This is a genomic window from Alistipes sp. CHKCI003 (assembly GCF_900021155.1).
GTDB classification, from domain to species: Bacteria; Bacteroidota; Bacteroidia; order Bacteroidales; family Rikenellaceae; genus Alistipes; species Alistipes excrementavium.
Genome location: NZ_FCNT01000050.1, coordinates 1 through 57,671, shown reverse-complemented (window position 1 = coordinate 57,671; position 57,671 = coordinate 1). Strand labels below are relative to the sequence as shown.

The window sequence follows — 57,671 nt, the reverse complement described above, 5'->3', positions numbered from 1 at the left end:
GGCCTCCCCTGCTTCCGGCACGGAGGGGCGCCCCGGAAAACCCGGATAAAATTCGTTTTTGTACCCGACTTATTCGTATCTTTGCCCCTGCATGCAACAGTACCTCACCCTCTCCGAATTGCAGCGGCTCGTCAAGGCCACCCTCGACGAGCATTTCGCCTCGCCCCTGTGGGTCAGTGCCGAGATCGCCGAAATCAAGGTCAACTACTCGGGGCACTGCTACATGGAGCTGGTGGAGAAGGGCGGCGACAACGGCGTGCCCACGGCTCAGGCGCGGGCCGTGATCTGGCGCAGCGCCTATCCCCGCATCGCGGCCTGCTTCGAGACCGAGACCGGACAACGGCTCGCGGCCGGCATCCGCATACTGGCCAAAGTCGCCGTCTCCTACCACGAACTCTACGGGTTCTCGCTCCGCATCACGGAGATCGACGCCGCCTATACGCTCGGCGACATGGAGCGGCAGCGGCAGGAGACCATAGCCCGCCTCCGGCAGGACGGCGTGTGGGATATGAACCGCGAAATTCCGATTCCGCTGCCCGTGCAGCGGGTGGCGGTGGTGTCGAGCGCGAACGCCGCAGGTTACCGCGACTTCTGCAAGGAGCTCGAAAAAAGCCCCTACCGGATCGAACACCGCCTCTTCGACGCCTTCATGCAGGGCGCCGCGGCCGAAGAGTCGATCATCGAAGCGCTCTGTGCAGCGGCCGACGCCGGAGAGGCATTCGACGCTGCGGTCATCATCCGCGGCGGCGGCTCGGCCAGCGACCTCAACTGCTTCAACGCCTACCGGCTCTGCTCCTACGTCGCGCAGTTTCCGCTGCCCGTGTTGACCGGCATCGGACACGACAAGGACACGAGCGTGGCGGACATGGTGGCGCACACGGCGCTCAAAACCCCGACCGCAGTGGCCGTATGGCTCGTCGAACGGGCCGCCGAGGCCGATGCGCAGCTCGACACCGCGGCCCAGCAGCTCCACGACGCGACCGTAGCGATGATCCGCAGCCACGAACTGGCGCTCCAACGTTTGCAGGGCGAGGCAGCCCAGTCCTCGTGGGGCCTCACCGCACGACTTGCCGCACGGCTCGACCATCTCGCAGCACAGCTACCGGACGCGGCGAAGAGCTTCCTCGCACGGCAGGGCGAACGCCTCGCAGCCGCCGAAGAGCTCGTCGGCAGCCGTTCGCCGCAGCGTATCCTGCGGCTCGGATTCGCCGTGGTGCGCAGCGAAGGCAGGGCCGTAGTCTCGGCCCGCGAGGTCCGGCCCGGCCAGCGGCTCGAAATCGAAGTAGCCGACGGTCGCTTCACGGCCGAAGTGAAATAAAGACGAAGACCGGCGATCCGGACCGGAAACGGCGGCCGGCCTTCGCGGATACATGGACGGAGACGTTCGACCGCCGTCCCTTTTCGTCAAACCGGATGCAGAATCGGATGCGATCCGGATGTCGACGGGGAGAGCGGAGACCGACGAATATCCGACGTTTTCGGTAAGCCGAGGACGGAGCCGAACTCGTCCGGCAGACTGCCGACGCAGGGGAAACGTCCCCCAAAAAAAGAATGAAAAATATGGCTAAGAAAGAGATCGCCTATGCCGAAGCGATGGCCGAGATCGAACGCATCCTCACGCGCTTCCGCAGCGAGGAGATGGACGTGGACAGCCTCGCGGCCGAGGTGAAACGCGCGACGGAGCTGATCGGGCTCTGCAAGGAGCGGCTCCGCAAGGCGGAGAGCGACGTGAAGAAAATTTTGGAATAGGAGAGGCGGCCCAATGCGGCAGGCCGAAGGGAAAGAATGAATTTCTTTCTTCCGTTTCCCTGCGTCGGCAGTCTGCCGGACGAGTTCGGCTCCGTCCTCGGCTTACCGAAAACGTCGGACATCGTCGTCCCACTTCGTTAAGCCGGGGGGGGGAGCTGGAGACGGAAGCGATTCGGATGTCGATGCAGAGGCGGCCGAAAACGACCCGACGACACACGCCTGCGAACTCTCCGCCTCGGGGGCCTGACGTCCGGTACGGAGAGAGGAAGAGGGAGGTGTGTGTCGGCAGAACGTCGGCCGACGCGATGCACGTCGTCGGCCGGACCGCAGGCACGAAAACGCCGCACGGACGGCAGTCGCAAGGCCGTTCGGCAACCGTCTCCGCCCGAACGCTTTTCCCACCGTCCGGGATGCGTCTGGGAAAAACACGACAAGACCGGCCCGACGCCGGAAGAGAAAAAAGTATGAAAAAATTCGTCAAATGGTGCCTCAACCATGTGCCGCGCCCCGCCATGCAGCGCCTCGCGGGCTGGAGCGTGCCGCTCATGGGGCTGTGTTACAAAGGCAAAGGACGCGAGTGCCCCCTCTGCGGAGCCGAATACCGCCGCTTCCTGCCCTACGGCTATGTCGTGCCGCGCCCCGACGCGCTCTGCCCGCGCTGCCTCGCACTCGAACGCCACCGCCTGCTCTGGCTTTGGCTCACGCGCGAAACGGACCTCGCGGAGCGGCGTCCGCGTCTGCTCCACATCGCGCCCGAAGTGTGCCTCGGGCGGCGGCTGAAGAGAATATACGCCTCCGAACCGTCGCGTTACGTAACGGCCGACCTCGAAAGTCCGCTCGCGGATCTTCACTTCGACATCCAACGGATCCCGTTGCCCGACGCTTCGTTCGACGCGGTGATCTGCAACCATATCCTCGAACACGTCGCCGACGACCGCGCCGCTCTGCGCGAGCTGCACCGCATTCTGTGTCCGGGCGGCTGGGGCATCGTGCTCTCGCCCGTCGATCGTGCACGCGCCGAGACCTTCGAGGACGACTCGATCACCGACCCCGCGGAACGGACCCGCCTCTTCGGGCAGTACGACCACCGGCGCGTCTTCGGCCGCGACTATCCCGACCGGCTGCGCAGCACCGGATTCGAAGCCGAAGAGATCGACTACGCCGCCCGCTTCACGCCCGAAGAACGCGAACGCTACGCTTTAGCCAACGACAGAATTTACCTCGTCAAAAAACCATGAAACCCATCAAGACCAACTCCTTGCGCGCATGGATCGTCGCCGTGCGACCATACAGTTTCGGTGCGGCCGCGATTCCCGTCGCCGCCGGTACGGCCCTCGCATGGCACGACGGCGCCTTCCGCTGGCAGCCCGCCCTGCTGTGTCTCCTGTTCGCGCTGCTGATGCAGTGCGTGGCCAACCTCGTGAACGACCTCTTCGACTTTCTGAAAGGTTCGGACCGACCCGACCGGCTCGGCCCCGACCGCGCTTTCGCCAAGGGATACATCACGCCGCCGGCCATGAAAGCGGGCATCGCCCTCTTCACGGCCGCCGCCGCAGCCGTCGGCATCGGACCGCTCTGGTACGGCGGCTGGTGGCTCGTCTGGATCGGACTGCTCTGCGTAGCGGCCGCCTACCTCTATACGGCAGGACCGTGGCCGCTGGCCTACAAGGGGCTGGGCGATGCGGCCGTCGTCCTCTTTTTCGGGATCGTGCCGCTCGGATTCACCTACTACGTGCAGGCCCGGACGTGGACGACGGAGACCACCTTCGCGGCGCTCGCCTGCGGGCTCGTGATCGACACGATGCTGATGGTCAACAATTTCCGCGACCGGGAGGAGGACGCCCGGTGCGGCAAACGCACCGTCGTGGTCCGTTTCGGCAAAGGGTTCGGCAAATGGGGCTACTTCGCGCTCGGCACCGGGGCGATGCTGTGCTGCCTGCCGCTGGCGATCCGGGGATCGTACTGGGCTCTCGCTCTTCCCGCAGCGTGGTGGCTGCTGCTGTTCGTGCCGGCATGGCGGAGGATGGTGCGGACGGATCACGGCGAGGCGCTCAACGCCTCGCTGGGCGAAACGGCCCGCAATCTGCTCCTCTTCGGAGTGTTGCTGACCCTCGGAATCCTGATTCAGTAGAGGAAAAAGACGATCCCTGCGAAATGGCAGAGCGCACCGAGGTCGATCGTCAGATGCCAGACCATGTGGTGATAGCGGAATCCCTTATTCGCATAGATCCACGCACCGAACGTATAGCAAAGGCCGCCAGCGGCGATCAGCGCCAGCAGCGGCACCGAAGCATGACGCACGAAGGTCGGGAGGAAAAAGACGATCGTCCATCCCATCACGAGGTAGATCGTAAGGCTCAGGGCCGGAATCGGGCGTTTCGACAGCGATTTGTAGAAGATGCCGAAGAGCACCATCGTCCATTGCAGCGCGGCGATGAAGATGCCCTGCCAGCCGCCGATCACCACGAGAGCGATCGGCGTATAGGTGCCGGCGATGGCGACGAAGATGCAAATGTGGTCGAGGACATGGAACACGGCCTTGTGCTTCGACGCAGGAGGCATCGAATGGTAGAGCGTCGATGCGAGCAGCATCAGAAAAATCGAGATCACGAAGACGCTCACCGAGACGGCCGCCACGACCGGCTCGGGATCGCGGACGTAGGCCCAAACCGCCGCGAACGGCAGCGCCGCCAGCGCGACGAGCGACATGACGCCGTGTGTCAGCGTATTGGCGATCTCCTCGCCCCGCGTAGGTACGTAGACCCTTTTCGTTTTTTCCCGTTCCATACTTTCCGACGATTCGTTCATGCCTTCCGCAAGGCGTTCGTTTTCCGGCGGTGCCCCGCCCGCAGCCGACGCGGCCAACAGCATCCCGCCCCTCAGAGGCACCCGGCCACGCCGCCGCACGGCCGCGGCCGGCCGCACACCGGCTGCGCTTCAAAAATAGCGATTTTTTTCTTATCTTTGTCTGCGAGGGTATAAGGTTGGTATAGAATGGACGTTACACGTTACGACAAATTGCGCGACCTCGCACGGACCGGCTTCTCGGCCGAGAGTGCGGCGACGGTGGACCGTGCCTTGGAATACGCCGCCGGCGCACTCGCCGGCCGGACCCGCTACGACGGTACGCCGCTGCTGGACCACGCAGCCGCCGTGGCCTGCATCGTGCTCGGCGAAGTGGGGCTGGAATGCAACCCGGTCGTAGCGACCCTTCTGCACGACGTGGTGCGCATCGCACACAAGTCGCTCGGCACCAAAGAATTCACCGCACTTACGGCCCGCATCCGCGAATCCTTCGGAGCGGAGGTCGTCGGCATCACGATGGGGCTCTGCAACATCTCCGAGACGAAGCTGAAAATCGACAAGGCGCAGATCGACAACTTCCGCGACCTGATCGTCGCCTACTCCGAAGACCCGCGCGTGATTCTCATCAAGCTGGCCGACCGGCTCGAAGTGATGCGCTCGCTGGCCATCTTCCCGCGCGAGAAATGGCGCAGGAAGAGTTGGGAGAGCCTGAATCTCTATGCCCAGATCGCCCATAAACTCGGCCTCTACAACATCAAGAGCGAACTCGAAGACATCGCGCTCAAATACCTCGAACCGCGGGACTATGCCCGCATCGTGGACAAACTCGCCGAGACCGAGGAGGAACGCAAGGCTTTCATCGACCGTTTTCTGCGGCCCGTAACCGAACGGCTCGACCGCACGGGCATCCGCTATCACGTGAAGAGCCGCACCAAGTCGGTCTTCTCGATCTGGAGCAAGATGCGCAAACAGCGCGTCCCGTTCGAGGGCGTCTACGACATCTTCGCCATCCGCATCATCATCGACTGCCCTCCCGAGCAGGAAAAGCAGCAGTGCTGGACGGTCTACTCCGTAGTAACGGATTTCTACACGCCCAACCCCAACCGCATGCGCGACTGGATCTCGATCCCCAAGTCCAACGGCTACGAGTCGCTGCACACCACCGTGTCGGCCGAAGGCCGGTGGGTCGAAGTGCAGATCCGCACCGAGCGCATGGACGCCGTGGCCGAACGCGGCATCGCCGCCCACTGGCGCTACAAGGGCGTCAATCAGGGGGCCCGCACGAGCGAAGAGTGGCTCAGCCAGCTGCGCGAACTGATCGAAGAGACGCCTCATGCGCTGGCCCAGCGCTTCGACGCCAAACCCGCTTCGGGCGAGGTCTTCGCCTTCACGCCCAACGGCGATCTGCGCAAGCTGCCCGAAGGGGCCACGCTGCTCGACTTCGCCTTCGACATCCACACGGCGCTCGGCGCCACCTGCGTGGGCGGCAAGGTGAACAACCGCGCCGTACCGATCCGCGAGGTACTCCGCAACGGCGACATCGTGGAGGTCCTCACTCAAAAGAACCAGACCCCCAAGGCCGACTGGCTGGGATTCGTCGTTACGTCCAAGGCCCGCAACCGGATCAAGGCATACCTGCGCGAGGAGCAGGCCAAGCACGCCCGCATGGGGCGCGAAGAGCTCGAACGCAAACTCAAGAACTGGAAAATGCCCTACACCATCGACGAAGCGGTGGCTTTTCTGGGCAAATACTACAAGCTGAAGACCGGGACCGAGGTCTACGGCCTCATCGCCACGCAACGGCTCGAACTCGGAACCGTGAAGGAGCTGCTCACGCGCGAACTTACGGGAACCGCCTCAGAGGAGCGCCGCGCGGCAGCGGCCGAAGCCGACCGCCAGAAAACGGCGGCCCGCGAACAGGACGCTGCGCATGCGCCTCAGACACCTCACAGCGATGCGTTGGTGATCGACGACCGGATCAACCACATCGAATATAAACTGGCCCGCTGCTGCAATCCCATCCGGGGCGACGAAGTGTTCGGGTTCATCACGATCCACGCCGGCATCACGATCCACCGCACCGACTGCCCCAACGCCCGCCGCATGCGCGAAAACTACCCCTACCGCATCATCGAAGCACGCTGGCGTTCGGAGGCCGAGGGAGCATTCCGCCTCACGATCCGCATCGTGGCGGCCGACCTCACGGGCATCGGCAACCGCATCACCGAGGTCATCAGCCGCGATCACGGGCTCGACATCCGCTCGATGAACTTCTCGACCGAAGACGGCACGGCGACCGGCACAGTCAGCGTCGAAGTACCGGACACGGCCGTCGCAGAGCGTCTGATCCGCTCGATCCTGCGGATCAAAGGCGTGCAGAAAGCCTATCGCATCCGCAACTGAGGATCGCAGCGATCGTCTTTCGCCCGCAGCGGAAAAGAGTGCCGGAGAGCATGCGGCCGCGCCGGCAGCCGCATGGCGGCACTTCGAGCGTTTCCGGCTCCGATTCCTGTCAGGCATCCATAGACCGCGGCAGGCTCCGGATCGGAATCTTCCCAAAATTGGTTCCGCCGATCGAGGCCGCAAGGCCCGTCCCGAAGAGTAAGGATTCCTCCGGAAACGACGTAAGAGAGCGTCATACGTCTTCGGACACCGGAAATTCTTTCGGGAGCTTCCGCCTGCCTGTCGAATGTCTCTTCAGCAGAAAACCCAACCGTGCGACGCATCCGTTCATTACGATCGCACCCCCGCCGGAAACGACTCCGACGAGGGTGATTCTCATCCGAACAGGCGCCTCGAAACGCCTTCCCGTTTCGGAAAATCAGTCGCCCACCGGAATATCCCGGTTGACATTCTTCGATCCGAACAACGCATAGTAGAGGATGTAGGCCAGTCCGGCCAGCACCACCAGATAGCTGGTCAGATAGCCTGCCGAGTCGGCCACGACGCCCTGAACGAGCGGCAGGATGCCGCCGCCGCAGACCATCATCATGAAGATGCCCGAGGCGGCCGAAGTGTATTTGCCAAGCCCTTCGACGGCCATGTTGAAGATACCCCCCCACATCACCGACGTACAGAGGCCGCACAGCACGAAGAACATGACGCCGATCGGCACTTCGAAAAGTCCGAACGAAATGTCCTCGCGGAAGACGGGCATGCTCACCATGATGTCCCGAGGCAGGAACACGGCCAGCAGAATCAGTACGATCCCCAGCGAAGCGACCGTCGTGATCATCGCACGGCTCGAAAATTTCGCGCCGATCATGCCGCCCGCGAAACGGCCGACGAGCATCAGGAACCAATAGGTCCCGACGAGCGCGCCGGCGACCGTGGCGCTGATGCCGAGGTCCGAGGTGGCGTAGAGATTCATGAAGTTGGGGATGCCCACCTCGACGCCCACATAGACGAAGATGGCGATCGTCCCGAGCACGAAGTGGCGGAACGACATGGCGCTGTGCTCGTTCCGTTCGGCCTTCTTCTCCGACGTAACGCCGTAGGGCTCGGGAATCCGCATCGAAAGCAGCACGACGAACACCACGGCGAAGATACCCATGGCGATGAACATGGCCGGCGCGGCGTCGCCGATGGTGGCCGAAGCGGCGTTGCCCATCAGATAGCCCACGAGCACCGGAACGATCGTCGCCGAGAGCGAGTTGAGCGTACCGCCGAACTGTATGAGCTGGTTGCCGCGCTTGCCGCCGCCGCCCAGCGTATTGAGCATGGGGTTGACCACCGTATTGAGCATGCACATCGAAAAGCCCGAAACGAACGCGCCGGCCAGATAGACCGCGAAGCCCGATTCGCCCGCCAGACTCGACAAGTACTGTATGCCGACGCCGACGAATCCCACGGCGACCGCCGCCAGCGCCGTCTTCTTATAGCCGATGCGCTGCAGCATGAGCCCCGCAGGCAGCCCCATGAAGGCATAGGCGATGAAATTGGCCGCATTGCCCAGCTGCGACATCCAGTTGGGGACGGCGAACTGGTTCTTCAGGATCACGCCCATCGGATTGGCGAGCCCCGTAACGAACGAGATCATGGCGAACAGCGCGAACATCATGATGATGGGCAGCGTGTAGTTTTTCTTGTGTTGTTCCATACTACTGTTTTGATTTAATATTATAGTCTCATCATTCTTGCAGCCGTCTCCCCGCCACGGCGCTTCCGCGCGAAGCCCCGACCGGGCCGGGGGGGGGACGTCCGTATCCCTTACCAACCAACCTCTTTTTTCGCCGGTACGTACGCTACCGGCCCGCAGCATGCCATCGTCTCCGCCGCTCCACGCCCCCACCGCAGGCGGATCACCGGTCGCGTTCCGCGATATAAAGGCAGAGGTCCGCCAGCGCCGAACGCGCGGGGCACGCCTCGTATCCGGCGAGCATATCGGTCGCCTTCGCCAAATAGCCGCGCATCACCTCGGCTGCGGCCGTGAGCCCGCCCCCGTTCTCCACGATCCGCTGCAAATACTCCACCGCCGCCTCGTCCCGCCCGCACGATGCGAGTTTCGCGAGCAGTTCGCGGCGGCGGTCGCCGTCCGTACGCTCCAGCACCGCCAGCAACGGGAGCGTGATCTTGCCTTCGCGCAGGTCGTTATTGGCCGGCTTGCCCGTATGGGCCGTGCGCGTATAATCGAGAATGTCGTCCTGAATCTGAAAGGCCATGCCCACCGCCTCGCCGAAGCGGTGCATGAGCGCCACCCGCTCCTGCGATGCGCCGGCGGCCATCGCACCGGCCGAAGCGCTGACCGCGATCAGGCTCGCCGTCTTTTTATGGATGATGTCGAAATAGTCGCGGCGCGTCATGTCGTGCCGCGCCGCGCAATCGCTTTGCAGAGCCTCTCCCTCGCAGAGCGTGGCCATCGAATTGCAGACGTGCGTTACCAGATCGTACTGGCCGCTGGACATGCCGATGCTCAGATTCCGTGCGAGAATGTAGTCGCCCAGCAGTACGGCGCGATGCGACTGCCAGCGGGCGTTGACCGAAGGGCGTCCGCGGCGCGTGTCCGACTCGTCGATCACGTCGTCGTGGATGAGCGACGCCACATGGATCATCTCCACGAGCATCGCCGCGAGATGGACCCGGCGTCCGGCCGCAACTCCCCGAGGAGCGTTCAGCGCCGCCGAAAGCATCACGATCGTGGGACGGATTCCCTTGCCGCGCGAAGAGAGGGCGTAACGCAACATATCGGACAAAAGCTCCCCCTCGGCGCTGATATTCTGGGCCACGAACGCATCGAACGCTTGCAGATCCCGTTCGACGGGTTGGCGGATAGCCTCGAGTGTTACCATAAAAGAGATTTGCAGAATTAACCATGCAAAGATAGTCATTTTTCACATACGCCCCTGCATGCTCCTGTTTTTTTCGCACCTCCGGCATGCCCCCGGGGCATTCCCGCCCGGCAGAACGCAAATAAAGCAAATAAATTTGCTTTTGCGCTCGACTTATTCGTACCTTTGTACCCCGATTAAGCCTTGAAACGATGAAATTTCCGAAACCGGCTCTCGCCCAAGCAGGCTCCGCGGCAGCGGCTCTGCTGCTCTTCCTCCTCGTCAGCGTCGTCTGCTTCGCCCCGCAGTTCGGCGGCGAGGTGCTGCCCCAGCACGACGTGGTGCAGTACGAAGGAATGACCAAGGACATCCGCGACAACCGCGCCGCGACGGGCGAAGACCCCCAGTGGACGGGCAACATGTTCGGCGGCATGCCGGCCTACCTGATCAACGTGGCCTATCCGGCCCAGCTCGTCAAGGAGGCGGCCGCACCGGTCGTCCGCCTGCTCGACACCCCCGCCGCCTTCCTCTTCTTCGCCTCGACGGCCATGTGGATCATGCTGCTGATCGTGGGCGTCGGTCCGTGGGTCGCCGCAGCGGGTGCGCTCGCCTACGGGCTTTCGACCTACTTCTTCCTCATCATCGGCGCCGGACACATCACCAAGATGTGGGCTGCGGTCTACGCTCCGCTGATGATGGGCGGAGCATGGATGACGCTCCGGGGAAATATGTGGGCCGGCGCGGCCCTGACGGCCCTCTTCGCCTCGCTCGAAATCGGCGCCAACCATCCGCAGATCACCTATTACTTCCTGCTGGCGATGGCAGCCCTCTGGATCGCCGAACTCGTCGCAGCCGCGAAAGGACGCACGCTCCGCGACTTCGCACGGCGCACGGCCCTGCTCGCGGGCGCAGGAGTGCTGGCCGTAGGCTCGAACTTTTCGCCACTGTGGTACACGGCCCAGCACACCCCGGAGACCATACGCGGCGGCTCGGAACTGGCCTCCGGCAGCGAAAGCGCCTCCGACGGACTGTCCCTCGACTATGCCACGGCATGGAGCTACGGCAAAACCGAGAGTTTCAACCTGCTGATCCCCGACTTCATGGGCGGCGACTCCGGCTCGGGCTTCTCGGCCGACGGTCCCGTGGCCGCCGCCCTGCACGAATACGGACTGCAAGGCTCCGTCGCGGAGCAGCTGCCCGCCTACTGGGGCGACCAGCCCTACACGGCCGGCCCGACCTATCTGGGCGCCGTCGCGGTGTTCCTCGCCGTGCTGGGCTGTTTCCTCGTGCGCGGCCGCGACCGCTGGTGGCTCCTCGGCATCTCGGGCTTCATGCTCCTGCTGGCGTGGGGCCAGAATTTCATGTGGTTCACCGAGCTGATGTTCAAGCTGCTGCCCGGCTACAACAAGTTCCGCACGGTCTCGATGACCCTCGTCGTGGTGCAGTGGACCGTACCGCTCATGGGTGCGTTGGCGCTCTGGCGGCTGTGGCAGGACGATCTCGATCCCCGACGCCTGCGCAGAGGGATCGCATGGGCCGCCGGCATCACCGGCGGGCTCTGCCTGCTGTTCGCCGTCGCAGGCGGCGCGCTCTTCGACTTCGGCCGCGAGACGGGCGCTTCGTTCATGACCGAACAGTTCGTCTACATGTTCCAGCAAGCGGGCATGCAGGAATACATCGACCGCGGCATGCCCGAGGAGATGGGTCTCGCACTGGGCAATGCGATGGCCGCCGAACGGCTCTCGCTCATGCAGGCCGATGCGTGGCGTTCGCTGCTCTTCATCGTTCTGACGGCGGGCGCCGTCTGGCTCTATGCCGCACGCCGCATCGGCAAATACCTCCTCACGGCGGCCGCCGCGTTGCTCATCGCCGCGGATCTGATCCCCGTCGACCTGCGCTACCTGCCGCACGACAGTTTCGTATCCCCGCAGCGCCGTCGGATCGCAGCGACCGAAGCCGACCGGCAGATCCTCGCCGACAAGGAGCCGGGCTTCCGCGTGCTGAACCTCACGGTGAGCCCCTTCAACGACGCCACGACCTCCTATTTCCACCGCTCGGTGGGAGGCTATCACGGCGCCAAGCTCTCGCGCTATCAGGACCTCATCGACCGCTATCTGTCGCTGCGCGACCCGAACGTGCTGGACATGCTCAACACACGCTACGAAATCCTGCCCTCGGACGACGGCACGCCGACCGCCGTGCGGCGCGGCACGGAGAACGGCGCCGCGTGGTTCGTCGGCGAACTCGCGAACGCCAAGACGCCGCAGGAGGAGATCGACCTTCTGGGCCGCATCGACACCAAGACCACGGCGGTGGTCTCGGGCGTAGAGGCACGGCCGCAGGGAACGGGCGAAATCCGGCTCGCGGAATACCGGCCCAACTACCTCCGCTACGAATACACGGCCGACGCACCGGCCGTCGCGGTCTTCTCGGAGATCTATTACGACAAAGGGTGGACGGCCTATGTCGACGGCCGCGAAGCCCCCTACTTCCGCGCCGACTACGTCCTGCGGGCCATGGAGCTGCCGGCAGGCACGCACACCGTCGAATGGCGCTTCCGGGCCCCTCGCTGGCGGGCGGTCGAAGCGGTAACGCTCCTCTCGTCGCTCGTCATCCTCGCGGGTGCGGGTGCGGTCCTCGCCGTCGGGACCGTCCGACGGCTGCGGCACGCAAAAGAACAGCGGCCGACAAACGGCACGGGCCGCTGAATCCGCCGCAATGCCGGGACGGACACGATGCACGGGACGCCCCGAAACGCCGGAGCGAACGAAAAGCGCCGACCGGATGCGCCGGGAAAAGTAAAAAACGCGGGGAAGCTCCCGGGAAAGAGGCTCCCGGACAGGGAACACGGCGGCACGGCGGCCTCTTCCGAGCCCGCGCCCGGGCGGCGAGCCGCCCGACGAATACGGACCGGAAACCGGCCGAGGCCGACAGACGAGGGGCTGAGACGCGCGTCCGTCTCCGCAAAAACAGAAATTACAGTACGAAACAGACCAAGAACATCGGAAAATGAAAGACGACAAAAGGCTCAAACGCAAAGTCCGCAATTCGTACATCGTATCCACGGTGAGCATCTCGCTGGTGCTCTTCCTGCTGGGTTCGGTGGGCTACCTGATGACGGCGGCGATGAAGATGGCCCGCACGTTGCAGGAGAGCGTATCGGTTACGGTCGAACTCCGCAACGGCCTCTCCGACGAACAGCGCGAGCGGCTCACCGCACAACTCACGGCCGAACCGCTCGTCGGTACGATCGCCTACTCCCCGAAGGAGGAGAAGCTCGCCGACAACGACTTCCGCAAAATGTTCGAAAGCGAGTTCGAGGAGATCCTCGAAGAGAACCCGCTGCTCGACTCGTTCGAGCTGAAGCTCACGTCCCGCTCGGAGCAACGGGAGGAGCTGGAGGCATTCGTCCGCAAGGTCGAAGCGATGGAGGGCGTGGATCGCGTCTCCTATCCGGCGATGATGATCGAACGGCTCCATACGACCGTGAACCGGATCCGTCTGGTGCTGCTGCTCTTCGGCGGCGCACTGCTCGCGATTTCGCTCATCCTGCTGAACAACACCATCCGGCTGGCGATCTTCTCGAAACGCTACCTCATCAACACGATGAAACTGGTGGGTGCGACCAAGTGGTTCATCATGAGGCCGTTCCTTGCGAGCAGCATCACACAGGGCATCCTCGCCGGACTGGGCGCGGCGCTCCTATTCGTACTGGCGGTCTGGGGGCTGAACGAGACCATCCCCGAGCTGACGACCGTCGCCGAAGCGGGCAAGGTGGGCATCATTCTCGGCACGATGGTCGCCGGCGGCATCCTGATCTCGCTGCTGTTCACCTTCTTCGCGGTCAACAAATTCGTCAACATGAAAACCAACAAGATATACCTCTACTGAATGAAAACCACAGAACAGAACACCCCGCAGACGGAAAATCCGAAAATGCCGCTTACGCGCAAAAACTACATCCTGCTGCTCGCCGGCTTCGGCATCATCCTCCTCGGCTTCGTACTGATGGCCGGCGGAGGCAGCGACTCGCCCGACGAGTTCAACTACGCCATGTTCTCGTGGCGGCGCATCACGCTGGCCCCGATCCTCGTGGTCGGCGGCTTCGTCATGGAAATCTACGCCATCCTGAAACGCTATTAGCCTATGGACACCCTACAAGCGATCCTGCTCGGCATCGTGCAGGGAATTACCGAGTTCCTGCCCGTGTCGAGCAGCGGACACCTCCAGATAGCCAAGGAGCTGCTGGGCGTGCGGCTCGAAGAGAACCTCTCGTTCGACGTGGCGCTCCACGCCGCCACGGTGCTGAGCACCCTCGTCGTACTGTGGCCCGAGGTGCGGGGGCTGCTGCTCGGCCTCTTTCGGCGAGGGATGAACGAGGAGAAGAGCTACATCCTCAAACTGATCCTCTCGATGATTCCCATCGGAATCGTGGGGCTCGCCTTCAAGGAGCAGCTCGACGCGCTGCTCGCATCGCCCGCGATCCTCGCCCTCGTAGGCGCCATGCTGCTGCTCACGGCGGCGCTGCTCGCGTTCGCCTACTACGCCAAACCCCGTCCCAAGGAGCACATCTCCTACCGCGACGCCTTCCTGATCGGTCTGGCACAGGCGTGCGCCGCCATGCCGGGTCTTTCGCGCTCGGGTTCGACCATCGCGACGGGACTGCTGCTGGGCAACCGGAAAGCCGCCGTGGCGCAATTCTCGTTCCTCATGGTGCTGGCGCCCATCATGGGCGAAACGCTGCTGCAACTCATCGACGGCTCGCTGACGGCTTCGGTAGGCGCCGGACCGCTCGCCGCAGGGTTCCTCGCATCGTTCGCAACGGGCTGTCTGGCCTGCAAATTCATGATCGAAACCGTCAAACGCGGCCGTCTCATCTGGTTCGCCCTCTACTGCGCACTGGCCGGCACGGTCTCGATCCTCAGTTACCTCTTTTGACGCCATGACCGTGAAACAACCGGTGCGCACCGCCGAACTCGATCTGCGGGGCATCAATTTCGAAGAGGGCTACATCGCCGTGATCGACAAACCGCTCGGATGGACCTCCACGGACGTGGTGCGCAAGATCAAATTCACGCTCCGCAATCTGGGATACCCGAAAATCAAGGTCGGCCACGCCGGCACGCTCGATCCGCTGGCGACGGGCATCCTCGTCGTCTGCATCGGCAAGGCCACCAAAATGGCGGACGCATTGCAGGCCGAGGAGAAGGAGTATGTAACCGACATCCGGCTCGGAGCCACGACACCCAGCTACGACCTCGAACACCCCGTCGACAAGACCTATCCCACGGAGCACATCACGCGCGAGATGGTCCTCGAAGCGCTCGCCTCGCTCACGGGCGAACGCTATCAGACCCCGCCTCTCTATTCGGCCAAAAAAATCGAAGGCACGCGCGCCTACGAACTGGCCCGTGCGGGCGAAGAGGTCGAACTCAGACAGTCGCTCATCCGCATCTACGAAATGAACCTCGTGGCATGCGACCTGCCGCGCATCCGCGTGCACGTGCGTTGCAGCAAGGGAACCTATATCCGTTCGCTGGGCCGCGAAATCGGCGAAGCGCTCCGCAGCGGCGCCCATCTCGAATCGCTCCGGCGCACGCGCAGCGGCGGCTTCCGGCTCGACATGGCCTACGATCTGGAATTTTTTCTGCAAAGACTCGAAATGAGCGAAACAAAATAGATTTTTTCACGTATTTATTTACAATCCATATTTCCGTGTCCGGACCAAACGATCATTTACAGCTATGAAATTATCTCAATACGGGTACGACTTCAGCCCCGAGCTGCTGGCCAAATATCCGGCCGTCAATCGCGACGAATCGCGCCTGATGGTCGTCAACCGTGCGAAAGGAACCGTCGAACACCGCATTTTCAAGGACATCATCGACTACTTCGGCGAAAAGGACGTCTTCGTCTTCAACGACACGAAGGTCTTCCCGGCCCGGCTGTACGGCAACAAGGAGAAAACGGGCGCCGAGATCGAAATCTTCCTGCTGCGCGAACTCAACCGCGAGCTGCGGCTCTGGGACGTGCTGGTGGATCCCGCCCGCAAGATCCGCATCGGCAACAAACTCTACTTCGGCGACGACGACCTTCTGGTGGCCGAAGTGATCGACAACACCACTTCGCGCGGCCGCACGCTGCGTTTTCTGTTCGACGGCTCGTACGAGGAGTTCAAGGAGGCGCTGTTCAAGATGGGCGAAACGCCTCTGCCGAAATGGGTCCGCGAAAAGGTCGAACCCGAAGACGCCGAACGCTATCAGACGATCTTCGCCCGCCACGAGGGCGCCGTGGCCGCTCCGACGGCCGGCATGCACTTCTCGAAACACCTGATGAAGCGCATGGAGATCCGCGGCATCGACAGCGCCTTCGTAACGCTCCACGTCGGGCTGGGCAATTTCCGCACGGTGGACGTCGAGGACCTCTCGAAACACAAGATGGATTCCGAGCAGTTCTTCGTAACGGACGAGGCCGCCCGTATCGTCAACCGCGCCAAGGAACAGGGGCACAAGATCGCAGCGATCGGAACGACCGTCATGCGGACGCTCGAAACGGCCGTTTCGACCCGCGGCATGATCAAGCCCATGGAGGGCTGGACCAACAAGTTCATCTTCTATCCCTACGACTTCACGGTGGCCGATGCCATGGTAACGAACTTCCATCTGCCCTATTCCACGCAGCTGATGATGGTGGCGGCGTTCGGGGGCTACGAACGTATCATGAACGCCTACAAGATCGCCCGCGAAGAAAAATACCGCTTCGGCACCTACGGCGACGCGATGCTGATCCTGTAAATCCGTCCGCAGCGTGCCGACCGCGGCCGCGGCTCCCGTTCCGGCGAGGGAAGAGCGAGGGAAGGGCGAGGGCGCCGCGTTTGCAGGCGGGAAGTTCCGATGTTTCCGATTTTTTTCACTATCTTTGTATCCGTAAAAATTTTCGACCATGGCATCAAGCAGGATATTGTACGTCTGTCAGGAGATCACGCCCTATCTTCCCGAAACGGAGGGTTCCGTTCTGTGCCGCCGTCTTTCGCAGGCCATGCAGGAGCGGGGCAACGAGATCCGTACGTTCATGCCGCGCTACGGCTGCATCAACGAACGCCGCCACCAGCTCCACGAGGTGATCCGGCTTTCGGGCATGAACCTGATTATCGACGACAACGACCACCAGCTCATCATCAAGGTGGCTTCGATCCCCTCGGCGCGCGTGCAGATCTACTTCATCGACAACGACGACTACTTCGCCCGCAAGGCCGTGCTCGAAGACGCAGACGGACACTACTTCCCCGACAACGACGAACGAGCCATCTTTTTTGCGCGGGGTGTGCTGGAAACGGTCAAGAAACTGCGTTGGCCCCCCACGATCGTACACTGCCACGGCTGGTTCACGGGCGTCATGCCCGTCTACCTGAAAAAGGTCTTCGCCGACGACCCCATCTTCCGCCACGTGAAAGTCGTCGTATCGCTCTACGGCGACGGCTTCGACGGGGAGCTGGACAAAGGCTTCCGCACGAAGATCGCCAACGAAGGGGTCAAAGACAAAAATCTCGAAATTCTCGACTCCCCGTCATACGAAAACCTCTGCCGCTTCGTTATGAACTATGCCGACGGTGTGATCGTTGCTTCGGAAGAAGTCGCCCCCGCGGTGTTGGAAATCGCACGCGGCAGCGGAAAGCCCCTCCTCGAATACCAATCGCCCGAGGCGGAGGACTTTTTCGCAAACTACAATCGTTTCTATGATGAGATTCAATAGGTTCCGCCGCATCTTCCGTACGTGGGCCGCGCTGTCGGTCGCCGCCGCAGCGCTGGGCGGCTGCACGACCTCCGACGACACGCTCGGTACGGGCTTCCTGCCCGACAATCAGGAGATGCGCACGGGGACGCTGCGCCTGACCGCGGCCGAACGCCTCTTCGAGACCCGTCTCTATCAGACGGATTCCGTCCGCGCAGCCAATCTCGGCACGGGCTATTTCGGCTCGACGCGCAACGATACCACCGGCTTCGCCGAAGCGGGATTCATGTCCCAATATCTGAGCTATTACACCATCGAGGATGGGTATTTCGGTTATCGTCCGATCTTCGACTCCGCGCAAATCATCCTTTCGATCTCCGCACACGGACGCGACACGATCACTCCGCAGACCTTCAACGTCTACGAAATCACGAGCAACGACTATCTCACGAAAAACGGCGATACGACGTTCTATCTCAACTTCGACCCCACGCCCTACGTGAGCGACGAACCGCTTTTCAGCTTCACCTTTCCGGACGAAAGCGGCCTCGTAACAGGCGAAAACGGACGGTCGGTTACGATGACTCCGACCGAGCGCGGCCGCGAATTCGTCTACCGGCTGATGATCTCGGACGGCAAGACACCCGTGCAGACCGACGTGGACTACACCGTTTATCAGGACCCGAAAAAGTTCGTCGACGTATTCAAAGGCCTCTACATCAAACCGGCAAAGACCGTAACCGAAGCGGGCAAAGGCTCCGTATACGGAACCGCGCTCTCCTCGTCGGGTTTCTCCGTCTATGCCCGCAACCGCGTAGAATCGGACCCTACGCTCATCAAAGACACGATCGGAGCCACCTACTACTTCTACGATTCGCAGGTTACGGCCGCGGGCAATCAGTCGGTGAACATCGTGCGGCACGACTACACAGGCTCCGAAATCAATATCGAAGATGCCGTGGAGACCAATCCCGACCGTCCGATCACGCAGAACGTCATCGTCTCGGGCATGGGAGGCGTCATCACGGAGCTGACCTTCACACAAGCGTTCTTCGACGCCCTCGAAGCGGAAATCGACCGTGTCAACAAAGAGGCGGCCGCCTCGAACGGCGGCGAGCCGTCCGAAAACTACCGGACGCTCGCCGTGAACCGCGCGATCCTGAATCTTTACTTCCGAGGCGCGGACTATGCGTGGGAGAAACTCGATCAGGCGGTCGTAACGCCTCTGATGGAGGCTTCGCTCGACCGCATCGGCAGCTACACCGACTTCAAAACCCTGACCGCCATTCCCGACTACGACTTCTACTCGGAGAAAAATTACGAGAACTACGTACTGGCCTACGGCGGCTACATCAACCGCAGTCAGGGCTGTTTCGCGCTCGACATCTCGGGTTACATCCAGAAGTTGTGGAACAGCTACATCGAGGCGAAAGGCTCCCGCCGCTCGGACGACGAGGCGGTGGACCTCTCGAAAATAGCGGACCGCTCGCTCTATCTCGGCCCCGAAGCATACAGCCTCTACACGAACTATTTCACCGACGTGCAGGGCATGGCCGGCGAGGGGAATACGGCACCGCTGAAAATAGACCTCACGTACACGCTGATAAAGTAAAAGTTACAATACGACAGGAATGTGCGACCGGCCTAAGTACAAGACACTTAGGTTTTCGTATTTATGAAAGACAGATTGGCAATGCAGGAAAATTTAGTAATCGTCGAGTCTCCCGCCAAAGCGAAAACCATCGAAAAATTCCTCGGGAAAGACTACGTCGTGAAATCGAGTTTCGGGCACATCCGTGACCTTTCGAAAAAGGATCTCGGCATCCATATCGACGACGGATTCAAACCCGTCTACGAGATTCCGAGCGACAAGAAGAAAGTCGTGGACGAACTGTCGAAGCTGGCCCGCAACACGAAAACCGTGTGGCTCGCATCCGATGAAGACCGCGAAGGCGAGGCTATCGCATGGCACCTGACCGAAGTGTTGGGCCTCCCGGTCGATCAGACGAAGCGCATCGTTTTCCACGAAATCACCAAACGGGCGATCCTCGAAGCCATCGAGAATCCCCGCACGGTCAACATGAACCTCGTCAACGCGCAGCAGGCGCGCCGCATACTGGACCGTCTGGTGGGCTTCGAACTCTCGCCCGTGCTGTGGAAGAAGGTGCGGCCGTCGCTCTCGGCCGGCCGCGTACAGAGCGTAGCCGTCAGGCTGCTGGTCGAACGCGAACGCGAAATCATCGCCTTCCGGTCGACGCCCTACTTCCGCGTCGTGGCGCAGTTCCATGCCGCCGAAGATCCGGACGAAGTGCTGTTCAAAGCCGAATTGTCGTCGCGGTTCAACACCCGCGACGAGGCCGAGCGGTTCCTCGAAAGCTGCAAAGGCGCCTCTTTCACCGTATCGAAAGCGGAGGAGAAGCCTGCGCAGCGCCATCCGGCTCCGCCTTTCACCACCTCCACGCTCCAGCAGGAGGCGGGCCGCAAGCTGGGCATGTCCGTCTCGCAGACGATGTCGGTGGCGCAGCACCTCTACGAACAGGGTCTAATCACCTACATGCGTACCGACTCGGTGAACCTTTCTCAGCAAGCGCTGGCCCAATGCAAGGAGGAGGTCATCAAACTCTTCGGCGAGAAGTACTCGCACCGGTTCAACTACAAGACCAAAACCAAGGGCGCTCAGGAGGCCCACGAGGCCATCCGTCCGTCCTACATCGACCGCCAGTCGATCGAAGGCACGCCGGCCGAAAAACGGCTCTACGACCTGATCTGGAAGCGCACGGTGGCCTCGCAGATGGTCCCGGCCGAAATCGACCGCACGACCGTGGTGATCGACACCGACGCTTCGCAGCTCCAGTTCGTCGCCACGGGCGAGGTGATCCGCTTCGACGGTTTCCTGCGGCTCTACTCCGAGTCGACCGACGACGATACGGCCGAACAGAGCACTGAGGGGCTCCTGCCCAAAATGCAGCCCGGCGACCGTGTGATCCCGACGCAGATCGCCGCTACGGAGCGCTTCACGCAGGCTCCGCCCCGCTACAACGAGGCGTCGCTCGTCAAACGCCTCGAAGAGCTCGGCATCGGCCGTCCGTCGACCTACGCGCCGACCATCACCACGATCATCAACCGCGGTTACGTGGTCAAACAAAGCAAGGAGGGGCAGAAACGCGCCTACGTGCAGCTCACGCTGGAGCACGGCAAGATCACGCAGAAGAACCTCACGGAGAACTGCGGCAAGGAGAAAAACCGGCTCCAGCCCACGGACATCGGCATGGTGGTGAACGACTACCTCGAAGCGCAGTTCGACACGATCATGGACTACAACTTCACGGCCAATGTCGAGAAGGAATTCGACCGCATAGCCGACGGGGACATCACGTGGGACAAGATGATCGCCACGTTCTACGGTCCTTTCCACCGGATGGTCAACAAGGCCATCGGCACCCAGACCGACAAGCTGGCGCAGGTCCGCGTACTCGGCACCGACCCCGCCACGGGCCACACCGTCAAGGCACGCATCGGCCGCTACGGACCGATGGTGGAGATCGAGGGCGCGGAGGGCGAAAAGGCGCGCTTCGCCTCGCTCAAGAAGGGCCAGCTCATCGAGTCGATCACGCTCGACGAAGCGCTGGCGCTCTTCGCCCTGCCCCGCCGCCTCGGCGAACTCGACGGCGAGGAGCTCGCGGTAGGCATCGGCAAATACGGCGCCTATGTCCGCTACGGCAAGTCGTTCGCCTCGCTGGCCAAGCACGACGATCCCTATACGATCACCTACGAACGCGCCGTGGAACTCGTGCAGGAGCACAAAGCCGCAGCCGCGGCTGCGCATACGCCGCTGAGGACCTTCGAGGAAGACCCGGAAATGCTCGTCAAGAGCGGACGCTACGGTCCCTACATCGCCTACAAAGGCAAGAACTACCGGTTGCCCAAAGGCACCAAACCCGATACGCTGACCCTCGACGACTGCCGCAGGATCGTCGCCGCATCGAAAAAATGAGTTCCGCGATTCCGACATGAAACATGAAAAGGGTAAGGAACAAGCCATCGAATAGCGGGCGGCGCCGAACGACGTAAAACCGGAGCGGGGCGAAATGCAGCGCAGCGCACCGGAACGAATCGAGGCGGCTCGCCCCTGTCCTCGCCGCCGCCGGACGAGAGGGCCTTTTTCGGCCGACCGGCTGCAATCCGGACCGGACAAAGAGGGGGGGGGAGGCAAACCGTAAAAACGACTGCAAGAAAAAGAAATAAAACTCATTCAACCAAACAAAACCTACTTAACGACATGAAAAAAATCCTCACTACCGTCCTGACACTCTGCGTGGCTTTCACCGCCGCAGCACAGACTCCGGAGCAGCCGGCCGAAGAGAAAAAGACCGAAGGGTATGTCTTCACCGACGTGAAGGTCCTCCCGACCACGCCCGTAAAGAACCAGCACCGCAGCGGCACCTGCTGGTGCTATTCGACGCTCACGTTCCTCGAAGGTGAGATTCTGCGTGCGGGCGGCAAGGAGATGCATCTCTCGGAGATGTTCATCGTCCGCCACTCCTTCATGGACAAAGCCGTGAAATACGTACGCCTGCACGGCGAACTCAACTTCGCCGAAGGCGGTGCCGCGCACGACGTAACCGAAGGGATCAAAGCCCACGGCATCGTCCCCTACGAAGTCTATCCGGGATTCAACTACGGCACCGACAAACCCGACTTCCATGAGCTTTCGGCCGTATTGAAAGGCTACCTCGACGCCGTGATCGCAGCCGGCGACAAGACGGGACTTCCCCTCTCGACGGCTTGGCAGCGCGGCTTCAATGCCATCCTCGACGAATACTTCGGCGAGTTGCCCGAGACGTTCACCTACGAGGGCAAGGAGTATACGCCCGAGTCGTTCGCGGCATCGCTGCCGATCCGCATGGACGACTACGTGGACATCTCGTCGTTCACGCACCATCCGTTCTACACGCAATTCATCATGGAAGTTCCCGACAACTGGATGTGGGGCACGGTCTACAACGTACCGCTGGAGGATATGATGGCCATCGTGGACAACGCTCTGGAGAACGGCTATCCGCTCGCATGGGGCACCGACGTAAGCGAAAAGGGCTTCAGCCGCACGAAGGCGATCGGCATCGTCCCCGAAGCCGATCTCGACGGCATGAACGGCACCGAGTCGGCCCGCTGGGGCAAACTCACCGAAGCCGAGAAGGAGGCCGCGCTCTACAAGTTCGACAAACCCGGCAAGGAGAAGCAGATCACGCAGCAGATGCGTCAGGAGGCTTTCGACAACTACCTCACCACCGACGATCACGGCATGGTGATTGTCGGCACGGCAGTCGATCAGGCCGGTAACAAATACTTCAAGGTGCAGAATTCGTGGGACGCACTGCCTCCCTACGACGGATATTGGTATTTTTCGCGTCCGTTCGTAGAGTTCAAGACGATTTCGCTGATGGTCAACAAGAACGCCATCCCGAAAGATATCCGCAAGAAACTCGGTCTCTGACGGAACCGAACCATAACCACCCTGCAAGAGAGGCTGTCTGATGAATTCAGACAGCCTCTCTCTTTTTTGCACGGCCTGCACGCGGATCGGACTTCGGGCGAACTGAACTATGAGCGGAACCGGTCTATTTTTTCGCAACGATGATGCAATAAATAATTGCATCTCCGGTTTTTCTGTTGAATTCGAAACAAACAGATGTCCCCATTGAATCGAATTGCCATGAAAGCGTCTCCGCCCCCGATCTCCGTAGGTGCACTGCGTGTCAGCGCAGCCCTCCCCGCCGGTCCGACAGATCGTCGAAACGAGTCTCCCGGCAAAAGAAACGGTTTCGGGAAACCGAGCGCAGGATCGAACAAGATCTGAGCTATGCCGAGCGAGAAAACGACTGCACAAAAAACGAACCTAAAAACCGCAACCCATGAAAATACGATGCCTATGCCGCAGCTGCAAAAGCAAAACCCGGTCTTTACGAAAAACCGAGCGCACCCCGAGAATAAAATTTGCATGAAAAGGGCCGTCTCCGACCGAATAGCTCTTCTTGAGAACCGAACGGCATACACTCCGTATCGCCGCCCCCATGAGATCGTGCGGAAAGCGCAATCGCAGACGGACAGCCCCGGCTCCCCATTGTCGGAGAAGTCGGCAAGAATCGTCCGGACGGGAACTGTCCGACGGAAGTTCGGGCATCCGTTTTGTGTCCGAAAAAATATTTGCTACCTTTATCCGCTCAAAACCGGAGGTGAGAATGAAAATCGCAACACACATCCTGATGCTGGTCTCCTGCCTGCTGTTCGCCGTCCCGCAGGCCGCAGCCCAGCAACCGGTTCCCCGCGATCACGACAACCTCAACTCCATCGCCGAAGACCTCACCCAGATCGGCAAAGCCGACGGGCTCGCTCCCCGCCAAGCGGCCGATTCGGCTGCACTCGATACGATACCCGCCCAGAAAGCCGGTCTGATCCGCCGTATCATCGACTATTACAGCCGTTCGAACGTGGACCGCACGTTCGAAAAGAAAATGGACTGGAGCATCGCTCCGGGACCGAGCTACTCGTCCGATGTCGGCTTCGGTCTGGGTTTTCTGCTGGCCGGCCTCTACCGCATCGACCGCACCGACTCGGTAACGATCCCCTCGAACATATCGATTTACGGCAACTTCACGACCAAAAAATTCGTGCTGCTGCGCTGCTCGGGCGAAAACAACTACAACCACAACCGCCAGCGATTCAACTACTCGGGTGCTTTCGTCTACTTTCCGGGTGCCTTTTACGGGGTCGGCTACGAGGACGGCCGGCTCGGTTATTCGCAAAAACTCACCACCACGACCGGACTGCTGCGTCTGTCCTACTGCACGGCCATTCTGCCCAAAGCCTATATCGGCGTAAGCGGCGGCATCGACTACTCGGGAGCGAAATACGCGAAAAGCAGCATCGGACAGCAGCTCGAAGAGATAAAAAACGGCGTCATCGAAAACCCGGGCGGGACGATCGGCGAGCTGTACGAGTTATGGACGCAGGGACGCTACGATCCCGCTTTGCAGGACCCCTTCTCGAACTACATCGCCGCCACGGGCGACAAGCCCGACGCATTCAACGCCAACATCGGCCTCTTCTTTCAGTACGATTCGCGCGACGTGCCGTTCAATGCCCGCAAAGGCGTCTTCGTGAAGGCCGAAGCCAAGTGGTATCCCAAGTTTTTAGGCAACACGGGCCGCAATTTCGGCCGCTTTACGCTCACGTTCGACTGGTATCAGCAGCTTTGGAAAGGCGCCGTCGTGGCCTACGACCTCTATGCCGACGTCATAGCCGGCACCCCTTCGTGGCACATGTATGCCAAGCTGGGCGGTATGGAGCGCATGCGCGGTTATTACGAAGGGCGTTACCGCGACAAGCGGATGGTGGAGACGCAGGTCGAACTGCGACAAAGAATCTACCGCCGGCACGGCGTCGTGGGTTGGTTCGGGCTCGGCAATATCTGGGGCCGGCAGCATTTCAGGTGGGACAGGACCCTTTACAGTTTCGGCGTCGGCTATCGTTTCGAGTTCAAGAGCCGGATGAACATCCGCCTCGACTACGGCTGGGGCGTCTTCGGAAACAGCAACCTGCCGTGGGACCGCAAACGTTCGTCGGCCTTTCTCTTCACGGCTTCGGAAGCCTTCTAAAGATACCACACGACCGCCGCGTCGCCCAGATCCCGGACGGAGAGCCGGATGGGTTCTCCGTCGCCGACGCACCCTTCGATCCATCCGTCGCCGGAGGCGGTCAGATGCAGATCGCGCGTCAGCGAAAGTCCCTGCCGGCCGGATAATTTGCAGAGCACCTCCTTCGCACACCACGCCGCAGCCCCGAAGCGCGGATCGGCTTCGCCGAGCGAACGCTCCGCCAAGGTCAGGTAACGCGGTACGACACGCGCGAAATCGCGGTCGTAACGTTCTATATCCACGGCGCACGGCCGGTCGGACAACGCGACGGCCGCACGACCCGCACCGTGCGAAACACCGATGCACACGTCGGGTCTGTCCGCAAGGTATGGGGCTCCGCACGCGGCATAACGGATCGCGACGGGCCCCAGCTCGCGGTAGACTATCGCCCGCCACGACAGGTATTCCCGCCGGCGGGACGGAGCGAACGACGCCGAAGCGATCCGGTCGGCCGCCTTCACCGCCCGCAAAGCATCGGCCTCGGGAAGCAGGGGTTCGACGATGAGCCGTCTATCCATGAAGCACGACCCTGAGTTTGTCGACGCGGCGGCCGTCGAGGCTTTCGACCGTGAAGTCGATGCCGTGGGCCGTGAACGTATCGCCCTTGGCGGGGAAGTCGCGTTTGAGTTCGAGAATCAACCCTCCGAGCGTCTCGGCTTCGCCCTTCACATCGGAGAAGGTCTCCTCGCCGAGACTCAGCACCCGCTCGAAATCGCCGATGTGGGTCTTGCCGTCGAAGAGATAGGTCGTCTCGTCGAGCCGTTTGTAGAAGGTTTCGTCCATGTCGCTCTCGTCGGAAATCTCGCCCACGATCTCCTCGATGATGTCCTCGAGCGAGACGAGCCCCAACGTCGAACCGTACTCGTCGACCACGATCGCCATGTGGACCTTGTTCGCCTGAAAATCCTCCAGCAGATCGCTGATTTTCTTGTTCCCGGGCACGAAATAGGATTTGCGGATCAACTGCTGCCAGCCGAACTCGTCGCCGCGGTCGATGTAGGGCAGCAGATCTTTGACATAGAGCGTGCCCCGAATGTTGTCGATCTCGCCTTCGTAGACCGGAATGCGCGAAAATCCCGAACGGATGATCGAGTCCTTCACCTTCCCGTAGCTGTCGGTGATATTCACGGCCGTAATATCCATCCGCGGCTTCATGATCTCCACGGCCTCGGTATTCACGAAGTTGACGATCCCCGAAAGAATCTCGTGCTCTTCGTGCGACGTGGTTTGCGTCATATCGACCGCATCGGCCAGCTCGTCGAGCGAAATCTCGCTTTTGTGCGCGGCCTTCTCACTGATCCGGCTGCCCGTGTTGACGAGCAGGTAGGAGATCGGATAGAAAAGCCATCGGAGCACGCGGATCGGCCGCGCCACGAGGCACGCGAACCGCACGTGCATGGTCTGCGCCAGCACCTTCGGCAAAATTTCGCCGAAAAGCAGCAGCAGGAAAGTTACGAGCACCGTCTTGAAGAGAAATTCGAACCGGCGGAACGTGAAGATCGAGTCGATGATCCCCGAAGCGAGAATCACGATGCAGATGTTCACGAGGTTGTTGACCACGAGGATCGTAGCCAGCAGCATGTCGACGTTCTTCAGCAGGAAGAGCACCGCTTCGGCCGAAGCGGATTTCTGCTCGCGGATGCGGCGCACATCGGAACGGGACAACGAGAAAAAGGCGGTTTCGGCTCCCGAAACGAGGGCCGAAACCAAAAGCAGACAGCATGCGGCGGCACACATCACCGCGATGCGGGGCGACATGCCGTTACAGATGATCCACGCAGACCCGGGTTCCAAATCGCAAACGAATTAGTTAATCGAACAGCGAACCGTTTTGCGGCTCCTCCGGAGCGGCGTGTTCGGACGCCTCGTCCTTGAGGACCTCCTTGCGGCCCGCGGGCATTTCGACGACCATCTTGGCATTGCGGGCTTTGTAGGCCGGCACGGCCAGAATCTGCGCCATGTTGCTGTAACGGGTCGTCTTGGCTCCCAGCACCACCTGCTCGGACATACCCCGCGACGGCCGTCGTTCGAGCGGCGAGACGGCCGGCTTGATCGGCTCCAGCACGGGTGCCGCAGGTATCTCCTTCACGGGCTCCACCGCTTTCGCCGGCGGAATGATCCGCTTCATGCCGCCGCCGGCCGAAACATCGCCTTCGAAACCCGTGGCGACCACCACCAGTTCGAGCGCACGCCCCAACTGAGGCTTCTCGCTCGTACCCCATATGATGTTGGCGTCGTGGATCACGCCGTCGTCGTCCTTGACACTGGCGTGCGCCTGAATGTACTCCAGAATGGTCATCACCTCCTCGTACATCAGCTCCTCGGCATTGGCCACCGAGATATTCAGCAGAATGTTCTTCGCGCCCGAGATCAGATTGTGGTCGAGCAGCGGCGAGTGGAGCGACGATTCGGCCACGGCCGCAGCGCGGTTCTCGCCTTCGGCGGTCGCCACGCCCATATGGGCGCGCCCGCTGTCGCGCATGACCTTCGACACGTCGGCGAAATCGACATTGACCAGATCGCTCTCGACCGTAATCAGCTCGGCGATGCCTTTGGCCGCCGAAGCCAGAATGTCGTCGGCCTTGCCGAAAGCTTGCTTGAGCGAAAGCCGACCGTACATTTCGAGGATGTTCTCGTTGTTGATGACGAGCAGCGAATCGACGCTCCGGCGCAGCTCTTCGATGCCGCGGAACGCCTGCTCGTAGCGGGTGCGGCCTTCGACCGCGAGCGGCGACGTTACGATGGCCACGGTCAGCAGCCCCATCTCCTTAGCGAGTTTGGCGATCACGGGCGAAGCGCCCGTACCCGTACCGCCGCCCATGCCGGCCGTGATGAAGATCATCCGCGTGCCGGAAGCTTCGAGGTGCTGCCGGATCTCGGGCAGCGTCTCGACAGCCGCCCGACGGCCGTTCTCGGGGTCGTTGCCGGCGCCGAGGCCCTCCGATCCGAGGCGCACCTTGGTCTCCACGGGGCTCTTGTCGAGTGCCTGCTGGTCGGTATTGCAGACCATGAAATCCACACCGCGGATTCCGAGGTTCCACATATGGTTCACGGCATTTCCGCCCGCTCCGCCGACACCGGCCACCATGATGATCGAGCCCTTCGAAGGCTGGGCGTTCAGTTCAGACATCAAATCCTCACTCATATCTCGTTTCTCGTTTTTCCTGCGTTAAATCTCTTCGTCTTCGCCCGGCTCGAACTTCTTGTTGAGCAGTTCGGCGCTGTTCTGCAATGTCCGTTTCATCCGTTCGAGGAATCCCGCACGCCGGGGCTGCGGCTGCGCCGCCGGCTCTCCGCTCCTCTCGGGTGCGGACTGCGGCACCTCGGGCTGCGGCTGTTGCTGCTGCGGGGGTTCGCTCCCGGGCTGCGGCTGCGTTTTGGGCGGCACGTGGCGGAACTCCGCGGGCCGCGGCGGCTCCGCGGCGGCGGAGAAAGCCGGCCGGCGCGGAGCTTCCGGGGCCTGTCTTTCGGCCGCGGGTTTCTCGACCACGGCACAGGGCGCCTGTCCGGCCCCCTTGAGCAGCAGACCGGCCACCGTGGCGAGCGACGGATCGGCGAGCCGTTCCTTCGCCTCGTCCGTAAAACCGGATTCGGCGGCTCCGACGCGCACGTCCATCCCCGTAATCCGGCGGAACAGTTCGTCCACGTCCTTCAGTCCGGCCGAACCGCCCGTCAGCACGATGCCGTAAGCCAATTTCTGCACGTAGCCCGAGTCCTTGAGCTCCTGCATCACGAACTCGGCGATGTCCGTCGCACGCGCCTCGATCACGGTCGCCAGATTGCGCAGCAGAATATCCTTCGCCTCCTTCACGGTGCGGCCGCTGACACGGATGAGTTTGTTCTCCGGCGCCAGATCGGCCACGGCCGAGCCGTATTTGCACTTGAGATTCTCGACGTACTTCTCAGGCACGCTGAGCGAGCGGATGTCGCTGTTGATGGCCGAAGCGCCGATCGGCACGGTCGCGACGTAACGCACCACGTTGCGGTAGTAAACGGCCACATCGGTCGTCCCTGCGCCGAGGTCCACGACGGCCACCCCCTCCTCCTTCTCGTCGGGAAGCAGCACCGCTTCGGGCGTTACGAGCGCATCGGGATAGACCGCCAGCATGCGGATGCCGAGGCGGCGCAGAGCCATGTCGAGCCGCTGCATCGGCGTCTGGAGGCACAGCACGAAATTGAACGTCGAGGAGAGCTTCTTGCCGAACGATCCGACGGGGTTTTTCACCTCCTGCGCATCGTCCACCACGTAGTTCTGGGGCACGCGCTCCATGATGGTCTCGTCGTCGGGTGCCTGCACGTTGCGCATCCGGTCGAAAAGAGCGTCCACATCCCGGCGCGAAACCCCGTTCTGCGGATCGTAGACGAACACATGGTCCGTGTGGCGCGCGCAGCGCACGAACTCGCCCGAAATACCGGCATAGGCCTCCGTGATCCGGATGCCGAGCTGCTCCTCCACGTCGGCCACAGCCTCCTTGACGGCGCGGCTGACCAGTTCGATGTTGTCGATGCGTCCGGCGTTGACCCCTTCGACCGGCTTCACGGCGAGCGCCGCCACGTCGAGGAGCCCCCCGGCATTGCGAACGCCGGCGGCCACTGCGACTTTCGACGAACCGAGGTCGATCGCTACGGTATAACTTCTCTTTTCCACTTATTCAGTATAACGTTTATTATTGGCAACTAACTGCAACTTCCCGCCGCCGCGAAGCCGGCAGCCTCTACGTCCGCCCCTCGGCCGGCATGCCCGCTGTCCGCCCTCGCCCCGAACGGCGTGCAGTCGCACGGGGCGGGACTTCACCGGGCCGCAGCAACGGAAACGAGACCCGCTCCCCCCCGGATTCCGCGGGCAGGTCCGGATCGCGCCCGATTCGGCGAAAACGTCTTATTTTCGGCAAACTACCTGTCCCGCATACCGCACATCGACCGTCCGGTAGCGGTCCCAACCCAGATGATTCAATCCGTGGCGGTAGAAGCGCAGCAACTTGTCGAATTTTTCCTCGACCCGCTCGATGCGTCCGAAGAGCACCGTATGAGTGCCGCTGCGCGGCACCAGCGCCACTTCGAGCGCTCCGCTGTCCGACGTCGACGCCACGATCTGCACCACCTCCGAGCGCCAGAAATCGTCCGATTCCACGAACTCCACAAAGGTAATGAGTTTGCAGAAATCTTCGTAGGATTTCTCCAACTTTTTTTGTTTCGCACGTTCGGCCTCCTGCCGGGCCTCGATGCGGGCGATACCCTCGCCGACGAGCCGTTCCTCGTAGCGGTAGCGGCGGCGCAGCGCCTCCTTCTTCGCACGCAGTTCGCGCACGCGGCCGGCGAAAGCCTCCTCCCGCTCGAACCACCCCTTTTTGATCCGCATGCGGCGCAGGGCGCGGATATTCTCGTCGTTGTCCCGCTCGCGTTTGTAGAAGGGGTATTTTTCGCGTTCGAGTTCGGCGATCCGCTCGTCTATCTTGCGTTTTTCCGCTTCGATGCAATCCTTTGCGAAGCCCGTCCACGACGCCGGAAACGGCAGGCGGAACGAGCCCGTAACGACAGGCACATAGAGCGACGAACGGGCCGGAGCCGCGAAAACGTAGCCGCGCGAGGTTACATAGGCGTTCATCCCGTCGGTCAGCAGCCGCAGCACGGGCCGCCGCTGACTGATGTCGACGCACAGTTCGCCGCCATAGGTGATGTAGGCGTTCGCCTCGTCTACGAAACCGTTGCGGGCGATCAGCTCTTCGATCCCCGCAAGATTCACTTCGGAGACCTTCGCGCCGAGCGTGGGGATGCCGCTCCGCGCGATCCACTCGCGGACCTGCCGCGACGAGACCAGATGGCCCTGCGACGAACTGTCGGTTACGTCGATCACGATTCCCCGAACGGTCTGCGCCGCGCGGCGGGCACGCGCCGCCGAGGCCGCACAAACGATGTATGCGACTACCGCGGCCCACACGAGGGCCAGCACTGCGTATCGGCCTCCTCTATTCAGCTTTGCGTTTCAGTCTTTCGGCCAGCGCTTCGCAGCAGGCGTCGATATTGCCCGCCCCGAAACTGACGACCACGTCCGTCGGCATCGCCGCCACCGTCTCGGCCAGCGCTTCGCGCGGCACGATGCGGCAGGGCACCCGCACCCCTGCGGCGATCAGTTCGCTCGTTACCCCCTCGACGGGCTCCTCGCGGGCCGGATAGATCGGCAGCAGCACCGCCTCGTCGGCCAGCGAAAGCGCCTCGGCGAACTCCGCGTGCAAGTCCCGCGTGCGGGTGTAGAGGTGGGGCTGGAAGAGCGCCGTGATCCGTCGGCCGGGGAACATTTTTCGTACCGAAGTGAGCGTGGCGGTCAATTCGCGCGGATGATGCGCATAATCGTCCATGTAGACCTGCTTCGGCGTATTGAGATAGAACTCGAACCGGCGCTTCACCCCCGCGAACGACGCCAGCGCCCCGCGCAGCCGCTCCTCGTCGAGCCGCTCGCCCCGTGCACGGGCGGCGCACCACATCGCGGCCGCAGCCGCCACCGCATTCTCGACGTTCACCCAACCGGGGATGCCGAGCGTACAGTCCGCGATCACGCGGTCGGGCATTACGAGGTCGTAGCGATAAAATCCTCCGTCGAGCAGCGAGACGTTCGCCGCATAGAAATCGCACGGCTCATCGTACGAATAACGGTAAACATCTATTCCGCCGCCGTCGAGTGCGATCTCCGCCCCCTGTTTCAGCACGAGACATCCGCCTCTGCGGATCCGCCGCACGAACTGCGCGAAAGCCTCCTTCACGGCTTCGTAGGTGCCGTAGATGTCCAGATGATCGGGGTCGACCGACGTAACGACCGCCACATCGGGCTCCAGCCGCAGAAACGACCGGTCGAACTCGTCGGCTTCGACCGCCAGCCGGTCGCCTGCGCCGAGCACGAGGTTGCTCCCGAAATTTTTGGAGATGCCGCCCAGAAAGGCGCTGCCGCCCTCCGTCGTCTCGTGATTGAGCCACGCGACGAGGGTCGAGGTGGTCGTCTTGCCGTGCGTGCCCGCCACGGCCATCACATATTTGCCTGCCGAGAGATAGCCCAGCATTTGCGACCGCTTCTCGACTTCGAATCCCTGCTCGCGGAACCACACCAGCTCGGGATGATCGGCCGGGACAGCCGGCGTGTAGACCACCACCGTCGCGGCCGGATCGCGGAACGGTTCCGGAATGAACCGTACCCCCTCCTCGTAGTGGATCTCGGCCCCTTCGTCCGTCAGCTCGCGCGTGAGGCGCGACTCCGTGCGGTCGTAACCGGCCACCCGTTTGCCCTCGTGCAGGAAATAACGGGCCAGCGCACTCATGCCGATGCCGCCGATGCCCAGAAAATAGACCTTCGAGAACTCCATGTCAACCGATGATTTCGAGAATTTCATCCGCGACCGCCTCCGCCGCCCGGGGCGTCGCCAGCTTTTCGATCGCAGCGCTCAGCGCCTTGAGCCGCTCCCCGTCCGCGAGCACGGCCACCGCCTCGTCCATCGCACGGCCCACGGCCGCGGCATCGGGCACCAGCAGCGCCGCTCCCTGCGAGACGAGCGCCTGCGCATTCTTCGTCTGATGATCCTCGGCCACGTTGGGCGAAGGGACGAAGATCGCCGGCTTCGCCGCGAGACACAGTTCCGAAACCGTGCAGGCCCCGCTGCGCGAGATCACCGCATCGGCCGCGGCATAGGCCAGATCCATGCGGTCGATGAACGCCCCCTGCCAGATGTTTTTCGTCGGATGCGCCGCCAGAAATTCGCGCATCTCGCGTTCGTAGTACTTGCCCGTCTGCCAGATCACCTGCACGGGCGCCTCGCCCCCCTGCCGAGCGATCCACTCCTTCATCGTCTCGTTGAGCGTCCGCGTGCCGAGCGAACCGCCGACCACGAGCACCGTGGGCCGCGTCTCGGCGAAGCCGTAGTAGCGGAGCGCTTCGGCGCGGTCGGCGCCGCTCTTCGAGAAACCGCCCCGCAAGGGATTGCCCGTCCGGACGATCCTATCGGCCGGAAAGAAACGTTCCATGCCGTCGTAGGCCACGCAGATGCGGCGAGCCCTCTTCGCCAAGATCTTATTGGTCAGCCCCGCATAGGAGTTCTGCTCCTGAATGAGCGTCGGCACTCCCATGCGCTGCGCGGCCCACAGAACCGGTGCGCTGGCATAGCCGCCGAAGCCGACCACGATGTCGGCCCCGAAGTCGCGGATCGTGCGCCGCGCCATGCGGATGCTCCGCACGACCTTGAACGGCACGGCCAGATTTTTCGGTTCGAGCCGCCGCTGCAACCCCGCCACGGGAAGGCCCACGATCGGATAGCCCAGCGCCGGGACCTTCTCCATCTCCATCCTCCCCTCGGCCCCCACGAAGAGGATCTGCGCGTCGCCGCCCGATCTGCGGCGGAGCGCTTCGGCCACGGCCACGGCCGGATAGATGTGTCCGCCCGTACCGCCGCCCGACAATATGATTTTCTTTCCCATCGTCCGATGTTTCATCTTTAACACTCGATATTCCCGCAACCGGCGGTTCGCCCTTTCCCGTCTCTTGCGCCACTGTTCCCACATCCGTTACCGTCCCCAGCTCTCGCGGTCGAGCGAGCGGTAGTTGATCGCCTCGGCCACATGCACCGCCGCGATACGCTCCTCGCCCGCCAGATCGGCGATCGTCCGCGCCACTTTCAGAATCCGGTCGTAGGCCCGGGCCGAGAGGCTCAGGCGCTCCATCGCCCGTTCGAGCAGCGCACGCGAGGCGCTGTCGAGCGTGCAGTGTTCCCGCAGCATCTTCGGATTCATCATCGCATTGGTATGCACGCCCCCGATGCCGCGGAACCGCTCCGCCTGCACCGCGCGGGCCGCGACGACGCGCGCCCGGATCGCGGCGCTGCTCTCCGCCGGGCGGTCCGCCGCGAGCTCGCCCACGGGCACGGGCACCACCTCGATGTGCAGGTCGATGCGATCGAGCAGCGGTCCCGAAATACGGCCCATGTAGCGGTGCACGGCCCCCGGCGCACACGTGCACTCCTTGTCCGGATGGTTGTAGTAGCCGCACGGACAGGGATTCATCGCCGCCACGAGGGTGAAGTTCGCAGGGTACTCCACGCTGTATTTCGCCCGCGAGACGGTGATCCGCTTCTCTTCGAGCGGCTGTCGCAGCACCTCCAGCACGCTCCGCCCGAACTCGGGCAGCTCGTCGAGAAAGAGGATGCCGTTGTGGGCCAGCGACACCTCGCCCGGCATGGGCGATTGTCCGCCGCCGATCAGCGCCACGCGCGAGGCCAGATGGTGCGGCGCTCGGAACGGCCGCCGCACGAGCAACCCCTGCACGGCCCCGGGCTTGCCGGCCACGGAGTGTATCTTGGTCGTTTCGAGCGCCTCCTCGCCCGAGAGAGGCGGCAGGATGGTCGGCAGACGCCGCGCGAGCATCGTCTTGCCCGACCCGGGCGCACCGATCATCAGCACGTTGTGGCCGCCTGCCGCAGCGATCTCCAGCGCCCGCTTCGCGTGCGCCTGCCCCTTCACGTCGGCGAAGTCCTCGGCATAAAGACCGCTCTGGCCGGGGGTCCGTGCCAAAGCCGCAGCCGTCGGTGCGATCGTCAGCACGCCGTTCAGGTAGTCCGCCACCTCGCGCAACGAGCGGACGCCGATCGCCTCGATCCCCTCCACCACGGCCGCCTCGGCCGCATTCTCCGCCGGCACGATGATCCGCCGCAGCCCTTCGCGCCGGGCGCAGTCGGCCAGCGGCAGCACGCCCCGCACGGGTTTCACCGTCCCGTCGAGCGACAGTTCGCCCGCGAGCATCGACCCCTCCAGCAGATCGGTCCGTATTTCGGACTGGGCCGCGAGGATCCCCACGGCGATCGGGAGGTCGAAGCCCGCCCCCTCCTTCCGCAGATCGGCCGGTGCGAGGTTCACGACGATCTTGCGCCCCGACATACGCCGGTCCGAATTTCCGAACGCGGCGCGGATGCGCTGCTCGCTCTCTTTCACGGCACTGTCGGGCAGCCCCACCAGAAAGAGCCCGAGACCGCCGCCCGTAATATCCACTTCGACCGTTACAGGTACCGCGTCGATCCCGACGACGGCTCCGCTGTGCACTCTGACGAACATTCCGGCGCGAGGTTTAGAACGGCGCCTCGTCCGCAAGGGAGGAAGGCGCGAGGTTGAACTCCGAATTACCCATCGACGCACCCAGCGCGCCGCCTGCCGGCAGGTCGTTCGAGCCGCTGGCGAAATCGTCGTACTGCTGCACGGGCGAACCCGCGGCCGCCGGCATCATCGAATCGTCCATATCGGCGAACCGCGCCTGATCCTTCAGGAAGCGGAGGTTCACGTCGCACACGGCGCCGTTACGGTGCTTGGCGATGATGATCTCCGCCAGACCGGCCGTAGGCATGCCGTTCTCGTCCTGATTGATGCCGTAGTACTCCGGACGGTGGATGAAGGCCACGATGTCGGCGTCCTGCTCGATGGCGCCCGACTCGCGGAGGTCCGAAAGCTGGGGACGCTTCGAACCGCCGCGCATCTCGGTGGCGCGGCTCAGCTGCGAGAGAGCGATGACCGGGACATTGAGCTCCTTGGCTATGGCTTTGAGCGTACGGGAGATGAAGGCCACCTCCTGTTCGCGGTTGCCCTTCGAGTCCTGATTGCCGGTCATCAGCTGCAAGTAGTCGATGATGATGATCTTGATGTCGTTGTGTATCTTCAGCCGGCGGGCCTTCGAGCGGAACTCGAAGACCGACAGCGCCGGCGTATCGTCGATGAAAAGAGGAGCGGCGCCCAGCGGCTTGGTCGCCGCCTCCAGATGGCGCCACTGCTCGGGCGTCAGCCGCCCCGACTTCACGTCATTGCCCGAAAGGCCCGTCTCGGCGATGATCAGACGCATCATCAGCTGCACCGAAGACATTTCGAGCGAGAAGAACGCCACGCCCGCCTCGTGATCCACGGCCATGTTGCGGGCCATCGAGAGCACGAAAGCCGTCTTGCCCATCGAAGGGCGCGCGGCGATGATGATCAGGTCCGAGAGCTGCCAGCCGAGCGTTACGCGGTCGATGGCCATGAAACCCGAAGGCACTCCGTTGAAGGCGCTCGTGTTCTTCGACGCCTCCTCGATCTGAGCCAGCGCACGGGCCAGAATGTCCTTCGACGACTGCACCGAACGTTTCACATGCCCCTCGGCCACCTTGAAGATCTCGCCCTCGGCATAGCCGATGAGCTCCGTAACGTCGGTCGCCTCGTCGTACGAGCGCCGCTGTATCTCGGTCGCCGAACGGATCAGCTCGCGCTGGACGTATTTCTGGGCGATGATCTTGGCGTGGAACTCGACATTGGCCGCCGACCCCACCTTCTGCGTGAGCTGAGCCAGATACGACGCACCTCCGACCTTGGCCAGCTCCTTCTTCACCTTGAGCTTTTCGGTTACGGTATAGAGGTCGATGGGTTTCAGCTCCATCGAAAGCTCCTCGATGGCTTTGTAGATCAGGCGGTGCTCCTCCGTATAGAAAGCCTCGGACGTTACGAACTCCTGCACGGCGATGATGCTGTCCTTTTCGAGCATGAGCGCGCCGAGCACGGCCTCTTCGAGCTCGACCGCCTGCGGAGGCACGTTGCCCGCCGTATCGGTCAGCGCCGCGAACGCCTCGCGGTTGCGCGCGGAGGGGTTGTATTCTTTAGCCATTGCGTAGTGATTGTTTCAGTCCCCAAAAGTACGGATTCGGGACGAGAAAACAAAGCGGCCGCCGCGGAGTTTCCGAAAAAACCGCAGAAAAAGGGTGCGGTTCCGCCTCGCCCCGATCGGCCGGGGACAACCTGCAAACCGGCAGTCGAAACCGTTTCGACGACACCCTGTCGGAGGCGGTCCCGCAACGCACAGGCGGTGAGAAGCGGACCGCAGCCGCAGGGTCGGGGCGAATCGGCGACGCCCGTCCGCGGATGCGGCAGTTCGACGCCCGTCCGCCGGCAGCGGCGACGCACTACCGAAATACGGACGGCCGCAGACCGTTCCACCGCCGTCCCGGAACCGCATCGGAACCGAAGACAGGGAGGAGCGGGGATCGAGGCAGACGAAGGAATAGCGGGCGAATTCCGGAGCAAACCGGACGGACGCCGGGGCGGGAGCCGGTCATCGGTCGAGGCCGAGTTCGTGTTCCGACACGGCGAGCGCCGCGATGCTGATCCGGCAGCCGGGCACGCTCCGCAGGATCGTCTCGGCGCACGAGACGATCGTAGCGCCCGTGGTGAAGACATCGTCCACCAGCAGGATATGGCGGCCGGCCAGCCGCTCGGGATGCCGCACGCCGAAGACGCCTTCGACATTCGCCCAGCGGTCGCTCTTGCGGCTGAGCGCCTGCGACGGGTTGTTGCGGCGGCGCACCACGCTCCGCCGGTCGACCCCGACGCCCAGCTCGGCAGCGATCCCCTCGGCGAGGTATTCCGACTGGTTGTAGCCGCGTTTCAACCGTTTGCGCAGATGGAGCGGCACGGGGACCACCACCTCCACGTCGTCGTACAACCCGCAGTCGGCCAGATAGCTGCCGTACCAGCGGCCCATGTCGCGCGCGAGGCGCCATGCGCCGCGGTATTTGAAGCCGTGGATCAACCGCCGCCAGCCGCCGCCCCCGACGAAAAAGAAGAGGGCCGAAGCGTGGACGACGGGCACGAGTCCCCAAAGCCGGCGCGTCATCGGATTGTCGAACTCCTCCCAGTAACGGGTCAGGGGAATCGTCGTCCGGCAGCGGGTGCAGACCGTGCGCGCCCCTTCGTCCATCGGCCCGCCGCAGACCGGACAGACCGGAGGAAAGAGCAAGGCGTGCAGATCGGAAAGAAAGTTACTGAGGATCGACATTGACGGCGACGGCGACGGATTTGAATTCGGGTGTTTTCGCAAACGACGCGAGGTGCTCGGCCAGCAGCTTCCGGGCGCGGGCGAACGAGGCGCCCGCCTCCACCTTGAGCAGCAGCCCCGCCAGATGCTCTCCGCGGATGCGGTCCACGGGCGGTGCCAGCGGCCCCAGCACGCGGCGGCCGAAGCGGGCGCGCAGACCGGCGGCCAGCGCTTCGGCGGCCCCGCGCAGCAGCGCCGGGTCGCGGTGGCGGAGCGTGAGCGACACCAGACGCGCATAGGGCGGGTAGAAGAATTGCGCGCGTTCGTCGAGCTGCTCGCGGGCCATTCCCTCGTAGTCGCCGGCGGCGACCTGCCGGATGACGGGATGCTGCGGCTCCGCGGTCTGGATCACCACCGTGCCCCCGCCGGCCCGCCGGCCCGCACGCCCGGCGACCTGCGTCATCAGCTGGAAAGCCCGCTCGCCGGCGCGGAAATCGGGATTGTTCAGCAGGTTGTCGGCATTCAGGATTCCGACCAGCGTAACGCCGCCGAAGTCGAACCCCTTGGTAATCATCTGCGTGCCGACCAGAATGTCGTACTCGCGGTTTTCGAATCCCGAGACGACGGCACGAAAAGCCCGCTCGGACGCCGCGGCATCGCGGTCGAGGCGCGCCACACGCGCTTCGGGGAAAAGCCGCGCGATCTCCTCCTCGACCTTCTCCGTCCCGAAGCCCATCGGCACCGCATCGGTTGTTTCGCACGACGGACACTTCGCCGGCACCGCTTCCGTGTGGCCGCAGTAGTGGCACACGAGCCGTCCGCTGCCCTTGTGGAGCGTGAGCGTAACGTTGCAGTCCGGACAGCGGGCCGTCCAACCGCATTCGCGGCATTCGACATAGGGTGCAAAACCCCGCCGGTTCTGGAACAGCATCACCTGCCCGCCGCGGGCGAGCGTCTCCTCCATCCGGTCGAGCAGCAGCTTATTGAAGTGGATGCGCCGTTCGCCCCGCTTCACGGCCCGCAGCGTGTCCGACACGACGATCTGCGGCGGCTGCGCGCCGCCGTAGCGCTCGGCGAGTACCGCGCGGCCGTATTTCCCGCTCTCTGCGTTGAGCCACGTTTCGAGCGACGGGGTCGCACTGCCCAGCACCGCGCGGCCGCCGCAGAGCCGTGCGAGAACCACGGCGCAGTCGCGGGCCCCGTAGCGGGGTGCCGGATCGGCCTGTTTGTAGCTCGCGTCGTGCTCCTCGTCCACGACGATCAGCCGCAGATGCCGCAGCGGCAGAAAGAGCGACGAGCGGACCCCCACGACGAATTCGCCGCCGGACGACCCATTCAGCCGCAGATAGGTCTCCGTACGCTTCCGGTCGGTGAGCTTCGAATGATAGGGGGTAACGCGGCTGCCGAAAATGCGCTCCATGCGCTCGATGAGCTGGGTCGTGAGGGCGATTTCGGGCACCAGCATCAGCACGTCGCCGCCGTCGGCCAGCACCTCGGCGATGAGGTGGATGTAGATCTCGGTCTTGCCCGATCCCGTTGCACCGTGCAGCAGCACCGTCCGCATGCCGGCGGCGAACTGCCGGCGCACCGAAGCCGCCGCCGCGGCCTGTGCGGCGCTCAGCTCGGGCAGCAGGAATTGGGCGGATCGCGGTTCGGCGGCCGTGCGTTCACGTTCGGAGCAGGTAATAAACCCCTTGCTCTCCAGTGCATGAAGCACCGGACGTTCGGCACGCAGCAGACGGCACGGCACCTCGCCCGCGAAGGGGGCGCCGCGAAATACGGGAGCCGCCGCATCCGGGGCATCCGTTCCGTCCGCAGGGTCGGGCGTTCCGCCCGCCGAGGCGATCTCCAGCAGGGCCTCGTACTGGCGCGGCGCGCGGCGTGCGAGCCGTTCGAAAATCCCGTGCAGCCGCGCCTCGTCGCGCAGCTCCGCAGCGAGCGAGGCATAGCGCTCCGTGCGGGGACGGAACTCTTCGCCGGCGAACTCCGCTTCCGAGCGGCCCGAAGGTTTCATCAGCGACGGCAGCGCCGCACGCATCACTTCGCCGAGCGAACACATGTAATAGTCGGCGATCCACTCCCACAACGCCCTCATGCGTTCGTCGACGAGCGGAGCCCCGTACAGCGTTCTGGAAACGGATTTCAGGGTCTTGAAATCGGGCCGGCGGTCGTGGACGCGCCACACGATGCCCGTATAGATCTTGCTGCGGCCCAATGGCACGGCCACGGCCTGTCCCGCTTCGAGCCGCACCCCCTCGGGAACGGCGAACGTGAAGGCAGGCTGCGCCAGCGGCAGGATAATATCGGCATAGAGCATACGTACGAGTATTGGCAATGCACCCCGAAGAGGCGGCGAACCGCGAATCCGCAAAGTCGCACGAACCGGGCTCGTCGGGCCCGCGAAAAACCGCGCCCGGCGACGCTCTCCGCCCTCTCTCTGACCGTCCGGACATTCGGCGGACGCCGCGCCGCCCTTCGGCCGCACTCGGCCGCCCGACGCCCGCACGATCCGGCGAGGCTCCCGGCCGCTCGCAGCAACCGCACAACCTTCCCCCCCCCTCCCCGGGCTCGTTCGCCTTCCCGGCGGTCCGCCCATGCGGCAGGAGCGGAGAGAAGCGCCTACTCTTTCTTCATTCCGTTGAGCATACCGCCGTCGATCAGACCGAAGCCCTGACCGTAGACGCCCGTAACGGAAGCGACCGAAATGAACGCCTTCGGGTCGATATTCTTGACGATCTTCAGGATGTCGTTCGTCTCGCGCTTGCGGCAGATCACCATCACCACCTGCGACTCCTGTTTCGAGTACCAGCCCATGCCGTTGAGCATCGTAACGCCGCGGCGGGCGCTGCACGTGATCTCTTCGGCGATGCGGTCGTGCTCGTGGCTGATGATGAGCAGCTGGTTGGACTGCTGGTTGCCCGAAAGCAGGGCATCGGTCGTTACGCTGAAGATGATCGTCAGCAGGAAGCCGTAGATCACCGTTTCGGGTCCGTTGCCGACCAGCAGCGACGCCAGAATGATCGTCGAATCGTGGATGACGACCACTCGTCCGTAGTTGATCGGATGGTACTTGTTGATCAGCAGCGCCACGATATCCACGCCGCCCGTCGAGCCGCCCTGCATCAGACACATGTAGATGCCCACACCCGAGAGCAGACCGCCCATCGTAACCAGCAGAATCGGCTCCAGATTGCCGAAGATGCTGATCGAACCGGCGGCGATGACGCCCCGATCGGTCAGCCATTGCTGGAACACGGGAAGCTCCGCCTGAAAGAAATTCAGCCCGAGCGGCAGGATGATGATGCAGAAGATCGTCTTGATGCCGAACTTCCATCCGATCACGAACCCCGCGATCAGCAGCAGGATGCCGTTGACCAGAAAGGCCATCGTACCGATCCCGATCTGGTAGCCGAACAGGTTTTCGATGGCGGCGCAGAGCACGAGCGAGAGACCCGTCGCACCTCCGCCCGTACCGTGTGCGGGGATGATGCAGGCGATCCATGCGAACGTATAGAACAGGATTCCGACGGTCATCATGAGATACTCCCTGACGCCGGAAAAGACCTCATTCGTGGATAATTTCTTCATAAGTTCAGTTTTAGATGCCGCAAAGGTAGCAAAAAATCGTCTCGATATTCCTGCGGAACGTTATTCTTTGTTGCGCGAATCGATCCAGATCGTAACGGGTCCGTCGTTGACGAGCGCGACCTGCATGTCGGCCCCGAACTCGCCCGTAGCCACGGGCTTGCCGAGCGCCTCGGCGAGCGTCTCCGTGAAGCGCTCGTAGAGCGGACGCGACACGGCTTCGGGCGCCGCCCTGACGTAGGAGGGGCGGTTTCCCTTTTTCGTCGAGGCATAGAGCGTGAACTGGCTCACGACCAGCACCTCGCCTCCGATCTGCCGCACATCGAGGTTCATCACGCCCGCTTCGTCGTCGAAGACGCGCAGTTTCACGATCTTGGCCGCCAGCCACGCGAGGTCCTCCGCCGTGTCGGCCGCCTCGACGCCCGCCAGCACCAGCAATCCCCGGCCGATGGCCGACTTCGTGCGTCCGCCGATCGCCACCGACGCTTCGCGCACCCGTTGAATCAGCACCCTCATCGCACGCTCCGTTCGAAATAGGTCCACAGATTGTCGCCCGACGGCACGGGAGCCGTTACGGCCACGGGTTCGTGCCGCACGGGATGCTCGAACGACACGCTGCGCGAATGGAGCGAGATGCCGCCGTCGGGATTCGAACGCCGGGCTCCGTATTTCAGATCGCCGCGGATCGGACAGCCGATCTTCGAGAGCTGGGCGCGGATCTGGTGGTGGCGGCCCGTGAGCAGTTCGATCTCGACGAGCGTATAGCGGGCCGAGGCGCCCAACGTCGCATAACGCAGCCGCGCCTGCTTCGCATCGCCTTTCGGCGCATCGCAGGCTTTCGAGCGGTTCGTCTTGCCGTCGCGCAGGATGTAGTGGCACAGCTCGCCCGACTCGGGCTCGGGCCTGCGCTCGGTGAGCGCCCAGTAGCGTTTGCCGATCCGCCCCTCGCGGATCATCTCGTTGAGCCGCGCGAGGGCCTTCGAGGTTTTGGCGAAGAGCACGGCGCCGCTCACGGGGCGGTCGATGCGGTGCACGACGCCGAGAAACACCTCCCCGGGTTTCGAATCGCGGCGCTTGAGGTAGGCTTTGATCCGGTCTTCGAGGGCGCTTCCGCCGGACTTGTCGGGCTGGACGAGATCGCCGCAGCGTTTGTTCACCACGAGCAGGTGGTTGTCTTCATAGAGGATGTCGTCGGGCGAGAACATGGGTTACAGGCTGAACGTAAAGGGAAGCAGCAGAGCGGCCGAAGCGACGACCGTGGCGGAACCGTGCCCGCTCATGATCACCCGCATGGGCGAGCCTTGGCGGCGTTCGACATCGACCATCACCTGACGGCACTGGCCGCAGGGGTAGCATTCGCGTCCGGAGGGATCGGAGGCGATGGCCAGCGTCTCGACGGGATCGTCGGCGCAGTTGGCCTCGGCATAGAAGAGCAGGGTCCGCTCGGCGCACAGTCCGGCAGGATAGACTTCGCTTTCGAAGTTGCTGCCATACAATATCCTGCCGCTGCGCAGACGGGCTGCGGCGCCGACGCGGAATTTCGAATAGGGCGCATGTGCATTGGCCGTCGCACGCCCGGCCTCGGCGACCAGTTCGCGGTCCTCCGCAGACAACGCAGCGAGGCTTTCGTAATGTTCGTAATCGAACACGAATTTCTGTTCCATAACCGACCTCTTTTTATAAGGAGTGAATAGCAAAGATAATCAATTTTCGGGAATATCGTCTTCGAAAAACGCCAAAACCGTGCCCCAAAAAACAGCTCCGTCCGCACGAACCGGCAAAAAAAGATCCCGCCCCGGCGGGCAGGATCTCTCATCACGCTTAAAGCATGCAAAACGGCATCTAACCATTATATACGTCGAATTCCGCACTCGACGAGGTATAAGGGTCAAAGTCCGATGCTGATTCGAAGACCGACACGGTCAACGTGTAAGTTCCTACGGGAATATCGGCTCCGAACGCCGACAACGGAATCACTAATCGTACACCGAAACCGTCAGTATCGTTATTCCACTTCACCACGTCGCCCGCATCGGACAGCCACACGTCGCTCGGACTGGCCGTCCACTCCTCGCTGCTTAGATTGAAGAGCACATTGGAAGACTCCGCATTTTTCAGCAACTCTTCTCCCGCTGAGAAGAATATTTCGACGTTGCCCTCGATATAGTCAATGCGATCGATCTTAACCTCGCCCGAAACGGCCTTGTGGTACGTATATTCGTAGCTACGGGTATAAACGGTGCCGGATTCGGACGCCTCGACCACGAAACGCAACTTATCGCCCTCTTTCGGCTGACTGAACAATTTGCTCAATTCGATATCACTGACCACGATAGAGGTAGTGCCGGAAGACAGCTTGATCTTGTCGGACGCCTGACTCCACCTGCTGCCCTGCATACCGCCCGACAATGCCTCGACCCAATACTGATAGGTAGCATTTGGAAGCAACTCCTGTTCCGCATCGAGCGTAGCCGTAACGACGGTATTGTCGGAGGGATTCTCCGCAACCGTAAACTTCGGAGCTTTCTGAACATACTCCAACGGAGCGATCTTCTGAATTCGACCGGCCATGAGCGCGACGATCGACGACGAAGCGGGTTTGGTCTTCGACATCGACGCCCCTTCGGCGTCGGTGATCGTAACCGTGTAACCGCCCTGATAATTGCCGGGCGTTACGGCCACATACACATCCGTAGCGGTTTCGGCCGTCGTACCCAGAGCGATGTCGCCCGTTACGGTTACCTGCGGGGTAACCTCTCCGTATGCGAAGTCGGTACGTTTGTAATACACCTCCGGCGAGCTGTAATCTCCGTATTCGTCGAGCGCCCATGATTTCAGCCCGATTTCACCTGCACCGACATTGCCGGCCGAGCTGCTCTGGAACTGGAATGCCACGCTCGTCAGGGTCGTACCTTCGACTGCGGAATAGACAGGCAGCCGGAGCGCCGAACCCACCGGTTTGAAAAGCACGGACTCATCGCCGTCTCCCCAGATACCGACCATCGGAATAGCGCCTACCGGACCTTTGCCGGCTTCGTATTTCTGATCTTTGGGGACAGTAATTCGCAGCGCTTCGATGGGTTTGGTACCATCGACAACGGTCCCGAACTTGCCGTCGGGATAAACGGCCACATAGCTCAGCGACGACGAAAGGACCGGTTTCACGGACCCCTTGAACATACCGTCGCCGTTCTCGGTCGTATATTCGGTAAAAATCCCATTATCGCCCGTATACACTTTGATCTTGTCGCCTTTCAGCCAGCTGAGTTGCAGCGTCTCGGTATCGAGCGCGGTACGGGTATCCCCGCCTGCGATGATCGAATTGATCGTATATTCTTGAACACCAACTGTTTCCGGCGAAGTAGGTTCGTCCTTGGAGCAACCCGTGAAGGCCGACATCGCAGATGTCAGACCCAGCAGTACAATCGCTTTTTTCATAATCTTTGCATTATGTTAAATTACTCCCAGCCCCATTCGCTGTTCGAATTCTCGAAATCCTGAATTCCGCTTCCGGTGAAATCGAAAGAGGATTCTGCAAAGCCACGTTCGACCGTTACGCTCGACACCGCGATCTGCGGCGCGACATAGGGTGCGGGACTGCTTTTCATCCCCAGTTGTAAATTCTGTTTCATAATGTAGAATATTAGGTTATATTAGGTTAATAAATGTAGCCCGAAGAACCGAACGGAATCCAAGAAACCCTCTCACTGCACACGCACGCAAAACATTCGCCCCCCCGATGCCGAAAACACTTCCCTCATTCAGACGACACCCGCACCGACACCCCTCCGATAAGCCTCTCGAACGGGCTTGGGAACTCATCTCTCTGCGAATATACGATATTCCGATGAAAAAAGCAAATAAATGTCATTTTTTTTGCAGGTCGCTACCCGATTCATAGAGAAGGTACGAAAATGAATTTGTCCGCGAAACATACTTTCGCGCAGAGTCGGGCGTTATATTTGCAGATGCAAACTTCTAAAAACAGAATACTATGAAAAATTGGATTATCGCAGCAGCCGTCGTGCTGACGGCACTGCCCGCCATGGCGCAGTACGAGGAGAAATTCCCCAGTTATATTCAGGTCAACGGACGGGCCGAACGGGAGATCGCGCCGGACGAGTTCTACCTGTCGATCGTCATCAACGAACGCGAATCGAAGGGTAAAATCACGGTGGAACAGCAGCAGAAGGAGATGATCGCAGCGCTCGGACGTCTCGGTATCGATGTCGATAAACAGCTCAAAATGGCCAACATGTCGAGCGAATTCTTCAAGAAGAAAACCTCGGTCGCCACCGCCAAATACCAGCTCAAGCTCGGTTCGGCGGCCATGGTTTCGAAAGTCTATGCCGCACTCGACGCCGTCGGCATCTCCAATGTGGCGATTCTGCGCGTATCGCACACGAAGATAGACCAGTACAAGGAGCAGATACGAGTGGCTGCCATGCAGAATGCGAAGCAGAATGCCGCTACGCTGGCCGAAGCCATCGGTCAGAAAATCGGGCCCTGTTTCTACATCTACGATTCGAACAGCGACGTGATGCCCGTTTTTTACAGCAACATGGCGGCGGTCGCACGCGGAAAATCGGCGTTGGACGCATACGCCGAATCGGCATCGGAGGACGAACCGCTGGATTTCAAAACCATCAAACTGACCTATAACGTGCAGGCCAAATTCGTGCTGGAGCCTTGACCTCTTCCCGCCTCCGGCGAAAAGTCGAAACCGCCCGCAATGCGGGCGGTTTTTACATAACGCTATGACCGGCAGCGGGTTGCCGCATCTTCGCATTTAACATAATGCAAAGATTATGAAAAAAGCGATTGTACTGCTGGGTCTGGCATCTGCGATGTCGGCCTTCACGGGTTGCTCCAAGGACGACGTTACGGAAAACGGCTGGTCAAACGAAACGAAAGGCAGGCGCGACAACACGCTGGTCGCAAAGATGGCCGGCGACGGGGGGGGGACGCGCACGGCGATGGGCGACAAATCCGCCGTATGGAGCGCCGAAGACCGCATCGCCCTGTATGCTGACATAAGCTCTTCGGAACACTTTCTGCCTTTCGATATTTCGGACGCAGACGCCGGAACCGCGACAGCGGGTTTCACGCTCGATGCAAACTATCAGGACGGATGGGACAACGAAGATTACTATCCTCTGCGAGCCCCCGGCATAAACCAATGCGTAGCCGTCTATCCCTATGCGGCAGCATTCTACTACTCACCTTACAAGGATCTCGTGCGGCTGGGCGCAGCCATTCCCGCCGCGCAGCGGTACGTCGAAGGATCGTTCGACAACCTGTCGGTGCCGATGATCGCCACGAGCACGGAGAGTTACAAGAACGGCGTTTACATCTATTCGCCGATGACGTTCAAGTACCTCGCGGGCCTCATCCACCTGACGATGTCCGCCGCGGAACAGACCGAAATCGAAAAGATCGAGCTGACCGGCGGAGCCTTCGCCGGAAACGTGGTCGTGGAATTCTTAAAACAGGAACCGATGGACGAGGCATTCAAAACGGTGCTTCAGGGCGGAGACGGGTCCTTAGGCACGATCGAAGGCCCGGGCAGCCTCAAATTAGACGGCGCATCGCAGACCGTAACCATGCAGGGCCCGATCGCTCTTTCGTCCGCCCCGAGCAACGTCTATTTCTCCGTTCTTCCATCGGATTACAGCGGGCAGACCCTTACCTTCGAATTCACCCAGAGCAACGGTCTGCGAACCGAGAAATCGCTGGCCGGTCATCGGCTGAACGCAGGCGAGATCGCCCAGCTTCCCGCCTTCGTCTATCGCATTCCGTTCCTGCCGGAGGTAAACGTAACGCAAAAGGAAAACCATCTTCACGCGACGTGTACCGAGAACGATGCCGTTGAAAAATACACGGCCGAAATTCTGTACAACGGGACCGTCGTTCAGAGCATTTCGCTCGATCCGGAAGCAGGCATAAACCTCGACATGCTGGAATTCGACGTACAGGCCCCGGGCAGGCAAACGCTCCAATTGACCGTCAAAGCCGAATTCAAGGACAAATCGGGCGTAGACGCCGTCTACACGCTTCCCGTCGATTTCGAGTACGACGTCAAACCGCAGGTTCCCGTCTTCACCTACCTGACGGACAAGAAGATGATTCAACTGTCAAATTACCAGTCCTACTGGAAGAAAATGGAATACGCCTTCCTGAAAAAGGCCGATGCGACCGCCGAAGATTTCAAGAGCGTCGCATTCACCACGGCGGAGGACGGCGTCATGAGTTATACGCTGGTGGAGAATCCGCCCACCGAAATCGGAGACTACACGTTAGCCGTGCGTACATGGCACGATCCGTCGGATGCCGCGAACGGCTATACGGAGGGTTACCATACTTTCTCGATCACTTCGCAGCTCCCGTCGGTCGCATTGCTCAACGAAGTCGCCGATTTCGGAGACCTCACCATCGAAAACTGGAGCGAGATAAAAAATGGTCTCGACGAAATCAAATATTTGGAGGTCTGCTGGGTCAAAGGCGAATCGGAGGATTTCGACAATCCTTTGAAAACCATCTACAGCAACACGGATGCCGCCTATTTCGAAGACAGCGGAGACATCTATTTCATCCACATCAAGAATGCGATCGGCGCCGAGGGGAAGGGGACCTACTCCGCACTCGTCAAAATATGGTACGACGACAGCGACCCCGACGGCTATATTTCGGCCTCCATGTCATTCTCTCTCTGACGGGGCTCTCCGCAAGACAAGAGGCTGTCCAACGAGTTTCGGACAGCCTCTCTCTTTTCACCTTCGTTTTTACTCCGATCCTATCCCCGCCGCACGAGCTTCACCACATTCTCGACATGGTGCGTGTGGGGAAACATGTCGACCGGCTGCACGCACGCCACGTCGTAGTCCGCCGCCAGCAGCGCCAGATCGCGGGCCTGCGTCGCGGGATTGCAGCTCACGTAGACGATGCGCTCGGGCGCGGCGCGCAAGATCACCCCGACGACGGCCTCGTCCACTCCCGCTCGCGGCGGATCGAGGATCACCACGTCGGGACGTCCGTTCGCCTCGACGAATGCGTCGGAGAGCACCTCCTTCATGTCGCCCGCATAAAACCGCGTGTTGCCGATCCCGTTGACGGCCGAATTGACCTCGGCGTCGGCGATCGCTTCGGGCACGTATTCGATGCCGATCACCCGACGGCACCGCGCGGCGCAGAAGTTGGCGATGGTACCCGTGCCGGTGTAGAGATCGTAGAGCACCTCGTCCCCCGTGAGACCGGCGAAATCGCGCGCCACCTTGTAGAGTTCGTAGGCCTGCGCGGAGTTGGTCTGGTAGAAGGATTTGGGCCCCACCTTGAACTCCAGCCCCTCCATGCGCTCGACGATGTGGTCCTTGCCGCGGTAGCAGACCGCCGCGAGGTCGCCCGTCGAGTCGTTCCACTTGGTGTTGACCATGTACATGAGCGAGGTGATCTGCGGAAAAGCATCGGACAGATGGTCCAGCAGCGCTTCGATGCGCGGACGGTCGTCGGCCCCGAAGACCGCGACGACCATCACCTCGCCCGTCGAAGCGGTGCGGATCATCAGATTGCGCATGAGGCCCCGATGCTCGCGGGCGTTGTGGAACGTGTAGCCGCGTTCGATGCAGAAGCGTCTGGTTTCGAGCCGTATGGCATTCGACGGATCGGGCTGGAGCCAGCAGCGGCGGATGTCGAGCACTTTGTCGAACATGCCCGGAATGTGGAATCCGAGCGCCGGCTCCGGTGCGATGTCGCCTCCCCCGGCCACCTCCTCGTGCGTGAGCCAGCGGCGGTCGGCGAAGGTGTATTCGAGTTTGTTGCGGTAGAAGGTCGTCTGCGCCGAGCCCAGACAGGGCCGGATTTCGGGCAGAGCGACCTTGCCGATGCGCGCAAGCTGGTCGCGGACCTGTTCGGTCTTGAAACGCAGCTGTTCGTCGTAGGGCAGATTCTGCCATTTGCAGCCGCCGCACACGCCGAAATGCTCGCAAAACGGCTCCGCGCGCAGGGGCGAACGGCGCACGTAGCGCACCGCGAAGCCCTCCATGAAGCGGCGGCGCTTCGAGCGGATCTGCACGTCCACCACGTCGCCCGGGACGGTCATCGGGACGAAGACCACCACGTCGTTCCAGCGACCCATCGCCTTGCCCTCGGCTGCGAGGGTCGTTATTTCGAGCCCCTCGATCAGGGGATAATTCGCTTTCTTTCGTGCCATAGTACCTCGGATTTCACCCGCAAAGGTAACAACAATCCCCCGTCCGGCCGCGGACGCCGCCCGCTTTTTCGTTTCATCCGCCCAAAAAACCGGCGGCGGACGCCGCCGAACGACGGGATGCGGCCGCCCGCCCGGCCGCCTCCTCGACCCACTTCTTCACCGGCACTCGGCCTTCAACCGCGCATCCGTCTCTCCTTGGCCCGCGTCCGCACGCTGCCCAGCCAGAACCCGAGCGCGAAGGGGACGCCGAGCACCACCGTCCCGAGCAGAATGAGCCATCCGACCACCTTGCCCACGAGCGACGGGACCCCGTCGAGCGTGGTGCGGATCGCATCGTCGGCCGCAGCGTGCAGCTCGCGCACGAGCGTCTCCCGTTCGACCGAAACGTAGCGCTGCAACTCGTCGCGCTGGCGGTCGAAATTGAAAAACGCATGGTCCACCGAGGCGTTCATCGTACCGATGAGGCTCTGCACCTGTTCGTTCAGCGAACCGACCACGGCATCGGAAATCTGCGGGATGTGCTCCATCACGAGGACGATCCGCCGGAAGTTGCGGTCGAGGCTGTCGAGCTGACGGCCGATCTGCGTCCGGACGCTGTCCTGCTCCAGCCTCAGTTCGAGCAAATCCTTCGACCACCCCAGCGAAGCGGCCATCTGCTGGGTCTGTCCGCCCACGCGGTCGCTCATGTCGGCGAGCACCTCCGAAATCGACCCCGCGGCATAGGCGTGCTCCACGCCGTTGGCCTTCAGAAAACGCACCCACGCCAAGGTCGTATTGGCCGGCTCCACATCCGCCTCGGCCGGAGGATTCGCCGCCATGTACTCACCGACGAAACGGCTCATCAGCGCATAGCGGTCGGCCGCGAGCACGTCTCGGGCCAGCGTATCCACACGCCCGGCGAACCGCTTCGCGGCCGCCCGCGCCAGCGGGCTGTACGCCCCGAAGAGCAGCGAGTCGGGCGCCGCGGCGAACGCCTCGTCCATGCGGCGGCACAGAATCCACGTATCGGCCAGCGACACCTCGGGAATGGGCTGCATGGCGGCCGACACGGCCGCCCGCGTGGCCTGCATCTTCCAGCGGATCGTCCGCATCTTGATTCGCGGATCGGGCGTCGCCGCAGCGATGGAGTCGGCCGCGCGCACGATTCCGTCCGACAGATCGTAGTAGAAGCCGCGGGTCATCAGACGCGCTTCGACATCCTCTTTCGGCAGCGGATCGCCCGTGTCGATATGCAACTTCAGCAGGGAACACCCCGCCAGTGCGGCGGCCGCAGTCAGCGCGGCGGCAATTTTCGCAAACAACAGTCTCATAAGCTCCGATCTATACGAAGGCAACCGCCTTCGGAGCGTAAAGGTAGCAAATTCCCGCAAAAAGCACTATCTTTGCATGCACTATTCGGGCGTTTTCGACGAGCTGCGCGCAATCCGGACCTGCCGGGAGGGGGGGGCAGACGAGAAAACGGCCCGGGGAACAGAACGTTTCACGCTAAATCAACGGACCATGAAAACAGCTTGCCTGACCTTCAACCCCATACAGGAGAACACCTATGTCGTCTGGGACGACACGCTCGAATGCGTCGTCGTCGACGCCGGAAACTCCACGGAGCGCGAAAACGCCGCCCTGCGGAACTTCATCGAACAGCACGGACTGAAGCCCGTCGCGGCGGTCAACACCCACGGACACTTCGACCACGTGCTCGGAGTGGAGTGGCTCAGGCGCACCTACGGCATCCCCTTCGCCCTCTCGTCGAAGGACCGATTCCTGCTCGACGGAGCCGAGACGGGCAGCACGGTCTACGGCGTGAAGGTCGGTGCCATGCCTTCGGTCGACCTCGACCTCGACGAGGAGCCCGAAATCCGCTTCGGGCGCACGTCATTGCAGGTCATCCCCACTCCGGGGCACACGCCCGGACACGTCTCGCTCTACGAACCGGAGTCGAAGACGCTCTTCACGGGCGACACCCTCTTCCGCGAAAGCATCGGCCGCACGGATCTGCCGGGCGGCGACTACTCGTGGATCATGCGCTCGATCCTCGACCGGATCGTACCCCTCGGCGAGGAGGTGCGCATCTGTCCGGGCCACGGCCCCGAGTCGACCATCGGCCACGAATTGCTCTACAACCCGTTCATCGTCGAGGTGCTCAACGACGAAGTGAACTACCGGAACTGATCCTGCACCGAAACGTCCGACCCATGAAAAACCTCCTCGTCTGTCTGGCTCTGCTGCTCGTCTGCGCCGCTCCGTCTCCGGCCGAAGCGAAAGCCCCGCCGTCCGCGGCGGAAGCCGCACGGCAGGTCGCGGCACTCCTCGACGCCGGCGACTGCCTGACGCTGCAAGAACTACTTCCCGCTCTGCGGGACTCGCTGCCACCGCCGCTCGCACTTCTCTCGGATGCGCTCACGGCCCATCACGGAGGCCGTTTCGCCCGAAGCAACGAAGCCATCGCCCGTCTGGACGAATATGCGGAGGAGCTGGGACCGGAAACCCTGCTCGGCATGCGGAGCCTCGCCATCCACAACTTTCGGGCGCTCGACGACTATGCGGGCGCCTCCCGGGCGATCCGCGCCCTGATCGGGCAGCTCCCGGACGGCGCCGCCGAAGCGCGGCGTTCGCTCGAAGCATTCGACCGCTGGATGTCGGCCCTCGCTGCATGGCCCGCGACGACGCTCCGGCGGCCGGCGGCGGAGACCGCGATTCACGCGGAGCTCCGCAAAGTAGGCCGCGGCGAACACCTGCTCGTCGAAGCGGAAGCGAACGGCTGCACCGAACCCTTCATCTTCGACACGGGATGCAGCGGCAGCAACTTCCTCACCCTTCGGGCCGCCCGACGGCTCGGCGTGCGCATCGTCGCCGATTCGGTACCCGTTACGGGCATGACCACCTCCTACGTCCGGATCGGCGTGGCGGACTCGCTGCGCATCGGCGAACTGCTCGTCCTGCACCCCACGTTCCTCGTCGCCCCCTCCATTTCGGACAACGGCGAAGAGGGGTTGGCGGAGGCCGTGCTGGGATCGGACGTCATCCGCGCCATGGGCGAGGTGCGCATCGAAGCGCGGAACGGCCGGATCGTCCTGCCCGCGGAGCCTTCGCCGGAGCCCCCCTCTCCGAATCTCGGGTTCGACGGCGGGCAATACCACCTCTACTGCACGCATAACGGCGAGCGGCTCCGCCTCCATTTCGACACGGGCAACGTGAAGAGCACCCTCTCGTCCCGCTATTACGACAGACACCGCCGCGCCGTGCGCCGTGCCGGCCGCCGCACGACCTCCACGCAGGGCGGTTTCGGCGGCACCCGCGAACTCGAAGTCCGCATCCTGCCGCATATCACGCTCTGCTGCGGCGCACGGCCCGTTACGCTCCGCGACATCGCCGTAACCCTGCGCGGCAAGGAGATGGACGCGCAGCGCGGCAATGAAGACGGGTCGCTGGGCGTGGATTTCCTCACGGCCTGCGACGCCGTCGTCATAGACCTCGGCCGCATGTTCGTCCGCACCGAATGACCGCCTATGAAGACCCTCCTGCATAAAATCCTCTACAAGACCCTGCCGCTCGAAGGTTACCTGCACACGGTGAGCCGCCTCTTCTTCCTCGCCTATCGCCTCGGCATCGGCCGCCGCGCCGCCGCCACGGAATACGTCTACCATCTGCCGCAACTCGTCCGTGCGGGCGACGTCTGCATCGACATCGGCGCCAACCTCGGCTACTACGCCCGTCCGCTCTCCGAACTCGCGGGTCCCGCGGGCAAGGTCTACGCCGTGGAGCCCGTGCCGCCGATCCTCGCGGTCCTGCGCCGCAACCTCCGCCGATGCCGCAACGCCGAGATCCTCCCCTTTGCGCTCGGCACCGAGGACCGAACGATCCGCATGGGCAACGACTCAGCACGGACGACAGGCTATTTCGGTACCGGTCAGAACTTCGTGAACGACACGGACCGCCCCGCAGCGGTGGAGTTCACGGCCCGGATGCGTCGCGGCAGCGCGCTTTTCGGATCGCTCGAACGGCTCGACTTCGTCAAATGCGACATCGAGGGCTACGAGACGGTCGTCCTCGAAGAGCTGCGCCCCCTGCTCGCCCGCTTCCGCCCCACGGTCCTCTGCGAGACGGGCGGCGACAACCGCCCGCGGATCGTCCGCCTCTTCACCGATCTGGGCTACGACTGCTTCACGCTCGACCGCGGCCGCGAAGTGCCGCTCGCGCCCGAGAGCACCAAAGACATCATATTCCGCCCCCGACAAACATCCCGATCATGCGCATAGACATCATCTCTTCCGTTCCGGAGCTGCTCGCATCGCCCCTCAACGAATCGATCCTCAAGCGCGCACAGGCCAAAGGGCTCGTGCGGATCGTCGTCCACAACCTGCACGACTACGCCCACGACCGCCGCAAGACCACCGACGACTACCCCTTCGGCGGCGAGGCGGGCATGGTGATGAAGCCCGAGCCCGTCTTCGAACTGGTCGAGAAACTGCAAGCCGAACGCACCTACGACGAGATCATCTACACCTCGCCCGACGGCATACGCTACGACCAGCGCGAGGCCAACCGCCTCTCGACGCTCGAAAACATCGTCATCCTCTGCGGCCACTACAAGGGGATCGACCACCGCATCCGCGAACACCTCGTAACGCGCGAAATCTCCATCGGCGACTACGTCCTCACGGGCGGCGAGCTGGCCGCCTGCATCATCGCCGACTCGGTGGTGCGGCTCGTCCCCGGCGCCATCGGCGACGAAGCCTCGGCCCTCACGGACTGTTTCCAAGACAACCTGCTGGCGCCGCCCGTCTACACGAGGCCCGCGGAGTTCCGCGGCTGGCGGGTGCCCGACGTGCTGCTGTCGGGCAACTTCGCGCAGATCGAAAAGTGGCAGGACGACGAGGCATGGGAGCGCACCCGCCGCCTGCGGCCCGACCTGCTCGAAGAGTAGCCGACGAATGTTCTCCCGAAGTGCAAAGTTCCGTTCAACAACACCGAAACCGATGAAATACTACCTCATAGCAGGCGAGCCCTCGGGCGACCTGCACGGCGCGAATCTGATCGAAGGGCTGAAAAAAGCCGACCCCGAAGCCGCATTCCGTTTCTGGGGCGGCGACAAGATGGCCGCTGCCGGCGGTCGCCGGAACCTCGTGAAACACTACCGCGAAACCTCGTTCTTCGGAATCGTGCAGGTCCTGCGCAACCTCGGGACCATCCGCCGCCAGATGCGCGAATGCCGGGACGACGTGGCGGCCTACGGTCCCGACGTGCTGATCCTCGTGGACTACCCCGGCTTCAACATGAAGATGGCCCGCTGGGCCCACGGGCAGGGCCTCCGCGTATTCTACTACATCGCCCCGAAGGTCTGGGCATGGCGCGAGCACCGCGTGAAGGCGATCCGCCGCTATGTGGACCGCCTGTTCGTCATCTTTCCGTTCGAAACGAAGTATTTCCCTGCGAAGGGCATACGTCCGGTCTTCGAGGGCAATCCGCTCGTCGACGCCATCGAGGCGCGGCGGCCGTCGCTCCCCTCGGGCGAAGCGTTCCGGCGCGAGCACGGACTCGACCGGCGCCCGATCGTCGCCCTGCTGGCCGGCAGCCGCAAGGGCGAGATCCGCGACAACCTGCCGCTGATGGCGGCGCTGGCTCGCAAGTTCCCCGACCGCCAGTTCGTCGTCGCGGGCGTCTCGTGGCTCGACCGCTCGCTTTACGAACCTTATCTCGCGGGCAGCGGCATACGCTACGTTTGCGACCGGACCTACGAAACGCTCCACGCGGCCGAAGCCGCCGTGGTTACGTCGGGCACAGCGACCCTCGAAACGGCTCTGCTGGGCATCCCCGAAGTGGTGGTCTACCGCACGCTGTGGCTTCAGGTCAAGCTCCGGCCCTACGTGCTGAAGGTGCCCTACGTCTCGCTGGTGAACCTAAACCTCGGGCGCGAATCGGTGCGCGAGATCATCCAGTCGGACCTCGACATCGCACGGGCCGAACGCGAACTGAGGGCCATCGTCGCCGGAGGCGCCGGAAGGGCCAAGATGCTCGCCGATTTCGACGAGCTGCGCAGCATCATCGGCCCGGCCGGCGCCAGCGACCGTTTCGCGCGGCGGATGGTGGAGGAGTTGTCGAGGCACGAAAAATAAACCGGCAGCAATGGGCGTACACTACCTGATCTCCGGTCTGCTGCTGCTCGTCGCGGCACTCGTCTACCTGCGCCCGCAGTCGATCCCGACGCTGCGCCACTATCCGAAGGAGCGGCTCGCGAAGGTCGATCTTCGGCGGGTGCGCCGCACGGGCTCGCTCGGAATGTTGGCGCTCGCGCTCCTGATCGGGCCGGGAGCCTGCCTGCCGCACTGCACGGGAGTCGACGAGACGACGCTGACCGTGCTCGGATGGATCGTGCTGCCGGTCGGCACAATCGCGATCGCCGCACGGATCGAAACATACGATAAAAACAGATGAGAGGCCGGAAGACGCCCGTCATCGTGCAGCGGCAGTCTGTCTGCGGCTCCCCATTCCGACGCCGATCGCGGGCGCCGCATACGCATCGCTGAAATACGACGTCAAAAACCGTAAAAAACGCAAGTCATGACGATACGTCCCGAACGGCCGGAGGAGTTTCCGGCGATTCACCGCCTCGTCGAGGAGGCTTTCCGCACGGCGAAGGTCTCCGACGGCAAAGAGCAGGATTTCACCGATCGCCTGCGGGCGGCCGGCGGTTACATTCCCTCTCTGGCTCTCGTCGCCGAAGAGGAAGGGCGCCTGATCGGCCACACGATGCTGACCCGCACGACGCTCCGCGACGGAACGCCCGTCCTGCTGCTGGCCCCGCTTTCGGTCGTCCTCGACTGCCGGAGCCGGGGCATCGGCGCGGCACTCGTCCGCGAAGCGCTCCGCAAGGCCTGCGGCCGGGAGGAACAGGCCGTCGTGCTGGTGGGCGACCCGGCCTACTACGGACGGTTCGGCTTCCGGCGGAGCACGGAGCTGGGCATTCGGAACACGAACGGCATTCCCGACGAGTACGTGCAAGTGCTGGAGCTCGTACCGGGAGCACTCGCCGGCACTCATACGACCATCGCATTCGAAGAGCCATGAAAATCATCTGCATCGGCCGCAACTACGCGGCGCACATCGACGAACTGTCCCGCGGGACGGGCGGCGGCACCGCACGCCCCGCCGCTCCGGTCTGGTTCCTCAAACCCGACACGGCGCTGCTGCGCAACAACGATCCCTTCTACATTCCCCGCTTCTCGCAGGAGGTGCACTACGAGTGCGAACTCGTGGTGCGGATCGACCGCGTCGGGAAGTGCATCGAAGAGCGTTTCGCCCACCGCTACTACCACGAGGTAGGTCTGGGCATCGACTTCACGGCCCGCGACCTCCAGCGCGAGGCCGTCGCCGGCGGGCTGCCGTGGGAAGCGGCCAAGGCATTCGACCGCTCGGCGGCCGTCGCCCCGCTGTTCGTACCGCTCGCAGAGCTGGGCGGCGAGGTGCAGAACCTGCACTTCGAGCTCGCAGTCAACGGCCTCACGCGGCAGTCGGGTTTCACGGGCGAAATGCTCTTCGGCGTCGACCGCCTCATCGCCCACGTCTCGCAATTCCTCACGCTCCGCATGGGCGACCTGCTCTTTACGGGTACGCCCGCCGGAGTGGGGCCCGTTCGTGCGGGCGACAACCTGCGCGCCGCACTCGAAGGGCGCACGCTGCTCGACTTCGACATCCGCTGAGCGCCGCCGCATTCGCCGCGCCGCCTCCCCGCGAGGCATGCATCCGGCCTCCGCGATCCGGCAGCGTCCGAGAACCGATCCGGCAGCACGCGCCGCTGCGAACGATGCAAAACCGTACCGAACGAAAACAAGACGAAATAC

Annotated in this window: 48 protein-coding genes; 26 read left to right on the top strand and 22 right to left on the bottom strand. The window is 62.6% G+C overall.

What is annotated here, in order from left to right:
- Positions 1-91: 91 nt before the first annotated feature.
- The 4 genes from xseA to menA all read left to right on the top strand — a co-directional run bounded on the left by xseA (position 92) and on the right by menA (position 3,880).
- Positions 92-1,318, top strand: a complete 1,227-nt coding sequence (gene xseA, locus BN3659_RS06000) for an exodeoxyribonuclease VII large subunit (protein ID WP_091535346.1) — start codon at positions 92-94, stop codon at positions 1,316-1,318.
- A 242-nt stretch (positions 1,319-1,560) separates the two neighbouring features.
- Positions 1,561-1,749: an exodeoxyribonuclease VII small subunit gene (gene xseB / locus BN3659_RS05995; protein WP_091535345.1), complete on the top strand. Its 189-nt coding sequence runs from the start codon at positions 1,561-1,563 to the stop codon at positions 1,747-1,749.
- A gap of 464 nt (positions 1,750-2,213) precedes the next feature.
- On the top strand, positions 2,214-2,987 hold the full coding sequence (locus BN3659_RS05990; RefSeq protein WP_091535344.1) for a class I SAM-dependent methyltransferase: 774 nt from the start codon (positions 2,214-2,216) through the stop codon (positions 2,985-2,987).
- Positions 2,984-3,880: a 1,4-dihydroxy-2-naphthoate octaprenyltransferase gene (gene menA / locus BN3659_RS05985; RefSeq protein WP_171847721.1), complete on the top strand. Its 897-nt coding sequence runs from the start codon at positions 2,984-2,986 to the stop codon at positions 3,878-3,880. The genes BN3659_RS05990 and menA overlap by 4 nt, the downstream gene beginning before the upstream one ends.
- Here the strand turns inward: menA and trhA are convergent.
- Positions 3,874-4,536, bottom strand: coding sequence for a PAQR family membrane homeostasis protein TrhA (gene trhA, locus BN3659_RS05980; protein ID WP_091535405.1), 663 nt, complete (start codon positions 4,534-4,536; stop codon positions 3,874-3,876). The two genes, menA and trhA, sit on opposite strands and share 7 nt — an antisense overlap.
- A gap of 207 nt (positions 4,537-4,743) precedes the next feature.
- On the opposite strand from trhA, the gene BN3659_RS05975 reads away from it, so the two are divergent.
- Positions 4,744-6,957 (top strand): RelA/SpoT family protein, encoded by a 2,214-nt coding sequence (locus BN3659_RS05975; RefSeq protein WP_091535343.1) that lies wholly within the window; start codon positions 4,744-4,746, stop codon positions 6,955-6,957.
- A gap of 418 nt (positions 6,958-7,375) precedes the next feature.
- Here the strand turns inward: BN3659_RS05975 and BN3659_RS05970 are convergent, their stop codons facing one another.
- Both BN3659_RS05970 and BN3659_RS05965 read right to left on the bottom strand, forming a co-directional pair.
- Positions 7,376-8,653, bottom strand: a complete 1,278-nt coding sequence (locus BN3659_RS05970; RefSeq protein ID WP_091535342.1) for an MFS transporter — start codon at positions 8,651-8,653, stop codon at positions 7,376-7,378.
- Between the two features lie 202 nt (positions 8,654-8,855).
- A complete protein-coding gene (locus tag BN3659_RS05965; RefSeq protein ID WP_091535341.1) occupies positions 8,856-9,842 on the bottom strand; it encodes a polyprenyl synthetase family protein in 987 nt (328 codons plus the stop codon).
- Between the two features lie 191 nt (positions 9,843-10,033).
- On the opposite strand from BN3659_RS05965, the gene BN3659_RS05960 reads away from it, so the two are divergent.
- The 11 genes from BN3659_RS05960 to BN3659_RS05910 all read left to right on the top strand — a co-directional run bounded on the left by BN3659_RS05960 (position 10,034) and on the right by BN3659_RS05910 (position 25,207).
- Complete coding sequence (locus BN3659_RS05960; protein WP_141682516.1) at positions 10,034-12,529, top strand: YfhO family protein; 2,496 nt, start codon at positions 10,034-10,036, stop codon at positions 12,527-12,529.
- Between the two features lie 301 nt (positions 12,530-12,830).
- The gene (locus BN3659_RS05955; RefSeq protein ID WP_091535340.1) at positions 12,831-13,712 is read left to right on the top strand and encodes a cell division protein FtsX; all 882 of its coding nucleotides are present in this window, start codon (positions 12,831-12,833) and stop codon (positions 13,710-13,712) included.
- Positions 13,713-13,964, top strand: a complete 252-nt coding sequence (locus BN3659_RS05950; protein WP_091535339.1) for a DUF3098 domain-containing protein — start codon at positions 13,713-13,715, stop codon at positions 13,962-13,964. It begins immediately after the preceding gene.
- Positions 13,965-13,967: 3 nt separating this feature from the next.
- The gene (locus BN3659_RS05945; protein WP_091535335.1) at positions 13,968-14,759 is read left to right on the top strand and encodes an undecaprenyl-diphosphate phosphatase; all 792 of its coding nucleotides are present in this window, start codon (positions 13,968-13,970) and stop codon (positions 14,757-14,759) included.
- Positions 14,760-14,763: 4 nt separating this feature from the next.
- A complete protein-coding gene (truB, locus tag BN3659_RS05940) occupies positions 14,764-15,501 on the top strand; it encodes a tRNA pseudouridine(55) synthase TruB (RefSeq protein ID WP_091535334.1) in 738 nt (245 codons plus the stop codon).
- 64 nt (positions 15,502-15,565) lie between these two features.
- A complete protein-coding gene (queA, locus tag BN3659_RS05935) occupies positions 15,566-16,615 on the top strand; it encodes a tRNA preQ1(34) S-adenosylmethionine ribosyltransferase-isomerase QueA (RefSeq protein WP_091535333.1) in 1,050 nt (349 codons plus the stop codon).
- A 148-nt stretch (positions 16,616-16,763) separates the two neighbouring features.
- Entirely contained in the window at positions 16,764-17,573 is an 810-nt protein-coding gene (locus BN3659_RS05930) for a glycogen/starch synthase (RefSeq protein ID WP_091535331.1), read from the top strand.
- Complete coding sequence (locus tag BN3659_RS05925; RefSeq protein WP_091535330.1) at positions 17,557-19,164, top strand: DUF4270 family protein; 1,608 nt, start codon at positions 17,557-17,559, stop codon at positions 19,162-19,164. Before BN3659_RS05930 ends, BN3659_RS05925 begins: the two co-directional genes overlap by 17 nt.
- Positions 19,165-19,245: 81 nt before the next feature.
- Positions 19,246-21,546, top strand: coding sequence for a type I DNA topoisomerase (topA, locus tag BN3659_RS05920; RefSeq protein ID WP_091535329.1), 2,301 nt, complete (start codon positions 19,246-19,248; stop codon positions 21,544-21,546).
- A gap of 285 nt (positions 21,547-21,831) precedes the next feature.
- Positions 21,832-23,046 (top strand): C1 family peptidase, encoded by a 1,215-nt coding sequence (locus tag BN3659_RS05915; protein ID WP_091535327.1) that lies wholly within the window; start codon positions 21,832-21,834, stop codon positions 23,044-23,046.
- Between the two features lie 745 nt (positions 23,047-23,791).
- Complete coding sequence (locus BN3659_RS05910; protein WP_141682515.1) at positions 23,792-25,207, top strand: BamA/TamA family outer membrane protein; 1,416 nt, start codon at positions 23,792-23,794, stop codon at positions 25,205-25,207.
- Here the strand turns inward: BN3659_RS05910 and BN3659_RS05905 are convergent.
- From BN3659_RS05905 to BN3659_RS13150, 17 genes are all read right to left on the bottom strand, one after another.
- On the bottom strand, positions 25,204-25,764 hold the full coding sequence (locus BN3659_RS05905; protein ID WP_091535325.1) for a 4'-phosphopantetheinyl transferase family protein: 561 nt from the start codon (positions 25,762-25,764) through the stop codon (positions 25,204-25,206). The genes BN3659_RS05910 and BN3659_RS05905 overlap by 4 nt on opposite strands.
- Positions 25,757-27,004, bottom strand: coding sequence for a gliding motility-associated protein GldE (gene gldE / locus BN3659_RS05900; protein ID WP_091535324.1), 1,248 nt, complete (start codon positions 27,002-27,004; stop codon positions 25,757-25,759). Before gldE ends, BN3659_RS05905 begins: the two co-directional genes overlap by 8 nt.
- A gap of 52 nt (positions 27,005-27,056) precedes the next feature.
- Positions 27,057-28,391: a cell division protein FtsZ gene (gene ftsZ, locus BN3659_RS05895; RefSeq protein ID WP_091535323.1), complete on the bottom strand. Its 1,335-nt coding sequence runs from the start codon at positions 28,389-28,391 to the stop codon at positions 27,057-27,059.
- Between the two features lie 24 nt (positions 28,392-28,415).
- Positions 28,416-29,894 (bottom strand): cell division protein FtsA, encoded by a 1,479-nt coding sequence (gene ftsA, locus BN3659_RS05890; protein ID WP_091535318.1) that lies wholly within the window; start codon positions 29,892-29,894, stop codon positions 28,416-28,418.
- A 231-nt stretch (positions 29,895-30,125) separates the two neighbouring features.
- Entirely contained in the window at positions 30,126-31,196 is a 1,071-nt protein-coding gene (locus BN3659_RS05885) for a cell division protein FtsQ/DivIB (protein ID WP_317041649.1), read from the bottom strand.
- 16 nt (positions 31,197-31,212) lie between these two features.
- Positions 31,213-32,598, bottom strand: a complete 1,386-nt coding sequence (gene murC, locus BN3659_RS05880) for a UDP-N-acetylmuramate--L-alanine ligase (RefSeq protein ID WP_091535316.1) — start codon at positions 32,596-32,598, stop codon at positions 31,213-31,215.
- Between the two features lies 1 nt (position 32,599).
- Complete coding sequence (gene murG / locus BN3659_RS05875) at positions 32,600-33,703, bottom strand: undecaprenyldiphospho-muramoylpentapeptide beta-N-acetylglucosaminyltransferase (RefSeq protein ID WP_091535315.1); 1,104 nt, start codon at positions 33,701-33,703, stop codon at positions 32,600-32,602.
- An 87-nt stretch (positions 33,704-33,790) separates the two neighbouring features.
- The gene (locus BN3659_RS05870) at positions 33,791-35,329 is read right to left on the bottom strand and encodes a YifB family Mg chelatase-like AAA ATPase (RefSeq protein ID WP_091535314.1); all 1,539 of its coding nucleotides are present in this window, start codon (positions 35,327-35,329) and stop codon (positions 33,791-33,793) included.
- A 13-nt stretch (positions 35,330-35,342) separates the two neighbouring features.
- Positions 35,343-36,896: a replicative DNA helicase gene (gene dnaB / locus BN3659_RS05865; RefSeq protein WP_091535313.1), complete on the bottom strand. Its 1,554-nt coding sequence runs from the start codon at positions 36,894-36,896 to the stop codon at positions 35,343-35,345.
- A gap of 444 nt (positions 36,897-37,340) precedes the next feature.
- Positions 37,341-38,063 carry a ComF family protein gene (locus tag BN3659_RS05860; RefSeq protein ID WP_091535312.1) on the bottom strand — a complete coding sequence of 241 codons (723 nt, stop codon included), beginning with the start codon at positions 38,061-38,063 and terminating at the stop codon, positions 37,341-37,343.
- Positions 38,047-40,359 (bottom strand): replication restart helicase PriA, encoded by a 2,313-nt coding sequence (gene priA, locus BN3659_RS05855; protein ID WP_091535311.1) that lies wholly within the window; start codon positions 40,357-40,359, stop codon positions 38,047-38,049. Before priA ends, BN3659_RS05860 begins: the two co-directional genes overlap by 17 nt.
- A 302-nt stretch (positions 40,360-40,661) precedes the next feature.
- Positions 40,662-41,630: a YitT family protein gene (locus tag BN3659_RS05850; RefSeq protein WP_091535310.1), complete on the bottom strand. Its 969-nt coding sequence runs from the start codon at positions 41,628-41,630 to the stop codon at positions 40,662-40,664.
- 60 nt (positions 41,631-41,690) lie between these two features.
- A complete protein-coding gene (dtd, locus tag BN3659_RS05845) occupies positions 41,691-42,143 on the bottom strand; it encodes a D-aminoacyl-tRNA deacylase (protein ID WP_091535309.1) in 453 nt (150 codons plus the stop codon).
- Entirely contained in the window at positions 42,140-42,832 is a 693-nt protein-coding gene (locus BN3659_RS05840; protein WP_091535308.1) for an RluA family pseudouridine synthase, read from the bottom strand. The genes dtd and BN3659_RS05840 overlap by 4 nt, the downstream gene beginning before the upstream one ends.
- Positions 42,833-42,835: 3 nt before the next feature.
- Positions 42,836-43,291: a cytidine deaminase gene (locus BN3659_RS05835; RefSeq protein ID WP_091535307.1), complete on the bottom strand. Its 456-nt coding sequence runs from the start codon at positions 43,289-43,291 to the stop codon at positions 42,836-42,838.
- A 178-nt stretch (positions 43,292-43,469) separates the two neighbouring features.
- Complete coding sequence (locus BN3659_RS05830; protein WP_141682514.1) at positions 43,470-45,065, bottom strand: fimbrillin family protein; 1,596 nt, start codon at positions 45,063-45,065, stop codon at positions 43,470-43,472.
- A gap of 20 nt (positions 45,066-45,085) precedes the next feature.
- Entirely contained in the window at positions 45,086-45,259 is a 174-nt protein-coding gene (locus BN3659_RS13150; protein ID WP_171847720.1) for a hypothetical protein, read from the bottom strand.
- A 362-nt stretch (positions 45,260-45,621) separates the two neighbouring features.
- On the opposite strand from BN3659_RS13150, the gene BN3659_RS05825 reads away from it, so the two are divergent.
- Both BN3659_RS05825 and BN3659_RS05820 read left to right on the top strand, forming a co-directional pair.
- Positions 45,622-46,320, top strand: coding sequence for an SIMPL domain-containing protein (locus BN3659_RS05825; RefSeq protein ID WP_091535304.1), 699 nt, complete (start codon positions 45,622-45,624; stop codon positions 46,318-46,320).
- Between the two features lie 115 nt (positions 46,321-46,435).
- Positions 46,436-48,340, top strand: a complete 1,905-nt coding sequence (locus tag BN3659_RS05820; RefSeq protein ID WP_141682513.1) for a hypothetical protein — start codon at positions 46,436-46,438, stop codon at positions 48,338-48,340.
- A gap of 80 nt (positions 48,341-48,420) precedes the next feature.
- On the opposite strand, the gene rlmD is transcribed toward BN3659_RS05820, so the two are convergent.
- Together rlmD and BN3659_RS05810 are read right to left on the bottom strand one after the other, a co-directional pair.
- Positions 48,421-49,833, bottom strand: coding sequence for a 23S rRNA (uracil(1939)-C(5))-methyltransferase RlmD (gene rlmD / locus BN3659_RS05815; protein WP_091535302.1), 1,413 nt, complete (start codon positions 49,831-49,833; stop codon positions 48,421-48,423).
- Positions 49,834-50,006: 173 nt separating this feature from the next.
- Positions 50,007-51,143 carry a hypothetical protein gene (locus BN3659_RS05810; protein ID WP_091535301.1) on the bottom strand — a complete coding sequence of 379 codons (1,137 nt, stop codon included), beginning with the start codon at positions 51,141-51,143 and terminating at the stop codon, positions 50,007-50,009.
- A 190-nt stretch (positions 51,144-51,333) separates the two neighbouring features.
- Here BN3659_RS05810 and BN3659_RS05805 point away from each other — a divergent pair, with 190 nt between their 5' ends.
- The 8 genes from BN3659_RS05805 to BN3659_RS05770 all read left to right on the top strand — a co-directional run bounded on the left by BN3659_RS05805 (position 51,334) and on the right by BN3659_RS05770 (position 57,530).
- Complete coding sequence (locus BN3659_RS05805; protein ID WP_091535404.1) at positions 51,334-52,002, top strand: MBL fold metallo-hydrolase; 669 nt, start codon at positions 51,334-51,336, stop codon at positions 52,000-52,002.
- Between the two features lie 23 nt (positions 52,003-52,025).
- On the top strand, positions 52,026-53,333 hold the full coding sequence (locus BN3659_RS05800; protein WP_091535300.1) for a retropepsin-like aspartic protease: 1,308 nt from the start codon (positions 52,026-52,028) through the stop codon (positions 53,331-53,333).
- 6 nt (positions 53,334-53,339) lie between these two features.
- Positions 53,340-54,089, top strand: a complete 750-nt coding sequence (locus BN3659_RS05795) for an FkbM family methyltransferase (RefSeq protein ID WP_091535299.1) — start codon at positions 53,340-53,342, stop codon at positions 54,087-54,089.
- Positions 54,080-54,757 carry a tRNA (guanosine(37)-N1)-methyltransferase TrmD gene (gene trmD / locus BN3659_RS05790; protein WP_091535298.1) on the top strand — a complete coding sequence of 226 codons (678 nt, stop codon included), beginning with the start codon at positions 54,080-54,082 and terminating at the stop codon, positions 54,755-54,757. Before BN3659_RS05795 ends, trmD begins: the two co-directional genes overlap by 10 nt.
- 52 nt (positions 54,758-54,809) lie before the next feature.
- Positions 54,810-55,946, top strand: a complete 1,137-nt coding sequence (gene lpxB, locus BN3659_RS05785) for a lipid-A-disaccharide synthase (protein WP_091535297.1) — start codon at positions 54,810-54,812, stop codon at positions 55,944-55,946.
- A 10-nt stretch (positions 55,947-55,956) separates the two neighbouring features.
- Positions 55,957-56,265: a hypothetical protein gene (locus BN3659_RS05780; RefSeq protein WP_091535296.1), complete on the top strand. Its 309-nt coding sequence runs from the start codon at positions 55,957-55,959 to the stop codon at positions 56,263-56,265.
- A 126-nt stretch (positions 56,266-56,391) separates the two neighbouring features.
- Complete coding sequence (locus BN3659_RS05775; RefSeq protein ID WP_091535295.1) at positions 56,392-56,898, top strand: GNAT family N-acetyltransferase; 507 nt, start codon at positions 56,392-56,394, stop codon at positions 56,896-56,898.
- Positions 56,895-57,530, top strand: a complete 636-nt coding sequence (locus BN3659_RS05770; RefSeq protein ID WP_091535294.1) for a fumarylacetoacetate hydrolase family protein — start codon at positions 56,895-56,897, stop codon at positions 57,528-57,530. Before BN3659_RS05775 ends, BN3659_RS05770 begins: the two co-directional genes overlap by 4 nt.
- The last annotated feature ends 141 nt before the right edge of the window (positions 57,531-57,671 follow it).

Bases quoted from the DNA above. Each gene is read 5' to 3' on its own strand.
- xseB (WP_091535345.1), top strand. From the start codon at position 1,561: ATGGCTAAGAAAGAGATCGCCTATGCCGAAGCGATGGCCGAGATCGAA.
- BN3659_RS05810 (WP_091535301.1), bottom strand. From the start codon at position 51,143: ATGAGACTGTTGTTTGCGAAAATTGCCGCCGCGCTGACTGCGGCCGCC.
- ftsZ (WP_091535323.1), bottom strand. From the start codon at position 28,391: ATGAGTGAGGATTTGATGTCTGAACTGAACGCCCAGCCTTCGAAGGGC.
- BN3659_RS05860 (WP_091535312.1), bottom strand. From the start codon at position 38,063: ATGTCGATCCTCAGTAACTTTCTTTCCGATCTGCACGCCTTGCTCTTT.
- truB (WP_091535334.1), top strand. From the start codon at position 14,764: ATGACCGTGAAACAACCGGTGCGCACCGCCGAACTCGATCTGCGGGGC.
- murG (WP_091535315.1), bottom strand. From the start codon at position 33,703: ATGGGAAAGAAAATCATATTGTCGGGCGGCGGTACGGGCGGACACATC.
- BN3659_RS05970 (WP_091535342.1), bottom strand. From the start codon at position 8,653: ATGGAACAACACAAGAAAAACTACACGCTGCCCATCATCATGATGTTC.
- trmD (WP_091535298.1), top strand. From the start codon at position 54,080: ATGCGCATAGACATCATCTCTTCCGTTCCGGAGCTGCTCGCATCGCCC.
- BN3659_RS05780 (WP_091535296.1), top strand. From the start codon at position 55,957: ATGGGCGTACACTACCTGATCTCCGGTCTGCTGCTGCTCGTCGCGGCA.
- BN3659_RS05950 (WP_091535339.1), top strand. From the start codon at position 13,713: ATGAAAACCACAGAACAGAACACCCCGCAGACGGAAAATCCGAAAATG.
- BN3659_RS05910 (WP_141682515.1), top strand. From the start codon at position 23,792: ATGAAAATCGCAACACACATCCTGATGCTGGTCTCCTGCCTGCTGTTC.
- BN3659_RS05825 (WP_091535304.1), top strand. From the start codon at position 45,622: ATGAAAAATTGGATTATCGCAGCAGCCGTCGTGCTGACGGCACTGCCC.
- BN3659_RS05975 (WP_091535343.1), top strand. From the start codon at position 4,744: ATGGACGTTACACGTTACGACAAATTGCGCGACCTCGCACGGACCGGC.
- BN3659_RS05850 (WP_091535310.1), bottom strand. From the start codon at position 41,630: ATGAAGAAATTATCCACGAATGAGGTCTTTTCCGGCGTCAGGGAGTAT.
- murC (WP_091535316.1), bottom strand. From the start codon at position 32,598: ATGGAGTTCTCGAAGGTCTATTTTCTGGGCATCGGCGGCATCGGCATG.
- BN3659_RS05840 (WP_091535308.1), bottom strand. From the start codon at position 42,832: ATGTTCTCGCCCGACGACATCCTCTATGAAGACAACCACCTGCTCGTG.
- BN3659_RS05945 (WP_091535335.1), top strand. From the start codon at position 13,968: ATGGACACCCTACAAGCGATCCTGCTCGGCATCGTGCAGGGAATTACC.
- BN3659_RS05775 (WP_091535295.1), top strand. From the start codon at position 56,392: ATGACGATACGTCCCGAACGGCCGGAGGAGTTTCCGGCGATTCACCGC.
- BN3659_RS05805 (WP_091535404.1), top strand. From the start codon at position 51,334: ATGAAAACAGCTTGCCTGACCTTCAACCCCATACAGGAGAACACCTAT.
- lpxB (WP_091535297.1), top strand. From the start codon at position 54,810: ATGAAATACTACCTCATAGCAGGCGAGCCCTCGGGCGACCTGCACGGC.
- BN3659_RS05925 (WP_091535330.1), top strand. From the start codon at position 17,557: ATGATGAGATTCAATAGGTTCCGCCGCATCTTCCGTACGTGGGCCGCG.
- BN3659_RS05835 (WP_091535307.1), bottom strand. From the start codon at position 43,291: ATGGAACAGAAATTCGTGTTCGATTACGAACATTACGAAAGCCTCGCT.
- priA (WP_091535311.1), bottom strand. From the start codon at position 40,359: ATGCTCTATGCCGATATTATCCTGCCGCTGGCGCAGCCTGCCTTCACG.
- BN3659_RS13150 (WP_171847720.1), bottom strand. From the start codon at position 45,259: ATGAAACAGAATTTACAACTGGGGATGAAAAGCAGTCCCGCACCCTAT.
- queA (WP_091535333.1), top strand. From the start codon at position 15,566: ATGAAATTATCTCAATACGGGTACGACTTCAGCCCCGAGCTGCTGGCC.
- topA (WP_091535329.1), top strand. From the start codon at position 19,246: ATGCAGGAAAATTTAGTAATCGTCGAGTCTCCCGCCAAAGCGAAAACC.
- BN3659_RS05930 (WP_091535331.1), top strand. From the start codon at position 16,764: ATGGCATCAAGCAGGATATTGTACGTCTGTCAGGAGATCACGCCCTAT.
- BN3659_RS05990 (WP_091535344.1), top strand. From the start codon at position 2,214: ATGAAAAAATTCGTCAAATGGTGCCTCAACCATGTGCCGCGCCCCGCC.
- rlmD (WP_091535302.1), bottom strand. From the start codon at position 49,833: ATGGCACGAAAGAAAGCGAATTATCCCCTGATCGAGGGGCTCGAAATA.
- BN3659_RS05800 (WP_091535300.1), top strand. From the start codon at position 52,026: ATGAAAAACCTCCTCGTCTGTCTGGCTCTGCTGCTCGTCTGCGCCGCT.
- BN3659_RS05955 (WP_091535340.1), top strand. From the start codon at position 12,831: ATGAAAGACGACAAAAGGCTCAAACGCAAAGTCCGCAATTCGTACATC.
- dtd (WP_091535309.1), bottom strand. From the start codon at position 42,143: ATGAGGGTGCTGATTCAACGGGTGCGCGAAGCGTCGGTGGCGATCGGC.
- BN3659_RS05915 (WP_091535327.1), top strand. From the start codon at position 21,832: ATGAAAAAAATCCTCACTACCGTCCTGACACTCTGCGTGGCTTTCACC.
- menA (WP_171847721.1), top strand. From the start codon at position 2,984: ATGAAACCCATCAAGACCAACTCCTTGCGCGCATGGATCGTCGCCGTG.
- xseA (WP_091535346.1), top strand. From the start codon at position 92: ATGCAACAGTACCTCACCCTCTCCGAATTGCAGCGGCTCGTCAAGGCC.
- BN3659_RS05965 (WP_091535341.1), bottom strand. From the start codon at position 9,842: ATGGTAACACTCGAGGCTATCCGCCAACCCGTCGAACGGGATCTGCAA.
- BN3659_RS05830 (WP_141682514.1), bottom strand. From the start codon at position 45,065: ATGAAAAAAGCGATTGTACTGCTGGGTCTGACATCTGCGATGTCGGCC.
- BN3659_RS05770 (WP_091535294.1), top strand. From the start codon at position 56,895: ATGAAAATCATCTGCATCGGCCGCAACTACGCGGCGCACATCGACGAA.
- BN3659_RS05795 (WP_091535299.1), top strand. From the start codon at position 53,340: ATGAAGACCCTCCTGCATAAAATCCTCTACAAGACCCTGCCGCTCGAA.
- BN3659_RS05820 (WP_141682513.1), top strand. From the start codon at position 46,436: ATGAAAAAAGCGATTGTACTGCTGGGTCTGGCATCTGCGATGTCGGCC.
- dnaB (WP_091535313.1), bottom strand. From the start codon at position 36,896: ATGGCTAAAGAATACAACCCCTCCGCGCGCAACCGCGAGGCGTTCGCG.
- trhA (WP_091535405.1), bottom strand. From the start codon at position 4,536: ATGGAACGGGAAAAAACGAAAAGGGTCTACGTACCTACGCGGGGCGAG.
- BN3659_RS05960 (WP_141682516.1), top strand. From the start codon at position 10,034: ATGAAATTTCCGAAACCGGCTCTCGCCCAAGCAGGCTCCGCGGCAGCG.
- BN3659_RS05905 (WP_091535325.1), bottom strand. From the start codon at position 25,764: ATGGATAGACGGCTCATCGTCGAACCCCTGCTTCCCGAGGCCGATGCT.
- BN3659_RS05870 (WP_091535314.1), bottom strand. From the start codon at position 35,329: ATGTTCGTCAGAGTGCACAGCGGAGCCGTCGTCGGGATCGACGCGGTA.
- gldE (WP_091535324.1), bottom strand. From the start codon at position 27,004: ATGTCGCCCCGCATCGCGGTGATGTGTGCCGCCGCATGCTGTCTGCTT.